Annotated in this window: 60 protein-coding genes, 1 pseudogene and 1 riboswitch (2 of these 62 cut by a window edge); of the genes and pseudogenes, 3 read left to right on the top strand and 58 right to left on the bottom strand. The window is 43.8% G+C overall.

Annotation, left to right across the window (positions count from 1 at the left end; translation table 11 throughout):
* A pseudogene (locus tag ANCC_RS02205) lies at positions 1-209 on the top strand (ABC transporter ATP-binding protein) (it extends 1,539 nt beyond the left edge of the window).
* Positions 210-275: 66 nt separating this feature from the next.
* Here ANCC_RS02205 and ANCC_RS02200 read toward each other — a convergent pair.
* From ANCC_RS02200 to ANCC_RS02000, 41 genes are all read right to left on the bottom strand, one after another.
* Positions 276-1,304: a sugar kinase gene (locus tag ANCC_RS02200; protein ID WP_006567653.1), complete on the bottom strand. Its 1,029-nt coding sequence runs from the start codon at positions 1,302-1,304 to the stop codon at positions 276-278.
* Positions 1,305-1,315: 11 nt separating this feature from the next.
* Positions 1,316-2,278 carry a bifunctional 4-hydroxy-2-oxoglutarate aldolase/2-dehydro-3-deoxy-phosphogluconate aldolase gene (gene eda, locus ANCC_RS02195; protein ID WP_006567654.1) on the bottom strand — a complete coding sequence of 321 codons (963 nt, stop codon included), beginning with the start codon at positions 2,276-2,278 and terminating at the stop codon, positions 1,316-1,318.
* On the bottom strand, positions 2,271-3,239 hold the full coding sequence (locus ANCC_RS02190) for a C-terminal binding protein (RefSeq protein WP_006567655.1): 969 nt from the start codon (positions 3,237-3,239) through the stop codon (positions 2,271-2,273). Before ANCC_RS02190 ends, eda begins: the two co-directional genes overlap by 8 nt.
* 13 nt (positions 3,240-3,252) lie before the next feature.
* Positions 3,253-4,017: an SDR family NAD(P)-dependent oxidoreductase gene (locus ANCC_RS02185; protein WP_039946770.1), complete on the bottom strand. Its 765-nt coding sequence runs from the start codon at positions 4,015-4,017 to the stop codon at positions 3,253-3,255.
* 102 nt (positions 4,018-4,119) lie between these two features.
* Positions 4,120-4,881 (bottom strand): IclR family transcriptional regulator, encoded by a 762-nt coding sequence (locus ANCC_RS02180; RefSeq protein WP_006567657.1) that lies wholly within the window; start codon positions 4,879-4,881, stop codon positions 4,120-4,122.
* Positions 4,882-4,945: 64 nt separating this feature from the next.
* Complete coding sequence (locus tag ANCC_RS02175; protein WP_006567658.1) at positions 4,946-6,325, bottom strand: APC family permease; 1,380 nt, start codon at positions 6,323-6,325, stop codon at positions 4,946-4,948.
* Between the two features lie 23 nt (positions 6,326-6,348).
* The gene (locus ANCC_RS02170) at positions 6,349-7,503 is read right to left on the bottom strand and encodes a pyridoxal phosphate-dependent aminotransferase (RefSeq protein ID WP_039946772.1); all 1,155 of its coding nucleotides are present in this window, start codon (positions 7,501-7,503) and stop codon (positions 6,349-6,351) included.
* Between the two features lie 17 nt (positions 7,504-7,520).
* Entirely contained in the window at positions 7,521-8,555 is a 1,035-nt protein-coding gene (locus tag ANCC_RS02165; protein ID WP_039946774.1) for a zinc-dependent alcohol dehydrogenase, read from the bottom strand.
* 262 nt (positions 8,556-8,817) lie between these two features.
* Complete coding sequence (gene ilvD, locus ANCC_RS02160; protein WP_039946776.1) at positions 8,818-10,476, bottom strand: dihydroxy-acid dehydratase; 1,659 nt, start codon at positions 10,474-10,476, stop codon at positions 8,818-8,820.
* A gap of 327 nt (positions 10,477-10,803) precedes the next feature.
* Positions 10,804-11,475, bottom strand: a complete 672-nt coding sequence (locus ANCC_RS02155) for a FadR/GntR family transcriptional regulator (RefSeq protein WP_039946778.1) — start codon at positions 11,473-11,475, stop codon at positions 10,804-10,806.
* A gap of 42 nt (positions 11,476-11,517) precedes the next feature.
* Positions 11,518-12,102, bottom strand: a complete 585-nt coding sequence (locus tag ANCC_RS02150) for a GDSL-type esterase/lipase family protein (RefSeq protein ID WP_006567663.1) — start codon at positions 12,100-12,102, stop codon at positions 11,518-11,520.
* A complete protein-coding gene (gene def, locus ANCC_RS02145) occupies positions 12,095-12,556 on the bottom strand; it encodes a peptide deformylase (protein WP_006567664.1) in 462 nt (153 codons plus the stop codon). Before def ends, ANCC_RS02150 begins: the two co-directional genes overlap by 8 nt.
* A 30-nt stretch (positions 12,557-12,586) precedes the next feature.
* Positions 12,587-14,437, bottom strand: coding sequence for a DNA helicase RecQ (recQ, locus tag ANCC_RS02140; protein ID WP_006567665.1), 1,851 nt, complete (start codon positions 14,435-14,437; stop codon positions 12,587-12,589).
* A gap of 10 nt (positions 14,438-14,447) precedes the next feature.
* Complete coding sequence (locus tag ANCC_RS02135) at positions 14,448-14,816, bottom strand: nucleotide pyrophosphohydrolase (protein WP_006567666.1); 369 nt, start codon at positions 14,814-14,816, stop codon at positions 14,448-14,450.
* A 110-nt stretch (positions 14,817-14,926) separates the two neighbouring features.
* A complete protein-coding gene (locus ANCC_RS02130; protein WP_006567667.1) occupies positions 14,927-15,397 on the bottom strand; it encodes a pyridoxamine 5'-phosphate oxidase family protein in 471 nt (156 codons plus the stop codon).
* A 22-nt stretch (positions 15,398-15,419) separates the two neighbouring features.
* Positions 15,420-16,055 carry a hypothetical protein gene (locus tag ANCC_RS02125; RefSeq protein WP_006567668.1) on the bottom strand — a complete coding sequence of 212 codons (636 nt, stop codon included), beginning with the start codon at positions 16,053-16,055 and terminating at the stop codon, positions 15,420-15,422.
* 1 nt (position 16,056) lies between these two features.
* Positions 16,057-16,554, bottom strand: a complete 498-nt coding sequence (locus ANCC_RS02120) for a flavodoxin family protein (RefSeq protein WP_233458270.1) — start codon at positions 16,552-16,554, stop codon at positions 16,057-16,059.
* 29 nt (positions 16,555-16,583) lie between these two features.
* Positions 16,584-17,195, bottom strand: a complete 612-nt coding sequence (locus ANCC_RS02115) for a TetR/AcrR family transcriptional regulator (protein WP_022261255.1) — start codon at positions 17,193-17,195, stop codon at positions 16,584-16,586.
* Positions 17,195-18,283 carry a radical SAM/SPASM domain-containing protein gene (locus tag ANCC_RS02110; protein WP_006567671.1) on the bottom strand — a complete coding sequence of 363 codons (1,089 nt, stop codon included), beginning with the start codon at positions 18,281-18,283 and terminating at the stop codon, positions 17,195-17,197. Before ANCC_RS02110 ends, ANCC_RS02115 begins: the two co-directional genes overlap by 1 nt.
* Positions 18,284-18,377: 94 nt before the next feature.
* Positions 18,378-19,235, bottom strand: a complete 858-nt coding sequence (locus tag ANCC_RS02105) for a S66 family peptidase (RefSeq protein ID WP_006567672.1) — start codon at positions 19,233-19,235, stop codon at positions 18,378-18,380.
* On the bottom strand, positions 19,232-19,765 hold the full coding sequence (locus ANCC_RS02100; protein ID WP_006567673.1) for a DUF6933 domain-containing protein: 534 nt from the start codon (positions 19,763-19,765) through the stop codon (positions 19,232-19,234). Before ANCC_RS02100 ends, ANCC_RS02105 begins: the two co-directional genes overlap by 4 nt.
* A 23-nt stretch (positions 19,766-19,788) precedes the next feature.
* Positions 19,789-22,455, bottom strand: a complete 2,667-nt coding sequence (locus ANCC_RS02095; protein ID WP_006567674.1) for a translation factor GTPase family protein — start codon at positions 22,453-22,455, stop codon at positions 19,789-19,791.
* Positions 22,456-22,704: 249 nt separating this feature from the next.
* Positions 22,705-23,499 carry a CheR family methyltransferase gene (locus ANCC_RS02090; protein WP_006567676.1) on the bottom strand — a complete coding sequence of 265 codons (795 nt, stop codon included), beginning with the start codon at positions 23,497-23,499 and terminating at the stop codon, positions 22,705-22,707.
* A 196-nt stretch (positions 23,500-23,695) separates the two neighbouring features.
* Positions 23,696-24,805, bottom strand: coding sequence for an iron-containing alcohol dehydrogenase family protein (locus ANCC_RS02085; protein WP_182483062.1), 1,110 nt, complete (start codon positions 24,803-24,805; stop codon positions 23,696-23,698).
* Positions 24,806-25,019: 214 nt separating this feature from the next.
* Complete coding sequence (locus ANCC_RS02080) at positions 25,020-25,607, bottom strand: sce7726 family protein (protein ID WP_006567678.1); 588 nt, start codon at positions 25,605-25,607, stop codon at positions 25,020-25,022.
* Positions 25,608-25,723: 116 nt separating this feature from the next.
* A complete protein-coding gene (locus tag ANCC_RS02075; RefSeq protein ID WP_006567679.1) occupies positions 25,724-26,398 on the bottom strand; it encodes a GntR family transcriptional regulator in 675 nt (224 codons plus the stop codon).
* 167 nt (positions 26,399-26,565) lie between these two features.
* Positions 26,566-27,279 carry an MIP/aquaporin family protein gene (locus ANCC_RS02070; RefSeq protein WP_006567680.1) on the bottom strand — a complete coding sequence of 238 codons (714 nt, stop codon included), beginning with the start codon at positions 27,277-27,279 and terminating at the stop codon, positions 26,566-26,568.
* Between the two features lie 29 nt (positions 27,280-27,308).
* Positions 27,309-28,739 carry a four-carbon acid sugar kinase family protein gene (locus ANCC_RS02065; RefSeq protein ID WP_006567681.1) on the bottom strand — a complete coding sequence of 477 codons (1,431 nt, stop codon included), beginning with the start codon at positions 28,737-28,739 and terminating at the stop codon, positions 27,309-27,311.
* 13 nt (positions 28,740-28,752) lie between these two features.
* Positions 28,753-29,652 (bottom strand): 2-hydroxy-3-oxopropionate reductase, encoded by a 900-nt coding sequence (garR, locus tag ANCC_RS02060; RefSeq protein WP_233458271.1) that lies wholly within the window; start codon positions 29,650-29,652, stop codon positions 28,753-28,755.
* A gap of 14 nt (positions 29,653-29,666) precedes the next feature.
* The gene (locus ANCC_RS02055; RefSeq protein WP_006567683.1) at positions 29,667-30,359 is read right to left on the bottom strand and encodes a cyclase family protein; all 693 of its coding nucleotides are present in this window, start codon (positions 30,357-30,359) and stop codon (positions 29,667-29,669) included.
* 309 nt (positions 30,360-30,668) lie between these two features.
* The gene (locus tag ANCC_RS02050; RefSeq protein WP_006567684.1) at positions 30,669-31,487 is read right to left on the bottom strand and encodes a DNA-3-methyladenine glycosylase family protein; all 819 of its coding nucleotides are present in this window, start codon (positions 31,485-31,487) and stop codon (positions 30,669-30,671) included.
* 582 nt (positions 31,488-32,069) lie between these two features.
* Positions 32,070-32,681, bottom strand: coding sequence for a P-loop nucleotide/nucleoside kinase family protein (locus ANCC_RS02045; RefSeq protein ID WP_006567685.1), 612 nt, complete (start codon positions 32,679-32,681; stop codon positions 32,070-32,072).
* Positions 32,682-32,730: 49 nt separating this feature from the next.
* On the bottom strand, positions 32,731-33,465 hold the full coding sequence (locus ANCC_RS02040; RefSeq protein ID WP_006567686.1) for a GntR family transcriptional regulator: 735 nt from the start codon (positions 33,463-33,465) through the stop codon (positions 32,731-32,733).
* 33 nt (positions 33,466-33,498) lie between these two features.
* The gene (locus ANCC_RS02035) at positions 33,499-34,281 is read right to left on the bottom strand and encodes an SDR family NAD(P)-dependent oxidoreductase (protein ID WP_006567687.1); all 783 of its coding nucleotides are present in this window, start codon (positions 34,279-34,281) and stop codon (positions 33,499-33,501) included.
* A 14-nt stretch (positions 34,282-34,295) separates the two neighbouring features.
* Positions 34,296-34,772: a PTS sugar transporter subunit IIB gene (locus ANCC_RS02030; protein WP_006567688.1), complete on the bottom strand. Its 477-nt coding sequence runs from the start codon at positions 34,770-34,772 to the stop codon at positions 34,296-34,298.
* On the bottom strand, positions 34,744-35,178 hold the full coding sequence (locus ANCC_RS02025; RefSeq protein ID WP_006567689.1) for a PTS sugar transporter subunit IIA: 435 nt from the start codon (positions 35,176-35,178) through the stop codon (positions 34,744-34,746). The genes ANCC_RS02030 and ANCC_RS02025 overlap by 29 nt, the downstream gene beginning before the upstream one ends.
* A gap of 12 nt (positions 35,179-35,190) precedes the next feature.
* The gene (locus ANCC_RS02020; protein ID WP_006567690.1) at positions 35,191-36,825 is read right to left on the bottom strand and encodes a PTS system mannose/fructose/sorbose family transporter subunit IID; all 1,635 of its coding nucleotides are present in this window, start codon (positions 36,823-36,825) and stop codon (positions 35,191-35,193) included.
* Between the two features lie 21 nt (positions 36,826-36,846).
* Positions 36,847-37,851, bottom strand: coding sequence for a zinc-dependent alcohol dehydrogenase family protein (locus ANCC_RS02015; RefSeq protein ID WP_039946780.1), 1,005 nt, complete (start codon positions 37,849-37,851; stop codon positions 36,847-36,849).
* Between the two features lie 14 nt (positions 37,852-37,865).
* A complete protein-coding gene (locus ANCC_RS02010; protein WP_006567692.1) occupies positions 37,866-38,711 on the bottom strand; it encodes a class II fructose-bisphosphate aldolase in 846 nt (281 codons plus the stop codon).
* Between the two features lie 202 nt (positions 38,712-38,913).
* On the bottom strand, positions 38,914-39,183 hold the full coding sequence (locus tag ANCC_RS02005) for a DUF3795 domain-containing protein (protein WP_009291135.1): 270 nt from the start codon (positions 39,181-39,183) through the stop codon (positions 38,914-38,916).
* 30 nt (positions 39,184-39,213) lie between these two features.
* Entirely contained in the window at positions 39,214-39,738 is a 525-nt protein-coding gene (locus tag ANCC_RS02000) for a PadR family transcriptional regulator (protein WP_006567694.1), read from the bottom strand.
* A 122-nt stretch (positions 39,739-39,860) separates the two neighbouring features.
* Between ANCC_RS02000 and ANCC_RS01995 the strand changes: the two genes are divergently transcribed.
* Positions 39,861-41,267 (top strand): MATE family efflux transporter, encoded by a 1,407-nt coding sequence (locus ANCC_RS01995; RefSeq protein ID WP_039946781.1) that lies wholly within the window; start codon positions 39,861-39,863, stop codon positions 41,265-41,267.
* A gap of 195 nt (positions 41,268-41,462) precedes the next feature.
* On the opposite strand, the gene ANCC_RS01990 is transcribed toward ANCC_RS01995, so the two are convergent.
* The 15 genes from ANCC_RS01990 to ANCC_RS01920 form a co-directional block, all read right to left on the bottom strand.
* Positions 41,463-42,635 carry an iron-containing alcohol dehydrogenase gene (locus ANCC_RS01990; protein ID WP_006567696.1) on the bottom strand — a complete coding sequence of 391 codons (1,173 nt, stop codon included), beginning with the start codon at positions 42,633-42,635 and terminating at the stop codon, positions 41,463-41,465.
* Between the two features lie 21 nt (positions 42,636-42,656).
* Positions 42,657-43,685 (bottom strand): zinc-dependent alcohol dehydrogenase, encoded by a 1,029-nt coding sequence (locus ANCC_RS01985; RefSeq protein ID WP_006567697.1) that lies wholly within the window; start codon positions 43,683-43,685, stop codon positions 42,657-42,659.
* 70 nt (positions 43,686-43,755) lie between these two features.
* Positions 43,756-44,436 (bottom strand): L-fuculose-phosphate aldolase, encoded by a 681-nt coding sequence (locus ANCC_RS01980; RefSeq protein ID WP_006567698.1) that lies wholly within the window; start codon positions 44,434-44,436, stop codon positions 43,756-43,758.
* A gap of 13 nt (positions 44,437-44,449) precedes the next feature.
* Positions 44,450-45,505 carry a 2-hydroxyacid dehydrogenase gene (locus ANCC_RS01975; RefSeq protein WP_006567699.1) on the bottom strand — a complete coding sequence of 352 codons (1,056 nt, stop codon included), beginning with the start codon at positions 45,503-45,505 and terminating at the stop codon, positions 44,450-44,452.
* Positions 45,506-45,545: 40 nt separating this feature from the next.
* Positions 45,546-46,973, bottom strand: coding sequence for a PTS transporter subunit IIC (locus ANCC_RS01970; protein ID WP_006567700.1), 1,428 nt, complete (start codon positions 46,971-46,973; stop codon positions 45,546-45,548).
* Between the two features lie 41 nt (positions 46,974-47,014).
* Positions 47,015-47,314, bottom strand: a complete 300-nt coding sequence (locus ANCC_RS01965; RefSeq protein WP_009291130.1) for a PTS sugar transporter subunit IIB — start codon at positions 47,312-47,314, stop codon at positions 47,015-47,017.
* 15 nt (positions 47,315-47,329) lie between these two features.
* Positions 47,330-47,785, bottom strand: a complete 456-nt coding sequence (locus ANCC_RS01960) for a PTS sugar transporter subunit IIA (protein ID WP_006567702.1) — start codon at positions 47,783-47,785, stop codon at positions 47,330-47,332.
* Positions 47,786-47,937: 152 nt separating this feature from the next.
* Positions 47,938-48,345 (bottom strand): hypothetical protein, encoded by a 408-nt coding sequence (locus ANCC_RS01955; RefSeq protein ID WP_006567703.1) that lies wholly within the window; start codon positions 48,343-48,345, stop codon positions 47,938-47,940.
* Between the two features lie 12 nt (positions 48,346-48,357).
* Positions 48,358-49,083 (bottom strand): phosphoenolpyruvate-utilizing N-terminal domain-containing protein, encoded by a 726-nt coding sequence (locus ANCC_RS01950; protein WP_006567704.1) that lies wholly within the window; start codon positions 49,081-49,083, stop codon positions 48,358-48,360.
* Positions 49,080-51,134 (bottom strand): BglG family transcription antiterminator, encoded by a 2,055-nt coding sequence (locus ANCC_RS01945; RefSeq protein WP_006567705.1) that lies wholly within the window; start codon positions 51,132-51,134, stop codon positions 49,080-49,082. The genes ANCC_RS01950 and ANCC_RS01945 overlap by 4 nt, the downstream gene beginning before the upstream one ends.
* A 6-nt stretch (positions 51,135-51,140) precedes the next feature.
* Positions 51,141-51,401 (bottom strand): HPr family phosphocarrier protein, encoded by a 261-nt coding sequence (locus ANCC_RS01940; RefSeq protein WP_009291126.1) that lies wholly within the window; start codon positions 51,399-51,401, stop codon positions 51,141-51,143.
* Positions 51,402-51,691: 290 nt separating this feature from the next.
* Positions 51,692-52,426: an ABC transporter ATP-binding protein gene (locus ANCC_RS01935; protein ID WP_006567707.1), complete on the bottom strand. Its 735-nt coding sequence runs from the start codon at positions 52,424-52,426 to the stop codon at positions 51,692-51,694.
* A 5-nt stretch (positions 52,427-52,431) separates the two neighbouring features.
* Positions 52,432-53,430 carry an ABC transporter substrate-binding protein gene (locus ANCC_RS01930; RefSeq protein WP_039946784.1) on the bottom strand — a complete coding sequence of 333 codons (999 nt, stop codon included), beginning with the start codon at positions 53,428-53,430 and terminating at the stop codon, positions 52,432-52,434.
* 28 nt (positions 53,431-53,458) lie between these two features.
* Entirely contained in the window at positions 53,459-54,223 is a 765-nt protein-coding gene (locus ANCC_RS01925; protein ID WP_006567709.1) for an ABC transporter permease, read from the bottom strand.
* Complete coding sequence (locus tag ANCC_RS01920; protein ID WP_006567710.1) at positions 54,192-54,488, bottom strand: thiamine-binding protein; 297 nt, start codon at positions 54,486-54,488, stop codon at positions 54,192-54,194. Before ANCC_RS01920 ends, ANCC_RS01925 begins: the two co-directional genes overlap by 32 nt.
* Before the next feature lie 74 nt (positions 54,489-54,562).
* Positions 54,563-54,676: riboswitch (TPP riboswitch) on the bottom strand.
* Between the two features lie 162 nt (positions 54,677-54,838).
* On the opposite strand from ANCC_RS01920, the gene ANCC_RS01915 reads away from it, so the two are divergent.
* Positions 54,839-56,245 (top strand): amidophosphoribosyltransferase, encoded by a 1,407-nt coding sequence (locus ANCC_RS01915; RefSeq protein WP_006567711.1) that lies wholly within the window; start codon positions 54,839-54,841, stop codon positions 56,243-56,245.
* A 1,014-nt stretch (positions 56,246-57,259) separates the two neighbouring features.
* Here ANCC_RS01915 and ANCC_RS01910 read toward each other — a convergent pair.
* Both ANCC_RS01910 and ANCC_RS01905 read right to left on the bottom strand, forming a co-directional pair.
* Entirely contained in the window at positions 57,260-57,574 is a 315-nt protein-coding gene (locus ANCC_RS01910; protein WP_006567712.1) for a type II toxin-antitoxin system RelE/ParE family toxin, read from the bottom strand.
* Between the two features lies 1 nt (position 57,575).
* Positions 57,576-57,671: the final stretch of a type II toxin-antitoxin system RelB/DinJ family antitoxin gene (locus ANCC_RS01905; protein WP_006567713.1), read on the bottom strand. Its footprint extends 207 nt past the window's final position; 96 of the gene's 303 nt are visible here — the last part of the coding sequence; its start codon lies off the right edge, out of view — the gene reads right to left on this strand; the stop codon is at positions 57,576-57,578.

Here is a 57,671-nt window from a genome sequence, read left to right as displayed (position 1 = left end):
AAAAAAGTCTGGAAGAGCTTTCTAAAAACAGGACGACGATCACCATCGCCCACCGTCTATCCACGATCAAACATGCCGATGAGATCCTCGTCATAGATGACCACACCATTCAGGAGCGGGGTTCCCATAAAGAACTGTTAAAACAGGACGGAATCTACGCAAAATATTATAAAATGCAGTTTGAAGGTTTGGAAACCTTTGAAATATAAAACAATGAGGCCGGACGCATCAAAGCGTCCAGCCTCATTTTATATATCCACATGGCAATGAATATGCTATCTCACGACTCTGCCGGCGCCCCCGCCCGATGCCAGAGTCTCAATCTCTGCTGCCCGGGCATAATTCATATCTCCGGGTATCGTATGTTTGAGTGCCGCCGATGCCGTGGCAAATTCCAGCGCCCGCTGAGGTGTCCAGCCCTCCGTGATCCCGTGGATGAACCCTGCGGCAAACGCATCTCCTGATCCTACCCGGTCAACAATGTGTACCATATACCGTTTTCCCCGGTAAAGGCCGAAATCCCCCGCAGCTTCCGCTCCATAACTGTTATCAGAAGCAGAAATGCTCTCCCTGAGAGAGCTGATCAGATACGTGAATCCATATTGTCTTCTTACTCTCTGCATATGTTCTTCATCTACACAGTCCTCATAGTCTCCGCTGATAAAATCCATGCCTGCCTCTTCATATCCGAGCACCAGCGCCGCATCCCTTGCATTTCCAAAACAAATGTCCACATAATTCATCAGTTCCCGCATGATACCCTGCTTTTCTGGGATATTCTCTGTCCAGAGTTTGGCCCGGTAGTTGAGGTCAAAGGAAACCGTAATCCCCATCTCTTTGGCTGTTTTCAGTGCCTGAAGAGTGATCTGCGCCGCATTTTTGCTGATAACCGGAGTGATCCCCGATGTATGCAGCCAGGATACATCCGAAAGCAAGGATTTCCAGTCAAAATCCGACGGCACCGCCTCTGCCATGGAAGAACCTGCACGGTCATAAATTACACTGGACGGCCGCACAGAAACTCCGTTTTCCAGAAAATAAATGCCGAGTCTTGGACCGCCGTAACTGATCCCGGAGCAGTCCACTCCGGATTTCCTCAGCACGGCTGCCGCACATTCCCCGACGGCATTGTTCGGAAGCTTTGTCACGTAGGAGACCTCATGTCCAAAATTAGACAGCCCTGCCGCAATATTGGCTTCCGTACCGCCGTAAGTCACATCAAATGAAGAGGCCTGAATGAATCTTTGGTTTCCCGGAGGCGAGAGTCTCAGCATGATCTCCCCGAACGTCATTATTTTTCCCATTGTATCACCCCTTATTTCTGGACCAGATGGACTGCAAATCCCCCGATCTCCTCTCTGAAATAGACAGCTCCAAGGGTCCCATCCATTTTATACACTGCGCTTTCTTCCCTGAATGAAAAACCTCTTCTTTTAAAATAACTTAGTGCCCTTCCGGCATCGTTCGTCCTCACCGCAATGTGGCCTTTCTCCCCTAAAAACGGACTCTTCATAGCCTCAATATAACTTCCCGCAAAAATGGAATTATCGTTTTCACTCTTCTGGAATCCAAAAACAGACTCAAACATTCCAGCGGCGAGCATGGCTTCATCCCGATTCTTCATGTTCAGCCCTATATGGGCAAGTTCAAAACCAAGCATCTCATGGACCGCCTTTTTAGCCATTTCCCTGATTGTGATAAAATCGCCTTTCTCAACGAGGTTTTCCGGTACCATAAACGAACCTCCACAGGCCGCGACCTGTTTAAGCTCCAGATATTCCCCCATGTTGGCTTCCGTAATCCCTCCGGTAGGCATAAACTTCATCCCGGAATAAGGTCCTGACAGAGATTTTAACATCCTGACCCCTCCTGCAGCCTCTGCCGGAAAGAATTTCACAAGATGAAGCCCATACTTCATTGCCTGCTCTACATCCGTAGGGCTTGAACATCCCGGTATCACAGCAATGTTATGCCCCATACAGTATTCAACGACCTCATGGTTAAAACCCGGACTGACCATAAACTTTGCTCCGGCTTTGGCTGCCTCCTCTGCCTGTTCTTTCATAGTAACCGTACCTGCTCCCACGAGCATCTCCGGGCAGGCTTTTTTCATCCTTCGGATCGATTCCACACAGGCATCGGTGCGGAATGTCACTTCCGCACACGGAATCCCGCCCTCACTGAGGGCCTTTGCCAGAGCCCCGGCTTTCTCTGCATCTTTAAGGCTGATCACTGGCACCATTCCTATACTCTCAATCTCACACAAAAGTTCATTCATGGTATCTGCCCCCTTCGATCCGGTTCACCGGATAATGGATCGCTTCTCCCTTTGCAAACCGCACGGCCTCCTCGGCCGCTTTTCGCTTAAGTTCCATAGCCGCCTCCTCAGAATACCACGCCATATGCGGGGTCACGATCAGATTCTCATTCTCGAAGATGGAAGAATCCGGCATCATAGGCTCCGATTTCATACAGTCAAGAGCTGCCCCTGCGATCACTTTCTCCTTTAGTGCACGGTCAAGGTCTTCTTCATTGATGATCCCTCCTCTGGCTGCATTGACGATGACCGCTGAATCCTTCATTACCCTGAATGCCTCCATATCAAACAGATTCTGGTTTCCGTCTGCCGGACAGTGAAGAGAAACGGCATCGGACTGCTTCAGCAGTTCTTGAAAGCTGACGGCCTCTGCATTTCCGATCCGTTCACCCTGATTTACCATGGGATCATATCCGATCACCCGGAATCCGAGAGCTGCTGCTTTCTCAGCAAAATTTCTTCCGATACGGCCCAGACCGACAACCCCCACGGTCTGTTCAGAAAACCGGCGGATCGGGATCGCCTGCGTATAATCCCAGCCAGTCGTCTTTGTAAACCGGTTCATCTGATCAGTTTTTCTGAGCATCATGAGAAGCAGAGCCAGTGCGTGGTCTGCCACTTCATTCATTCCGTAATCCGGTACATTTCCAACCTGTATCCCATACTCCGCTGCCGCTTTCAGATCCACAGTATCCACGCCGACCCCGTATCTCACCACATATTTAAGCTCCGGCAGTGCCTTCATAACCTTTTCCGAAATATTGGCATACTGAACGATAAATATGTCTGCCCCGGCGCACTGTTCAATCACTTCATCTTCTGTTCTGGCACATGTGAGTTTAAATTCAATCCCCGCATCAGACAGGACTTTCGTCTCGATATCAATGTTTTCATGATCGCAGTCTGTAATAATCACCTTCATAATCAGTCTCCTCCTATCTCACCAAATATCCCCCATCTACCGGGATCACTGCGCCGTTCAGATAATCGGAACACTCCGATGCCAAAAAGACACACGGTCCCTTCATATCTTCGCCGGTCCCCCATCTGTGGGCAGGAATCCTGTCCGTGATCTCTTTGTTTCTCGGATTTTCAGGGTCCAGAAGCGCCGTATTCATCTCCGTAGCCATATAACCCGGCGCCAGCGCATTGACATTGATCCCCTTCTCGGCCCACTCATTGCAGAATGCCTTTGTGATCTGTGCCACTGCCCCCTTAGATGCCGCATAGGCCGGCACTGTATACCCTCCGAAAAAAGAAAGCATCGACGCAATATTAATAATCTTTCCTTTTGTCTGCTGGACCATAAACTGTTTTGCTGCCATCTGACACAGGGAAAATACCGCCGTCAGATTCACATCCAGCACAAACTTCCAGTCTTTCATGGGAAATTCTTCGCTCTTATGCCGCCTCTGTACTCCCGCTCCGTTGACGATAATATCCAATGTTCCTCCGAGAAGCTTCACCGCTTCTGAAAATGCCTGCTCCCTCTCCTTGTCATCTGCAATGTCTGCGATCACAAAACTGCACTGAAATCCTCTGTCTGTCATCTCTTGAGCCGTCTTTTCAGCCCCGGGATTAATATCTATAATACAGACAGATGCCCCTGCTTCCATCAATCCCTCTGCCATACCGAGACAGAGTCCTCCTGCCGCGCCCGTCACGATAGCGCCTTTCCCGGTCAAATCTAAATATCCCATGTTATCTCCTTCCGCACATATCAACATACAAAATATATCTTTTCTACATGTTTTTTACATCCGAAAGGTGCACAGTGCCGCGTTTTTCACAGCACCTTACTCTTAATTTCCGCTGATCAGCTCTGACACGATCTGCTTTGTCTCCCAGAGTTTCTCCTGTATCCGTGTCAAATTATCTTCTTTTGTCCTGGTGACCGGGGCTGAAATACTGATTCCATAATTATAGATTCCCCTGTAATCCCGGACGCTGACGCCGACACAGCACAGTCCCGCTTCCCGTTCTTCCCAGTCATACGCAAATCCGGTTTCTCTCGCTTCCTCCAGCTCTTTTAACAGCTGGTCCAGACTCTGAATAGTATGGGGTGTGAAGATGACATTTTCTCCCTGATTCCAGATCTTCCTGACTTCCTCCTCAGGAAGTTCCGCGAGGATTGCCTTTCCCACTGCGGTGCTTGACATCTCAAGCTCCAGTCCTATGTAAGATCCTGTGGCAAAAATGTTTGCCGTTGGAAGTACCTTGTCGATATAACGGATCTTATTTCCCGCCCTCTGGACAAAATGTACTGTCTCTTTACAGTCCTCTGAAAGCTGCTTCAAATAAGGGTGCACCAAACGAACTACATTGTTTCTTTCCTGCACATAGTTGCCCATCACAAGCAGACGGTATGTGAGAAAATATTTTTCTGTTTCTTTTTCCTGCTTTACATATCCAAGCTCTGCTAAAGTGTTGATGATCCTGTGGACCACCGTCACCGTAAGTCCTGTCTCATGGTGGATTTCCCGAATCCCCATGGTCTCATTCTTTGCCATCAGCTCTATGATCTGAAATGCTCTCTCCACAGACTGTACTGTTTCTTTCGCCATAATACCCTCCTAATTCTCGACTATTACAGCTATTATACCACAATCTGCAGTTTCATTACACAGATCACAGATCCCCGGTTTCTCCTTTGCTGTCTTCATCCAAATGACTCAGATCCTTAAATTTATCCTTTCTGGACAGATAAATCGGAAGGCCCAGCAAAGTAAGTCCTACGCCTATCAGCGCATTGACCGGCTGTGTAAAGACTGTAATGATTACTACAAACAGTCCTCCCAGGATAGCCAGAATAGGAATCAGCGGATAAAGCGGGGTTTTATAAGGCCTCTTGAGGTCCGGCTCATCCCTCCTTAACTTGATCACGCCATAAAATGCTATCGTATAGAAGATCCAGATAACAAACATACACATATCGGTCAGAGAGTTATAAGAACCTGAAATGATCATAATAGAGGTCACTGCCAGCAGGAAAATACCGCTTACAACCGGAGTTGCATACTTCGGATGCAGATAGGCAAACTGTTTGCTGAACGGCAGCTTATTCTGCACTCCCATGGCATAGGGGATTCTCATACCCATCATAATATTACTGTTTAAAGTACCAAATACTGCAATCAAAATACCCACTGTAATCAGCTTGGCACCCATATTGCCTCCCATCAGTTTAGCTGCAACGTCTGCTGCCGGTGTAGCCGTATTTGCCAGCTGGTCTGCCGGTATAACGAGAAGGTAACCAATGTTGATAACTGCATATACGAGTATGACAATACTGAGTCCCAGCACAATGGCCTTTGGAAGGTCTTTTTTCGGATTCTTCATTTCACCTGCCGCATTTCCCACATGAATCCACCCGTCATAGGCATACATACAAGTCAGCATTCCGGTGGCAAAGATGGCAATAAACGAGTCTCCTCTCTGAATAAACGGCGTCAGATTTTCCGGACTGCTCTGTGTGGATGTAAAAGCCATCAGGATAATGACAGCCAGAGGCACAAGTTTTGCAACAGTAAATACATTTCCGATCATGCCTCCTACATTTGCCCCCAGGCAGTTGCAGACGATCAGGAAAAATACCATGAAGATGGCGAACGGAATCGTATATTTATCACTGACCCCGATAAGTTTCAGCGCCTGTATAGAAAAAATGGTTCCTAAAGCTCCTACATTGGCCGGCCAGAAAACAACGGATTCACACCATCCAAGCAGATAGCCGAGTCCCTGTCCGAAACATTTTTCCACCCAGGATACCAGCCCTCCCGTCTTTGGAATGGATGCGGCAAGCTCTGCGGTAGTTAGTCCTCCGAACAGTGTGATCAGCCCTGCGAACACCCAGATCAGAAGCCCGATCCCCGGTGCTCCGCCGGTAATCGTATAGACTGCCTGCGGTTTGAAAAATACTCCGGAGCCAATGACCATGCCGATGACCGACAGCATAACCGTACTAAGTCCAAGACTTCTTTTTAACTGTGTATTTGATTCATTTTTCATTATTCAATATCCTCCTTTCCCCTTTACAGGCTCTCTACAAACTTCTGTATTCTTTCCATTCCTTTTCTGATCGTCTCCACGGAAGTCGCATAGGAGATCCTTATATAACCTTCTCCCTGCTCTCCGAATGCAGATCCGGGTGCAACCACGACTCCCTGCTGATTCAGCAGCCGCTCTGCAAACTCCTCAGATCCAAGGCCTGTTTTCTTAATGTTAATGAAAGCATAGAAGGCTCCCTTCGGCGGTCTGCAGGAAATCTTTTCGATATTCTCAATACATTCCAGGAGTGCCTTTCTTCTCTCTGCATACTGGTCATGCATCTGCTTTATGGATTCCTGCCCATTGCTGATCGCCTCTACCGCACCGTACTGGGCAAATGTGGTGACGCAGGAAGGTACATTTTCCTGAAGTTTTGGCATCAGACTCACAATCTCCCTCGGTCCTGCCAGATATCCGATCCTCCATCCTGTCATAGCATAGGTCTTTGAACAGGAATCAATGTAAATTGTTCTGTTTTTCATGCCGTCCAGAGATGCGATATTCACATATTCACCCTCATACAGCAGATGTTTGTAAACCGCATCATAGACCACATACAGGTCGTGTTCCAGAGCCACTCTTGCAATATCTTCCATGACTTCCCGTCCTGCCACTGCCCCCGTAGGATTGCACGGAGAATTGAGCAGTATGGCTTTTGTCTTGTCTGTCACTGCTTTTGAAAGCCCCTCATAGGTAAAATTAAAACCATTCTCTTCGTACACGGGAACCGGAACCGGCACCCCGTGATTCATGCTGATCTGCCCATAATAATTTGCATAGCACGGGTCTGAAATAAGCACTTCATCCCCCGGATCCAGGAGGGTAGCCATGCTCAGATACAGGGCCTCCATGCCTCCGGTACATACAAGGATTTCATTTTCCGGATTATAGGCCACATGATCATACTTCTTTGTTTCTCTGGCAATAGCCTGTCTTAAAGGCAGAATTCCGGAGTTGTCCGTGTAATGGGTCTGTCCCTCTTCCAGTGCTTTTTGTGCCGCCTTTATTACATTTTTAGGTGTGTCAAAGTCCGGTTCTCCAAGAACAAAACTGATGGTATTTTCTTTATTCTTTGCCAGGTCAAACATCCTTCTGATGCCTGACTGCGGCAATAAAGTTGCATCTGATAACTTCTTCATTTTCTGACCCCCTGTCATCAACCTTCATTTTTCATACTGCAGTCTACTAAAACCTTCAGTGTGCTTTGCTTCGGATCACCGATCAAATCAAATACAGTATCTGCATCTTTGAGATCCACTATGTGTGTCACCACTTTTTCCAGGTCACTGCAGATCATTTCTGCATATTTGACTGCCTGCCCGAATTCCCTCTTTGTATAGACACGGCTTCCCACCAATGTCTGCTCTTTAAAGTTTACATCCTGCAGATTGACTGCATGGGGTTCTTTATGTACGCCGGTCAGACAGATCCTGCCTCCGATCCGGCATATCTTTGTCATCTGTGCCGCCGCCTGAGCAGAACCGCTGCACTCAAACACTGTATCAACACCGGCTCCATCTGTCTGTTGTTCTATGTACTCTTCCAGGTTCTGATCTTGTACATTCACCGTTTCAAGTCCGAACTCTTTGCAGATGTTCAGCCTTTGCTGATCTACGTCAGAAATAATGATTCTGGAAGCTCCCGCATGTTTTAGTACAATTCCAGTGAGTACTCCGATCGGTCCTGCCCCGATGACCGCCGCTGTATTCAGCATTTGAAAATCTGCCTGGTGCATCGTCCTTATGATCACTGCCAAAGGTTCAATCACTGCTGCCGCCTTATCCGTAATACCGTCATCAAGCTTAAACAATACATTCTCATCGCAGCAGACAAACTCCGCGATTCCTCCGTCCACATCGATTCCGATCAGCTTTAAAGTACTGCACACATGAGGGATCCCATTGGCACAGGCAAAGCATTCCCCGCAGGACAAAAGCGGATATGGCGCAACCCTGTCCCCCTTTTTAAATTTTTTGCTGTCCTCTGCAGTTTCTTCTATGATGCCGATAAATTCATGTCCCAGTACAAGCGGTGCCTTTGCTCTGGGATGTTTCCCCGAAAAAATCCCGATATCAGAGCCGCATATACCACAGTAATGCACCTTTATGCGCACCTGTCCCGGCTTTAGTTCAGGAAAAGGTTTCTCCTGAACTTGCACCTTTCCAGGTCCGGCATAAACTAATGTTTTCATACTGCCTCCTTTCATTTGTTCCGTTATCCGGAACACTATTCCTTAATTACAACTACATCATAGAAGAATCATTTCAGGCTGTCAATCATTAAGTTCATTTTCCACAATTTAACCAAGACATTAAGGAACAATAGCTTCATTTCAATCTAATATTTGGTTAATTCCTCTAATTAACTTTTGTGCGTCATCTCTTTTTATAGACGCAAAAAATATGACAGAGGTTCCAAAAAACCTCTGTCATCTTTATATTTCCCAAATAGTATTACTCTAAAATGGCGCCTGTGCTGCCTGATGTGACACTTCTGGCATACCTTTTCAAGTATCCGTTTTTTAATTTCTGCTGTCTTGGCTGCCATCTGCTTTTTCTGTTTTTGATCTCTTCCTCATCTACCAGAAGCTGGATTTTATGGTCAGGGATATTGATTTCAATCAGATCCCCTTCTTCCACCAGGGCGATAGGTCCTCCTACGGCCGCCTCCGGTGAAACATGTCCGATGGCCGCTCCTCTTGTGGCGCCTGAGAATCTGCCGTCCGTGATCAGTGCCACGCTGTCTCCAAGACCGCTGCCCATAATAGCAGAAGTAGGATTCAGCATTTCACGCATACCTGGTCCCCCTTTGGGGCCCTCATACCGGATGACCACTACATCTCCGGGTTCGATCCTGCCGGCATAGATTGCTTCAAGGGCTGCTTCCTCACCGTCAAAGACTCTTGCTCTTCCACTGTGGCAGAGCATCTCTTCTGCCACCGCAGACCGCTTCACCACACATCCTTCCGGCGCCAGATTGCCTTTTAAAACAGCAATCCCTCCGGTCCTGCTGTATGGGTCCTCTGCAGGCCGGATCACCGTTTTATCCCTGATTTCTTTTCCTTTGATATTCTCAGCCACTGTCTTTAAAGTACAGGTAAGCAGATCCGTGCGGATCAGTCCCAGTTTATCCAGCTCATGCAGAACTGCAGGAATGCCGCCGGCTTCGTTCAGGTCTTCAACATAGCTCTCTCCGGCCGGCGCCAGATGACACAGATTCGGTACTTTTTCCGAAATAGCATTCGCCATGGTTAAGTCCATTCGGATTCCGCACTCATGGGCAATAGCAGGAAGATGGAGCATGCTGTTTGTGCTGCATCCCAAAGCCATATCCACTGCCAGGGCATTTTCAAATGCCTTCTCAGTCATAAGATCCGATGGCCTGATCCCCTTCTTCACCAGCTTCATAATCTGCATGCCCGCTCTCTTTGCCAGCCTGATTCTTTCAGAGTAAACCGCCGGTATTGTACCGTTTCCCGGAAGCCCCATGCCCAGCACCTCGGTCAGACAGTTCATGCTGTTGGCCGTAAACATACCGGAACAGGAACCGCAGGTGGGACATGCCTTTTGTTCACACACCCTGAGTTCCTCTGCTGTGATCTCACCTGTCTGATGTCTGCTCACTGCTTCTGATACCGTGGAATAGCTGATCCTCTTTTTCTTCATGGTTCCTGCCAGCATCGGCCCGCCGCTTACAAAGATGGACGGAATATTAAGCCTTGCCGCCGCCATTAGAAGTCCCGGCACATTTTTATCACAGTTTGGTATCATCACAAGTCCGTCGAAAGGATGAGCCTCGGCCATAGCTTCCGTGGAATCGGCAATCAGTTCTCTGGTCACCAGAGAATATTTCATTCCCTCATGTCCCATGGCAATGCCGTCGCATACGGCGATAGCCGGAAATACAACAGGCACTCCTCCTGCTAAAGCCACCCCCTGCTTAACTGCCTCCTCAATTTTATCCAAATTTCGGTGTCCCGGGACAATTTCATTTTTTGAGCTGACAATACCGATCAGCGGCCGTTCCATTTCTTCTTCCGTGAAACCCAGAGCATACAGCAGAGAACGCTGCGGGGCTGCTTTATCACCTTGTTTTATGCGGTCACTTCTCATCATAATAACCTCCTCTTAATTTAAGACATCATACCTCTTGTTTGTTGTATTATAATTCATATGATGTCTAATGTCAATATATACATAGTATCTATTTTAGAAAGAATAAAGTGGGCAAGCCTACCTCAGCTTCCCAACCCTACCTCTTTGAGGGGCTTGACAACTTTGCGTACCAGATGCGGTTTGACGTAGTCAAATGATTTCCTTACGCATCTGTGTACAACCCGCGGAGCGTTTTTTATTACTCAGGAAACACTTTCACACATTAGCGTGACAAGGTCTTTCCTAAGTAATAAAAAAAAGAAGGCCTGCGCCTTCTCTTGAACTTTATATTTTTAATTCTTTCATTGCATGTAGGATATGAATCCTCATAGCGCTCCTGGCTCCCTCCGCATTTCTGGCTTCCAGAAACTCCATGATCAGCTGATGATCCTTTAAGGTATCCTGTACCGCCATCTCTTTCTGCCTGGACAGCGTGACTCCCTCTCCGATTCCCTGATAGATCACAGGCATCAGCTGATTCATAAACTCATTGTGAGTAGCCTTAGCAATGGATCTGTGAAACATCTGCTCTTCATTTGTCCGGTCTTCCTTCTTCCGGATCTTTTCTTCCACCTGACGCCCGAAAGAAAGAATCCGGTCAAGTTCCTTGTCACTGGCTCTCAAAGCCGCATAATAGGCCGCTTCCGGCTCGAAGATCAATCTCATCTCATAGAGCTCCCCAGCATTCACCTTGACATCTTTCAAAGGCGTGAGCAGCTTCACATCATCCGTGTCGATATCCTGTTTCACAAATGTCCCCCGGCCCCTTTGAATCTCCAAAATACCATTGGCGACCAAGGCCCGGACCGCTTCCCGAAGTGTCGTCCTGCTGATCTCCATCTCCTGTGAGAGTTCATTTTCATTGGGCAGTTTATCACCGGGCAGAAACCGTTTTTCAACCGTGATCATCGCAAGGATCTCCTCTGCCGCACTGTCTGAAAGCCTTTTTTCTCCCATATTTTTCTCCTTTTCCGTCTCAGGCACATTTTATCCACAATTCTATCTCAGGAATTTTTCCGCTGTCAACACCCCGGACAATACCTTCCACACCTGTTCATATCCCTTTCTGCTGAGATGAACACCATCTACCGTATAAGAAAGCGGCAGTTCTCCATCCTCCCCGATCAATTCCCGGTAAACATCCACATATGGTATTTCTTTTTCCCCGCAAAGTCTCTCAATTTCTGAATTAACAGCCTGTATCTCTTTGTTTGACTTCCCTTCTGACCAGAAAGGAATTCCATTTCCTGTTTTTTTCGTATACATTGGATACAGTGATTCGATACAAATCCTTGTCCCCGGGAGTTTCTCCAAAATCCGCTCTGCCGTCCTCAACAACTGACCGGCTACCACCTCTGCGCCCCGGTAAAAAGGAAGCAGATAATCATTGGCCCCGCCCTGCATTAGAACTAAATCCGGTTTCAGCGAAACCACATCCATCTCTGCCCTGGCAGCCATCTCCGGCACTGTATTGCCCGCCTCACCTCTGTTATAAACCTGCGCCTCCACATCTTGAAACAATTCCATAGGAAAGTAGTCGGTGAGAGAGTCACCGAACAAAACGAGGACCTTTTCTTTACTCATCGATTCCTACGTATTCATATACTTTATCTATGAATACTTCTCCATCCAAATGATCGATCTCATGGCAGAAACACTTTGCCATCTCACCTACCACCGTATAAGATACTTCATGTCCGTTTTCATCCAGCGCTTCTACCTTCACTCTGGCCGGACGTATGGTTTTACCGAAACGGTTCGGAAAACTTAAACACCCTTCCACACACTCCTGTGATCCGCTGCTCTCAACGATTACAGGGTTTACCAACTTTAAATAATATCCCTCATAGTCGATGACGATCATTCTCCTGAGAATGCCCGCCTGGTTCGCGGCAAGAGCCGCCCCATTATCTGAGCTGTGCAGAGTGTCCATCAGATCGTCAAGCTGCTGCCTTGCCTTGTCATCCACCTCAGGCACCGTCTTACACTTTTTCTTTAATATCGGATCATTTCCGGTACGGATCTTTCTGACAGCCATTTCATCTCCTCCTTCAGTTCTCTGTCTTTCTTATTCTTCATACTTTTTAATACTCTCAAGAAACTTCTCCCCGTATTTTTCAAGCTTAAACTGTCCCACTCCGCTTATATTAAGCATCTCATCCAGAGTCTGCGGTCTTACCTCACTCATGCCTGCCAGCGTCTTATCCGAAAATACCATATACGGCGGTATCTTCTCCTCCTTTGCGATCTCCATCCGAAGCTTCCTGAGTTCTTCGAACAGACCCATATCTTTTTCTTCCAGGGCAGAAGCAGCTCCGGCCTTCTTTTTCCTGGCTTTCGGCGCCTGTTTTTCTTCTCTCTTCGGAACTTTTATGACAAGTTTTTCACCGCTCAAAAGCTCTTCGGACCGGTCTGTCAATTCTATTACCGGATAGTCATCATTGCTCAGGTTTAAAAATCCCTGCATCATCATCTCATTGATCAGCTGTTTCAGTCTCGGAACTGTCATATCCGGCAATGCCTTATATTCCGGATTTTCCTCCAGTCCTCTCTGACGAATCTTTTGATTGTCTGCCCCTCTCAGGACATCCACGATCAGATTGACTCCAAAACTTCTCTGACAGCCTTCGATACATCTGACAACTGCCTCTGCCTGCTCTGTCACATCCAAAAGATCAAATTCTTCTAAACAGTTACTGCAGTTCCGGCATTCCGCGCTGCTTTCTTCTCCAAAATAATCAAGGATATAATGCCGCAGACAGCCGCTGGTTGCACAGTAGAATGTCATCTGTTTCAGCCGCCCCAGATCCTTTTCCATGACGATCCTGCGGGTCTCCTCGTCCAGTTCCTGATTATCCTCGCCGTGTTCAATCAAAAAACGATTGGTCCTCTGGTCGGCGGCACCAAAGTAGAGGATACATTCTGCTGGCTCTCCGTCTCGTCCTGCCCTTCCGGCTTCCTGATAATAGCTTTCCATATTCTTCGGCATATTATAATGAATGACAAAACGCACATCCGGTTTATCAATACCCATGCCGAACGCATTGGTTGCCACCATGATCTGTCTCCGGTCATAAATAAAGTCATCCTGATTCTCACGCCGTTCTGTATCCGACAGTCCCGCATGGTATCTGGTCACCGAAAATCCTGCTTCTCTGAGCTGATAACATACTTCTTCCACACTTTTTCTGGAAAGGCAGTACACAATGCCGCTGCTTCCCGGCATTTTTTCTTCTTTCTCTCTTAAATAGGATTCTAATTCCCGGTATTTATCTCTGGGCTTCTTAACTCCAAAGAACAGATTTGCCCGGTCAAATCCTGTTGTCACGACCAGCGGGTCTCTCAGATTTAGGATATCCAGGACATCCTCTTTTACCTCCACAGTGGCCGTAGCCGTATACGCCCCTAAAACCGGACGCCTCGGCAGCTTCTCCAAAAAGGAAAGAATCTTTAAATAGCTGGGACGGAAATCCTGTCCCCACTGAGATACACAGTGTGCTTCATCCACAGCCAAAAAAGAAATATCCACGCCGGGCGAAAGAGCAAACCGTAAAAATCCCTCTGTCTCCAGCCGCTCCGGAGCCACGTATATGATCTTATACCTGCCTTCCCGTGCCAGATCCAGGGCTTTTCTATACTGTCCCATGCTCAATGAGCTGTTCAGAAAAGCTGCATGTATCCCGGCCTGATTCAATGCTCCCACCTGATCCTTCATCAGAGAGATCAAAGGGGAAACAACCAGCGTAATCCCCGGCATCATCAGCGCAGGGATCTGAAAGCAGAGCGATTTCCCGGCACCCGTGGGCATGATACCCAAAACGTCCCGCCCGTCTAAAACCGCGTCGATTAAAGGCTTCTGGCCTTCCCGGAAGTCATCAAATCCGAAATATTGTTTCAGTAATCCGCGTGCATCCTCCATATGTAACCTTTCATTCTGTAGTAGTTTTTAACTCCGTATACTTTAAATTCTTTCCTTTTACTTTATCCACGGGATACTTTTCTCCGTTTTTTTCAATTTTAGCAAGGAGAGAATCTTTCAAATCAAATTCATACATCTGAGAAAAGCGGAGAAGGAAGAAAAACACATCCGCAAGTTCTTCCGATATGCGTTCCCGTGCTGTATCCCGATCCATCATCTCCCCCATTTGTTCCTCTGATTTGAACCGGAACAGATCCAGAAGCTCATTGGACTCGGTTGACAACCCGATGGCCAGATCCTTTGGCCCGTGAAACTGATCCCAGTCTCTGTCCTCACAAAACTTTTGTACCTCTTTTGTTAAATATTCTAAAGTGTCCATATACCTTCTCCATCAACATCTGGTTTTCATGAATACTGCTATTATATAACAATTTCCCCGGGTGTGGTATACCCTTCTTTAAATTTTAGAAATATTTTACATTTCTTGCTTTAGGAATGCTCCTTACAGGACATCTCACTCACTTCCAGCTTAAAAGTACATACTGCGTCAAACATTTCCTCTGAAAACTCCCACTCTTCTTTCCCGGTGTTTTGATACATAATAGCCAAAAGCGCCTTTCTTTTTTCATTCGTATCTTCCACAAATGATACATTTCCGCTTCCTACAACACTCTGAAACCGGGCGGAATAGCCGCAGGCTTTTGTACTCTCATTCAGCTTATAATTTGTATCCAGTTCAAACCCTGCACAGGGATTTTTGGAGATCAATTCAATTTTTCTGCCCTCACCTGCACTATGGAAATAAAAAGTCCTCTTCTCGCCATCCTCACAGTATCCAAAACTTAAAGGCACGATATAGACGCTTTCTCCATCCGCAAATCCCAGCCTGCAGCAGCTGCACGCCGAAATAATTGCCCTGATCTTCGCAGGATCTGTGATTTCCCTATCTTTTCTTCTCATGATCCAGTCCCCCGTAAAATACTTATTTTAAAATCCTTCTGGACAGTTCCTTTACTGAAAGTCCATTTTCTTTGATCTGTTTTCTCCATCCCATCTGGCCAGCCAGCTTATACATGATTCTCGGTATCCCCGGAGAAACAAACCGGTCTTCGGCTTTCCGCCCGGTGCTGATACTGCACGCCATCTCTTTCAGCACAGCGGAGAAATCTTTCTTGATTCCTTTTCCTTCCGGTATATCAGAAAGCATGGGGATCATTCCTCCCCCGCCGAGGCCAAGGCCCTGTCCCCATGAGAGACCTGCTTTCTTACACCAGCACTTCATAATGTTTAGGGCAATATGATTTTGATATCCTTCGTAAAATCCACAGTTTACAACCGCATAGACCATCCTGTCAGTCTCAGATTCCTGAAAGAATTTTTCCATCTGCTGCAGCACAGCCGTCAGATGAGAAGGTACACTGTCCACATATAGAGGAAACGCAAATACAAGGCACTCGCTGTCCATGACTGCTGCTTTCATTACTTCCGTCAATTCCGGCTTTCGGACAGAAATTTCTTTTATGTTCTGCCCTTTCAGCAAATCTCTGAGTTCCTTTAAAATAACCCCGGAACTGCTCCCTGAAGGCTTAGGACTTCCGTTGATACATACAATCTTCATGTTACCTTCCTCCTAACTCATCCGGTGTTTTCACAAACCGTACTCCCTGCACCTGGGCATACAGATTGACCGCATTAGCTCTAACAAGCTCCTCTGCAGTCCGCTTCTCATCTTCTGATATACATTCTCCGTAAAATCCCACTTTTAATTTTAATATTTTATCGTATCTCTGTTTGTGGTGCATTTCGCCATTCTTAATCTTAAAATACGGATGCAGATAAGGGATGCTCCGGTCCAGCACATTTTTCACAAAAGGACTGTAGCCTCCGTAACAGCACCGGCTGATGATCCGGGCCTCCTCACACCGGGCAAGCAGTTCTCCCATATCACCATACTGGTCTCTTATAATACATTTGCCCGGAGTCTTGATCCAGCATCCGAAACAGCCGATACAATTAAGGATTTCCCCGCTGTTTCCTATCAGGACTACATCTTCGTCCGGTTCAGAAAATATATTTTTGAATTCTTCTTCGTCCAGATCATGAATGATTAATTTCATATTTCCCCCTCTCATAGTATAAGTTCTGTCTATTTATACAGCCTCGAAAATTCCATTACCTGTTTTCTCAACGCCTCCAATGCCTCTTCTTCCTTGTCCGGTTCCTGGTCATATCGGTTCAGCAGGAAAAAAATCGGGGCATAAAAATTAACTGCCATGGCTTTTGGGTCTTTCCCATGGAAAATGCCCCTGGCGGTCATTTCCGCAAACAATTCTGTCTGATAGGACACTGCCGCATCCATAAAAAGCCCCCGGTACACTTCAAACACCTCTCTGTCCCTGTACTGCTCGATCACGAGCATCCTGCGGAACTTAGACGCAAATTCATCTTTCAGATAAAACAGGAAAATCTTTTCACTGAGAGCAAGAATCCCTTCCTCGCTGATACTTCCATAAAGCTCTGCGGCTTCTGCCATATCGTGTTCATCGGGCAGACCGTACTCCTTGGACATCTGTTCCATCCGAACCGACATCTCCTGAACAATCGTATCAAATATTTCTTTCTTGCTTTTGAAATGTTTATATAAGGAACTGTCTTTTATGCCTACCGCATCCGCAATGTTTTTCACACTGGTCCCCTGATACCCATGTTTAGAAAATAGCGTGAGCGCTTCTTTCACAATCCGTTCTTTTGTATTCATCATCTCTCTCCCTGTAATAAATCTTTTACCAGCTGTTCCTGTTCAAACAGGGCACAGCCTCCGGTATGAAATTTCTCAAGGCTTCCGCTTTCCTGCAGTCTCGAAAAAAGTGGAGACTGCAGTGCCTCTTTGAGGCTTGTATGTACCAAACTGGTATCTGAATAGGGAGAAAACGGACAGGGCTCTGCGCCGCCGGATGCATTGATATGGAAAAATCCCCTGCCTGCCGCCAGACATCCTCCCGAAGCCCTTTCATCTCCCGGAAACGATATAAACACCATATCCTCCTGTTCCTCTCTGAGCTTTCGGATCCTTTTTTCCAACGCTTCTCTCTCTTCTTCCCCCGGAGCTAAATACTCTGTCTTTCCGTCAGCCGGTACATATTCCACATAAACGACCGCCTTACAGCCATTTGTTCCAAGTTCACCGAGGAATTCTTCCGACGTGACCTCGTAAAGATTTTCCCTTGTCACCGTAACCGATGCGCCAAATAAAAGGCTCCGTTTTTTTAAACTTCCCATGGCCTGTCTGAGCCTTTGATAGACTCCGCTTCCTCTCCTGGCATCCGTCTGTTCCTTGCCGCCTTCAATGCTCAGCACCGGAAGCAGATTCCTGTTTTCCGAAAACAATGTAAGGCAGTCTTCCTGCATTATAGTCCCATTCGTAAACACCGGAAAGATCACCTTTTTATGCCTGCCTGCAGATTCTATCACATCCCTGCGCATCAAAGGTTCCCCTCCGGCCAGCAAGATGAAACTTATGCCCAGTTTTTCTGCCTGACCAAAAATATCATCCCACTGTGCACCGGTGAGTTCCCCCTCATGCAGCTCTTCAGCACAGGCTCCGCTGGCCCTGGCATAACATCCTTTGCAGTGAAGATTGCATTGACTCGTAATACTTGCAATTAAAAATGGCGGAATATGCCCGCCCTCTTCTTCTGCAATTTCTCTTAATCTTCGTGCTCTTTTTTCCGCCGCCATAAATTTCAGCATAAAAAAGCTTCCCCTTGGATCTGAAACTCTCAAAATACCGCGGAGGATACGTTCAACCCCGTCACTTAAATACTTCTCCAGCCGAAAATCCTGCATACTCTTGCCCTCCTTTGACACGCCATATATGGCTAGTAATTGCTAGCTTCTGTCATCTTCAGTATAGGGTAGTGAACACTAGCCTGTCAAGTATTTATACGCCGAATCTATATTTCTTTCCAATAATCAGACATTTTGAATCTGTCCCATGACCGATTTCCTCCGTCTTTGCAATGGGAATTCCCGGACCAGCCGTATTCTTCACCAACTCCTCCATCCTTGGAAGACATCCTCCGGCTTCCATTGCTGTAAATGTTCCGAGTAAAATTCCATTGACCTGCTCAAAGACTCCAATCTGTTTTAACTGGTTTAAATACGTGACCATCTGAGGAACCTCCCCTCCTCTGCTCTCCAGGAATAAGATCTTATCCTGCATATCCGGCCAGAACGGGGTTCCTGCCAGCTTCAGCAGACAGCGGATATTTCCTCCCACCACCATGCCTTCCATTGATGTTCCTCTGATCAGCCTGGTCCTGAACTGAAACAGGCCGTTACCGTTTCCAAGCAGTGAATCTTTAAAATTCTTTTTCTGCTCTTCTGAGTGATCCATGACCAGATTCCGGACTTGGTACAAATAAGATTTCCGGCCTGTCTGCTGAAAGACTGCGTTTACGATTACAGTGAGATCGCTGTATCCGAAAAATGGTTTTAGATGTTCTCTTATGACTTGAAAGTCTAAATTCGTCAGAACTTCATTGGCCAGATCTCCTCCCGAAATATCGAAGACCGCCCTGATTCCGGGATTCCGGTAAAACTCCATAAGTTCCCCTGCGCGCTGCCTCCCGGTTCTGTCAAAAACTGAGGAACCGGCATAAAGATACCGGCTGAAGACTGGTTTTAATCCCAGCTCCTTCAGGGCATTTTCCAGCGGCATCACAGCGGGCCGGGCCGAGTCTGAAAGTCCGTTGGAACAGCATACTATTCCAACCTTATCCTGTCTCCTAAGCATCATTGCCCTTTCCCTCTCTTAACAATTCCAACCCGTTTCATATCCTCTTCCAATAATGCGCACGGATGATCATATGTCTCAAAACCGGCCGGCGAACAAATATCTCGGTTCACCCAATGACAAATATCCTCCTGATACATCTCTCCCAGATTCCAGGGCTCATCTGTATAATCCAGGCGTTCTATTGCCTTATTAAGCCCTGCCACAGGCTTCCGCCCGTGAGTCTTTGTGATCTTTAGCGCTCCGGCCAGATTAAAGTAAGCATTGATCTGCTCCTCTTTATATCCCTCACTGCGCAGACCGGCCTCTATGGCTTCTTCTGCCCTTTCGGGCAGCACTTTCCAGTCCGCTGCTTTCATTCCCGCGAGCATCACAAAGAACCGATTGTTTGCATTGACCATAGCCAATGCTCTTTTTCCCATAAAACGTATAACATGCAGTTCCCAGCAAAAAAACAAGTCGGTGGGCTGCCCATACGGCGGCTGTTTTACCTTCAGATGCTTTTGTAACGTAATCGTAATCCCCAGCTGCATTTGTTCTCCTCCTCGCTTTTGGCTTATTCTAAATCTCTTATCTTTTTCAGCTCCTCCTCAGACATAGAGTCCAGCAAATAACTGCGGTCCTTTTGCTGCTTTTCTAAATATTTTTCTCTGAGTGTTTGATTGGCGAGATTCACTTCTTCCAGCAGTTCCCTGGCTGAGAGCAGAGAACACCCCTGGCCCCGGATAATGATCTGTTCCATGCCGTCAGAGGTGGCCACCGTAACATCATATTTCCGTCCATGTTCGTGCGCAAACTTCTCTATATATTGATCTGCAGTCTCCGCTTCCTTCGTATATACCACATGGATATTATGATAATCGAGTATCTCCGTATCATGGCCCACAACGCGGTAGGCATCAAAAACAACGATCAGCTGACATTTTCTGATTCCTTGATAGTTGCTCATAATATCCAAAAGTTTTCCTCTGGCAGCGTCGATATTTGCCTCTGCCAGTTCTCTTAAATCCTCCCAGGCAAAGATAATATTATAGCCGTCCACCAGCAGATATTTTTCACCCGGCTTTTTCTTCACTGAAGCCCTGAAAGCCGAACTCTTATAATCATCTATTGTCCTCTCCAGTTTCTTTTTGGCCCATCCGGTCTTTTTCTTTCGGTTCGCAAAATAAGTCTGTTCCAGAATCCGGTCGATCTCCTCCGTATCAATCCATTCTTCTTCGGTATAAGAACGGCGCACCGCATTCTCTTCCTCTGTCTCTTTTTCATTATCTGTAAGCTGGCTGTCCACATGCATATAATCCTTGACCTTGTCCCAGCTCACTGTAAATCCTGCCCCGTGTGAGCAGAAGACAGAACCCGTCGGATTATCTGTATCCCGTTCAGAATCATAGCCGGTATTTTCGATCACTTCGTCTGCATTGTGACAGGGCCTGTAACCGTTAAGGGCACAAAAAAGACGGCCCCTTCCCTTCGCGTAAGCTATGACTTCTCTCTGGTAGCCGTTCATCTCTGAGACCGGAGCACTTCCGGTCAGAACTGACATCTCTCCCTCTGTCTGAGGATTCTCAAACTCTCCGTACATCCGCTCAATATCCGACATAGCCCGTCCCACCATCTGCTGAGGCACTTCCAGGCGAAACTCATAGTACGGCTCTAAAAGGACCGACTCCGCCTGTTTCAGGCCCTGGCGCACCGCCCGGTAAGTAGCCTGCCGGAAATCACCGCCCTCGGTATGTTTTAAATGTGCCCGGCCCGCCGCTAACGTGATCTTCATATCAGTTATCGCCGAACCGGTGAGGACTCCGGAATGCTCCCGTTCCTGAAGATGAGTCAGGATCAGCCTCTGCCAATTTTTATCCAGCATGTCCTCACTGCACTGAGTATCAAACTGAAGACCGCTTCCCGGCTCCAACGGCTCCATGAAAAGATGTACTTCCGCATAGTGCCTCAAAGGTTCAAAATGCCCAACACCCTCCACTGTATTTTTAATAGTCTCCTTGTAGACAATATTTCCAGTCCCGAATTCAACTTCTGTATCAAACCGTTCTGCAATCAGGCTTTTCAGTATTTCCAGCTGCACTTCCCCCATGATCTGCACCTGGATCTCCTGAAGCTGCTCATTCCAAACAATATGAAGTTCAGGTTCTTCCTCCTGAAGCTGCCTCAATTTTGGGAGCATTACTCCAGCACTCACTCCTTCCGGCAGTATGACCTGATAAGTAAGCACCGGTTCCAGCGCCGGCTCATACCCGGTATCCTCGATACCAAACCCATCTCCCGGACGGGTATCCGCAAGCCCTGTGACCGCACAGATCATTCCTGCCTGTGCTTCCTCCGCCGTCTGATATTTTTCTCCGGAATAAATCCTGATCTGACTGACCTTTTCCTCTTTGGGTTTTTGTATCAGCGCCGATCTTACTTTCAGCACACCTCCTGTGACTTTTAAATGAGTCAGGCGGCTGCCCTGCTCATCCCTGGAGATTTTAAACACCTTTGCTCCGAATTCTTCGGGATAATCCACAGGCCGGGTATAAGACCCAATTCCCTGCAGAAATTCCCGGACTCCGTCTGCTTTCAATGCAGACCCGAAATAGCAGGGAAATACCCTTCTCTCTGCAATGATCTCTGCAATATCCCTGCTGCCAATCCTTCCGCTGTCTAAGTATGTGTTGAGCAGTCCTTCGTCGCAAACTGCGATATCTTCATAAAAATCCTCACCGCACTCCCTGCTGAAATCAACACAGCCCTCATCGAGCCGATTTTTTAATTCTGTCAAAATCCATTGTTTGTCAGTACCCGGCTGATCCATCTTATTGATAAATAAAAAGGTCGGAATTTTGTATTTCTCCAACAGGCTCCACAGCGTTTGCGTGTGACCCTGCACCCCGTCGGCACCGCTGATCACAAGGACCGCATAATCAAGAACCTGCAGAGTCCGTTCCATCTCGGCAGAAAAATCCACATGACCCGGTGTATCCAGGAGTGTAATTTCCATTTCTCCGAACCGGAACACTGCCTGCTTTGAAAATATAGTAATCCCCCGGTTCCTCTCAATCTCATGGGTATCCAAAAACGCATCTTTATTATCAACTCTTCCCATGCTCCGGATGCTGCCGCTCTCATAGAGCAGACCTTCCGACAAGGTTGTCTTTCCCGCATCCACATGGGCTAAAATTCCTATACAAGTATATCTCTTTGGTTTGCTTTCAGATGTAGCTTCCATTATAATTCCTCGTCCTTTTTCTCCTTCTGCTATAAAAATTTATTGCTTTCTGACTCTCTGTTTCCGCTCTCAACTCTTCATCATGTGGGCAAATACAATTTATATTTCGCTGCAAATAATTGCTCATTGCCATGTAAAGATATCTTTTGATCTAAAATATTATAACAAATACCCTTTAAACAATATAGGTATTACTTTATCTAATACATGAAAAAACAGCCCCAGATCAAAAACCTGAGACTGTCCGTATTACTTTTTTTGATAAACAGAATGTCCTAAAAACTCCCACTTCCCGTGCCCCGGCCGAATAATTTCTCCGTTCCCGAGAAATAAATATCCTCCCGGTTTTAAAGACTGATAAAGACCCTGCAAAATCTCTTTTTTCTTTTGGATATCCATATACACAATCACATTCCGGCAGAAAATCACATCATACTGCTCATCCGGCCACTGAAGCTCTGCCAGGTTGTGATAGCGGAACCGCACCATATCCTTAATCAGCTGAGTCACTGCATAAACAGTTCCATCCTTCTTAAAATATCTCATCTTCCAGTCCACCGGAACTTTTATAAGCTGCCGGGGCAGGTACTTTCCTTCCTCTCCCTGTGTGAGTTCGTGTTTTGCGATGTCTGTCCCGGTAATCTCAATTTTGGGAAGTTTCCACCCCCGTCTGCGGCATTCCTCCGCTGTAATGGCAATCGTGTAGCATTCCTCACCAGTGGCACATCCTGCGCTCCATATGCGAAATACGTTTTCTCTATCTCTTAATCTCTGTAATATTTCATGCTCAAGATACTCAAACTGCCCGCTTTCTCTCATAAAATATGTATAATTCGTGGCTGTAAGATCAATTAAATTCTGTTCTGTCTCCGGATCTTTCTTTACTGTCTTTACATACTCCAAAAAACTCTCCAGATGCAGCCGTTCCAGCTCATGCTGAATCCTGCACTGAATTAAATTTCTTTTGTTGGAAAGCTTCATCCCATATCTTTTCTGAATGTATTCTGTCAGGGCATCAAACTCATCTTGATTCATCTCAATCATTTTCTTTACTCCTAGGTTTTACAGAGATCATCTATTTTTCAGTGAAATACGCTCTGCGCGATAAGCTCTACCCACAGGGCACACCGTATTTTATGCCCTTGGGGCTTGGCGCGCTTCGCACGATAAGGTTTACTTTACAACTGTTTCAGACTCTTTTCAAGATATTCTTTCAGATATAGACATAATTTCACCAAATTTATGAAGTAAGACATTCTTTCAATGCTCTTCCGTAAATATTTGTTTCTTTCATGCACTGAATAAAACTTGCTTTTGTCACTCCGCTTTTCTTTGGACGAAACTCCCATTCTGTCGTTGTAAGAGCCTTATCTGCCATTGCATAAAATTCGTTCTCACACACTTCTATATCATCAAAACAAACCGGAAGCCCCATACTCAGATTGAATTTTGCGATTTTATCACGTTCTTCAAACTCTTTCGCAAATGTGAGCAGACACAGTACTCCTAAGGCCACTACTTCCCCATGAAGATGACGGTGCCCTCCCTCCGTAACCGTTGATCCATAATATACACAATGTGCCAGACTTGAATTATAGTAGTAATCAGGCGCACTGCTGACCATATTGGAAACAAGTCCTGTACTGATGATAATATCCAGCGTCACCTGTTCCAGTTCATAGGAAACTCTTTTCTTCCTTAAATCTTCCAGCGCTTTTTTTCCATAGTCTATCAGCGGAGCTGTACAAATACGGCTCAGCTGGACTCCCATCATAGGCGTATGAGATAACTCATCTTCCCGGGACGCAAACACGGCCTCACATTCCTTGCTCAGGGCATCTCCGATCCCTGCCCAGAGGAGCTGTCCCGGAGAATCGGCTATAATTGATGATTCAATGAATGTATGGTCCGCTGCTTTGGGATAGTAGTATTCGCGAAAAGAACCATCCGGATGATAAATCACTGAAATCGCAGTCACTGCCGCACAGTTGGATGCAACTGTAGGAAAACAAAACAGCGGTTTGTCCAGCTCATTGGCCAGATATTTACCTGTATCACAGGCACGTCCTCCTCCAACGGCAAAAATCATATCTGCCTGCTTCACCACATCCTGCTCCATCAGAGCATTCCCGTTTTCGTATGTAGAATCTCCTCCGTACCAGATAAAGTCCAAAATCTGCACGTCAGAATCCTTCACCCCCTCCAAAAGCTTCTCTTTTGCTTTTGACATTGCCGTCTTTCCTCCGATGACAACTGCTGTCTTTCCAAGAAAACGAGCCTTCTCCGGAATTTCCCGATAACAGCCTTCTCCAATGGTATACCTGGGTAGATTTACACTGTAGTAACTCATATATTGTCCTTCCTTTCTCATTTTATGCAGCCTCACAGAATATTCATTTATTCCGCCGAGGAATTTCTTTGCTTTCATAACGGACTAAAAAGTCTCCTTATGTCGATAAACATAAAGAGACCAAATCATCCGCTATTCATTTTCGGACTGCTGCTGATACATTGAAGTCATTATAATCCTCAAAAAAATAATATGCAAGTACCTTTTACACCTGTCAAATTTTCCTAGATTTATATAGACGGATAGTATCTTCGATTGCGTGATAATCCCGCTCAAACAGCTCATCACTGATTTGGGTCTTTAATACAGCCTGAGGAACCCTCTCTATAATTTTATCAATAACAAATGCCTTGCTCTTCTGTTTGTATTTAGGAAGCTGATTTAATTGCTGTATATGAGCCAGTTCCGGCCTCCATAGCAATTTCATTTTATCTCTCCACACGAGTTTCGGATTTTTGACCGGACTCCGGAGCAGATAGAAATCCACCTGATCACCTATCTCTTCTGCCGTAATGATTCCCCACCATTCCGGGACCTTTTCCTCTATATGCAGTGCATGTCTGGTGCCTGCTACCACATAGTTATAGTCGAAAAACCGGTCATAATCTTTGACCTGTCTGTTCAGCCGTGTATAACTGTCCGCATCGCTCTTAATCTCTATACCAAAAACAGAATCTTCTGTAACCATGACAATATCAGCCCTGGAGCGTCCCATCTGTTTTTCTTCTATAATCCTAATTTTATGGTAGCGCTCCTCCAGAAAATCAAACAGAGGATCGCGTATGTCTTTATCGTACAGCATAAATTCCTTTTCGTTTTTATGATTTAGAAACCTTTATACTTCGTTCTTCTTCCTCTGCCTTCAAACTATCGTTTATTTTATTCTCTATTGCCAAACAATCGCTTCTTTTTTATCCATTACAACATCCTTGGTTTTTCTTTTATCAGCTCCAGATTAATATTTTCAGCTACTGATAAGTGACGGTTCAGCAGCTTCTCAAGCTCTGCTCCATCCTGCTTTTCCAGAGCATCCATGATCCCCTGATGTTCCCTGATTGTCTCCTGCATCCTTCCTTCCCGTGTAAAAGAAAGAACATTCTGCCAAAAGATACGGTGCATATATTCTTTATATAAATGAAGCATTGCATCATTTCCCAGAAATTCTACAATACCTTTATGAAACTCATAATCGATCCTCGCAAATTCCTCGCTGGAACCATTTGTTTCGATCAGATTCTGCTGCAGTTTAATCTTTGTCCGCAGATCAATCAAACATTTTTGTGCATTAGCTGAATCCAAATCTGCAACCAGCTGCTTTAAACAAAAGGTTTCGATAGCATTCCGTATTTGATAGGTCTCCCTGATATCATCCTCCATCATTTCATGAATCATAAAGCCTTTGCTTGGATAGACATCAATATATCGTTCCTGCTCCAGCCGTAAAACAGCATCTCTCAAAGGTGTTTTTGAAATTCCCAGTTCTTCCGCCACTTTTTTCTGGGAATAGATGACCCCATGCTCCAACTTATCGTTCAGTATCAGATCTTTCAGATAATCATATGCTTTGGACTGCAACAGCTGTGTACTTTTCATACTACTACCTCATCTTCTATAAAAAGCCTCTTCATATTGTTAACAATTACCTAATACTATAGCATATCTTTCAGAATCTTTCATCCACCGCAGATTATTATGGAACAAAAAAACATCCTTTTTTCTAATCTCTCTGAAAAAAGGATGTCTGCTGAAATCTTAAATTGCTAAAAAATCACTTTATACAACATTGCCGCAAGAAATGCTCCCATCAAAGGACCTGCTATGGGAACCCATGCATATCCCCAATTTGATCCTTCTTTATTTTTTATAGGGACAAGTGTATAGATAATACGGGGCATAAGATCTCTTGCCGGGTTAATGGCATAACCGGTCAGTCCCCCAAAAGACATGACCCCTCCTGCCACTCCGCAGAATACAAAGAACATTGCCACTCCATTTGCCGGATTTTGATGTCCAAGGGAAAGCAGGACAAACATGAGACAAAAGGTTGCCATGATCTCTGACAGACAATTCCGCCAGGAATTCTGAATTGACGGACCTGTGGTAAATACACCCAGCTTGGTACCCGGACACTCTTCTTCATCCAAATGATCTTTATACAGCTGCCAGATGATCAAAGCTCCGACAGATGCCCCGATGCATTGTGAGATGATGTATCCCGGAACAAGGCTTCCGCTCAAATTTCCTGCTGCCCAAAAACCTACCGTCACCGCCGGATTACAGTGAGCTCCGGATACAGGTCCAAAACACACTGCTACCGTCACCATTGAAACACCCCATCCAAGAGCCGCTACAATACCTCCGGCCCCGCACATACCGGATTTACTCAAAGAAATATTGGCACAGACCCCCAATCCTAACACCATAAATAATGCAGTTCCAACCAGTTCTGCAAGATACAGATTCATATGTTCCATCTGCCACTCCTTCCTGAACCGCCGTTTTATCAGCGGATCAATTCCTCAACAGCCTCTTTCAGTGTAGAAGTCTCTCCTACATTACCCGGAAAGATAATATATGGGATTTTCGGAAATTTACTTTGTTCGTCTGTCTGCCAGACAGGAATTCCCGGTTTGATCTGGCCCATAACATTTGCTTTTTTCACTGAAAGTGCTTTCGTCCCAATATCACTGGATGTAATGCCCCCCTTTGCAACCACGAAGGCAGGAACAATTTTCAGTCTTCCCACCAGAGCCTGTACCCCCTGTGATATCTTTACAGACCGGAGCAGCGCTTCCATTTTGCTGTCATTGTCAACCGTCAGCAGCCTGCGTTTTGTATAACATACAGCAGTCTTTCCGGATGCTATGATCTGTTCACTAAGACTGACCACCCGGCTGATCTCGCCGTCAAAAATCTGATCTCCCTTCAGCACCAGATCTGAGTCAAATTCAATCCCTGTTACCTCGTCTAGTGTCAGGAGTTCTTTTAACTGCGCTGTCGTCTTATTGGTATGAGAACCCACTACTACAATTCCCCCATGGTTTGTATCTTTAGTTATCATCTCTTCTCTGGTCAAAAGCTTCCGGTCTGATACCCCTCCGATCACTTTTACCAGGGATGCTGCCGAACGGAATAAAAATGTCTTCCCTTTTCCCATAGCCCGGTAAAGCGCAGTACAAAATACTTTAAGATCACAGTAATCCACTGCATTGACAATCACCTTATTGAAATCTCTAACAGTCATCAGCTTTTGCTCGATTTGTGCATAGTTACAGTTTCTGAGCATTTCAAGAGAAATGCAGACGGTATCTTTACCCTTAAACAACCCTTGATTTTTTTCTTCTACATACTCTCTCAGATCTGAGCTCTTGTATCCGAACGTTTTATCTTTGGCAAATTCCGTCTCTCCGGCCGGCACCAGCATTTCATTATCTATTACATAATGGACATTATCAATGGTATATCTTCCGCCTTCTTTGAAAAAGAAACACAAAATCTCCCCGTCCACAGAATGACCGCCCTGCTTTTCCATGACTTCCTTTAAAACATTTGTCTCTAAAGGATAATTCCCTCTTAACGTGGAATCACTCCTGCTGATCAACACGTATTTCTGATTTAATTCCCGGGAGATTTCTTCTGCTGTTCGGGCAATTTCTTCATGCACCTGTCTTGTCTGTTCCGGTGTCATCGACCTGGAATTGGTTAATATGTAAAATAGTCTGTTTTCATCAATAAAACCTTTTCTCATACTGGCTTTTGACCAGTCTGTAAATACCGAAATATCATGAACAGTCTGTATTCCGGTAGGGTCATCATCCAAAACAACAAACTTTGTCTGACTTTTATTAATTTCTTCGTTCAACAGACGATCGATTACCCCTTCATTTACAGGACTGTACTGCTTTAGAACTTCTGTCTTCCTATATTCAGCCATGATTCATCACCTCTCAGTATTCTTTCGTTGTACTTTTTACTACTGTCTGTGCAAGTTTCTCAAAATACTGCACGATCCCCGCATGATCGTCGTTCATATGTCCCGCTACCTTCAGAGCCTGAAAAATCTCAAAAAGCTGACTGGTAAAAGGCACCGGCACGTCAATTTCATGGGCTGTCTCAACTACATTCTTAATATCCTTGTGATTGATAGAGATCTTCCCTCCCGGGTTAAAATTTCTTTCAAGGATCATCGGCATTTTTGCATCTAAGACAGCACTTCCGGCCAGTCCGCCTCTGATAGCCTCATACACTTTGGATGGATCTGCCCCAGCCTTTGATGCAAGTACAAAAGCTTCTGAAACGGCAGCAATATTCATATTTACGATCACCTGATTGGCAAGCTTTGTAATGCTGCCGCTGCCGCTTCCTCCAATCAGAAGTGCCGAAGATCCCATGATCTCAAAATATGGAATCAGTCTGTCAAAAGCGTCCTGTTCGCCTCCCGCCATAATGGCAAGTGTTCCTGAAACAGCCCCTGGCTCCCCGCCGCTGACAGGAGCATCCACAAAACTGACCCCCATCTTTTCCAATCTGTTATAGCATTCTTTCGACTGTACAGGAGTCACAGAACTCATATCACATATGACCGTCCCTTTTTTGACCGCAGATGCAATCCCGTCTTTCCCGAAAACAGCATCCTTCACAATCATACCATTTGGAAGGATCATAAAAATAATGCTGCATTCCTTTCCAATCTGCGCCTTTGTTCCTTCTAAAGCTCCAAGATCTGTCATCTGTTTTACTGACTGATGATTCAGATCATTCACCATCAGTTCTATCCCTGCATTCTTTAAATTAATGGCCATTGGGAGTCCCATGATCCCAAGACCTATAAATCCTACTTTTGTCATTTTTATGTCTCCTGTCATTTCTCTTCAATTTCCGCTATGCATACAACCTGGCTGGAATCCAGTCCTTCAATTCTCAGTGGCGCATTGATAAAATTCAGTATTTTCGCACCTTTTGGAATTTCTGAAAGATGCATGTCTTCAATCCCTGTCACAAATTTCCCTGTATAGAATCCCAAAATATTTCTGTGACAATCCGGAGGAAGTTCTCCTTCCGGCACTTTGTCAGACGGCGATCCAATAGCAAGAAAATCCATTCCGATTCCCTTTAAATCCGGAAAATTTTCGGAGAGGTAAATACCCGCACTCGGTGCAATATACGGTCCTTCCTTTTGGTATCTCTCCGGCTCTGTAAACTTATACTGTTCAAATCCTGTACGGATCAGGGCAAAAGATACCTGTGATAAAACATCCGCAAAAGGTTCTATATCCTCTTTGGTGATTCCCTGGGCATCGCTCTTTGGTATTTCTAAAAGTGCGGTTTCCTTGTGAAAGAAATATTCTATCGGCAGTTCATTGATACTGATCCCGTTTTTAACAAAGTGTCGTGGAGCATCCATGTGAGTTCCAAAGTGATTGGGCAAAGTACTGATAAAGGAACAAAACGGACAATCCTCTGATACATCCGTCATCTGCTCCACCTTAATAACCGGCTCTCCCGGCCATGCGAATCCTTCAGGGTCTAATTTGTGTGATAAAAATAAATACATTGCAGCTACCTCCTTCTCTCTAAAAACCTAAAATGAACCTATACTTTTGATACGATTAGTATACCGGTATATCGGTATATCAGTCAATGGTTTCTTGACATTTTGTATAATTTATATATTATTATCAATCATTTATTGTGCATAATTATAATAGTTTTTCTTTTTATTAACAAAAAGAAGTCTCTCTACGTTAAAAAACATAAAGAGACTTCTGATGTAAATTTCTTTCTAAGGTTATCTTAAAACTTTAATCTGAACTCAATAACTTATTAATTCCCTGAGCAGTCTGCTTCCAAAGCAAAACTGAAATCATCCTAATTTCTTTCCCAACAGCTCATAATAGAAAATATACTGCTGCATCACACCCTCACACCCTCTGTATCTCTCTGCCGGAAACCCGTCAGGATAATGGCCTTCCAGAGCCTGTCTGATATGGGTGTCCACCGGAAATGCCTCAAAATGATGCAGCGCAAACAGGCAGATACAATCTGCCACTTTCTCCCCGATGCCATACAGTTTCATTAATTCGGCCTTTGCCTCTTTATAAGGCATCTGTTTTATTGCCTCCAAAGATACCTCTCCTCCGGTCAGACTCTTTGCCGTCCGCACTACATACTTGCTCCGGTACCCCAGGTTGCAGTCCTTTAAAGCATCCTCATGAAGTTCCGCCAATATTTCTGCTTTGGGAAATGTATAGTAAAAATTCCCGCACCCGTCAGATCTTTTCTCACCATAACGCTCACAAATGTTGTCAATGCACCGGCGGATACGGACAATATTATTTTGCTGTGAAATTAGAAATGAGACGATCATTTCCCACAAATCCTGCCTCAAAATACGGATGCCAAAACCAAATTCCGAGGCTTTTTTAAGGTAACTGTCTTCTTCGTCTATGGATTCTATGTATTTTTTGTAATCTGCATTCAGATCAAAATACTTTTTCCAAAATGTCTCATACTTATTTTCATCACAGTGAAATGTGCATTGGCCTCCATTCTGGGTCACTTCTAAATATTCATTTCCCGCAATTACCGAATATAGATTGTCACGCTTCTGCCTCATGCGGAAACACTGACCGGAATCGCAGATCTGTGCAATGTTAAAACAGTCTAATTCTTTTGTTATCATAGTACTCCTTATACTGTAGATATATAAACTTTCTTTTTATACTTCAACATTTTCTCTTTGCCTCATACGAAATTATCTAACTTACATCTCTTGTATTTCAGCAGCTTCAATCACTTATAGTTATTTCTAATACGTATACCCAAAGCGGTGGGATGACTTGGATGCAGGATTTCAATCACTTATAGTTATCTCTAATACACTAAGCCTGACACTTGAACGATCGGGGACACCGGGATTTCAATCGCCTATAGCTATTTCTAATACCCATTTCTTCCGCATAAAATAGTCATTCTTTTAAAACAACAATTCTTACCAAAAAGTTCATATATCTCTACATCCCGTATAAACTCGTATTTTTTAAAACGGTCGATCCCCCATACTTTTTACGCTATCATAGGTCGACCTTTATTAAATATCATACTATAACAACTGCCTTTTTCCCATATATTTTAAGAATTTATAAAAAATACTGGTACAATCCTCTAAATGTTTTAATAGCCTCAGAAACGAATTCTGAAGCTATTAGGAGAAAAAACTGCAGTATTTAATTCATCACATTTTATACACAAATTTTTTCACAATTCAGTCTCTATCGATTATCTCATCCACCCGATCCAACACCGCCTCATAATCAACCTTCTCATAATCCGTCACGTCCAGTTCAATCAGGCTCCCCAGCTGAAACCTATCATAACCTTTATTTAAACACCTGTCTTTAAATATTTCATAAGTCACCAGAGCATCCGCCTTCGTCCGGTCTTCCAGTACGTCCCCTTCATGATATCGTGTCACCAGATGTGCCAGGTGTCTGGACGGTTCCAGGTCTCTGCTTTTTGAACGCTCATACAGAACATCAATGTCTCCGGTAAGGCGAATCGTGAGCACTTGATATCCATAAGTCAAAGACAGACTTTCAAGCCTTCCCTTCTGTTTCTCGCTGAACGGATAATCCGAAATTACCGAGTGCTCCCCGCTCATGAGTTCCTCCAGCGTTTCATAGTACAACTCCCAGCTTTGATCTTCCAGACGAGTCTTTTCTTCGATATTTTCAAATCCAAAACGGTCCCACAGCTTCTCTTTCATTTCATCCTGAGAAACTACAATAAATTCACTGTGCCGCTTCAAAATACGGCTGCACAGAAATGTCTTCCCTGTCGCCGGATAACCGGCAAGGAGTATCATTGCTTTTTTCATACATCTCTCCCAAAGAAACAGACTGCCGCGGCAAAGCGGCAGTCTCCTATTATAATGCTAATTCAACTGTCAGATAATAAGTATCTGCCCGGTAATAAGCTTCTACATACTCTCTTGGAATTTTATTTTCATCATAGGAAACACGTTTCACATAGATCAGCGGGGCTCCCTCTTCCACCTGAAGCAGCCTGGCCCTCCGCTCATCTGCCAGAATAGAATAAATCTTTTCTTCCGCTTTTGCCAGCTTGATATGGCAATGGTTCACATAATACACTCTCAGCGATTCCTTGGAAAAGTCTTTCTCCAGGGCCTCCGGAACCCACTGATAATCCAGATAGTTGGTCTCAATATACATGGGCTTTTCATCTGCATACCGGACCCTCTCAATCCTGATCACTTTTGCCCCTTCTTCAAGCTGAAGATTTTCCAAAACTTCCTGATCCGCACTGATGACCGTCTTGTCCAGAACCTTTTTGCTCGCCACTCTCTTGCCGTCGCTGTGTTCCCGTAAAAAATTGACGATCTTCTGGTTATCGCTTTTTGCCTTCAAGTTCTTTACATAAGTCCCATGGCCGCGTTTTTTTTCGATCAGCCCTTCATCTGCCAGCATATCCATCGCCTTTCTGACCGTAGCCCTGCTGACCTTGTAATATGCCATCATTTCACTCTCCGCAGGGATCAGATCCCCGATCTGATACTTTCCGGTGACAATGTCCTGGTACATATAATCATATATCTGGTAATAAAGCTGTTCCCTTCCGCTGAAATCCAATTCGTGTTTCATCGCTTACACCTCTCTGTAACTATATTCCTAAAATTATTCCATCAGCTCCCCGCCCACAAGATTGATGGACTGTCCGGTCAGATAACTTGAACTGTCCGTAGATAAGAAGATCGCCGCATCCGTTACATTTTTCAGATCTACCAGCTTATGCATCGGAATATTCTTCTCAAAATACGGGAGCACTTCTTCCGGATCTAAATTTCTTTTCTTTGCATATTCATATTTTAACTTCTGCCACATCTCTGTCGGGACGATTCCCGGACAGATGGTATTTACCCGTATGCCCTTGTCCGCAAACTCTTTTGCGATAGACTGGGATAATCCCTGAACTCCGTATTTGCTTGCGCAGTAAATGGTCTGCCAGGAACTTGGCTTTTTCCCTGAAAGTGAAGACATATTGATGATCGTTCCGCCTCCGTCAAGCATCTGCCTCACTGCCGCCTGACAGCATAAAAAGGTAGCTTTCAGATTCACATTGATTGTCGTATCCCAAAGTTCCTCGCTGCTTTCCAGAAACGGCGCCATTTTGGAAAATCCGGCAGAGTTAATCCATGAATTGATTCTACCATATCTTTCGGCTGCTTTACATGTGTTTTCATCAATTTGCTCTTTCTTCGTTACATCCGTCTTAAAAAAGCAGGCCTCACCGCCACCGGCCTTTATTTCATCCACAACCTGCATGGATTTTTCTTCATTCAAGTCAAAGATCACAACTTTGGCTCCTCTCTTTGCAAACTCTTTTGCCATAGCGGCTCCCATACCGCTTCCGCCTCCGGTGATGACGGTTACCTTGTCATCTAATCTCTCCACATTCATTTTAAAAGCCTCCTTTACTTTTTGATATACTCCGCAACATTGACCTGTTTATCCTGAGGCATCACCTGGACAAAAACATTGACTCCCTTTTGGATTAAATCAAGGAAGTTTTTATTTTCTTCCGGGTTGGTGGAAATGTTTTTATACAAAACACTTCTCCCCTCTTTTGCACCCATTCCTCCCACGTCAATCTCATCGATTTCAATTCCGTGATCCACCATGTAATTTAAAATCTCCGGTCCTTTCACAAGAAGGATGGTCGGAGCCTCCAGCCCCTGTTTCATAAATTCCACCGCGTCATCCCTGTTAAAGATTCCGATGGCAATCTCATCGGGCACTGCCATTTCCAGCACATTGATCATAAATTCATCTTCTGCCACTTCATCATCAGCCACGACAACCTGCACTGCATTTTTCTGCTTGATCCATGCCGTCATCACCTGCCCGTGGATCAGCCGGTCGTCAATTCTTGTTAAGACTAAGTTTTCCATGCTTCCTGCCTCCTTCGCTTAAATTCATTCCCTTTACTGCCAATGCTCCCGGAGAGACCGCTTCCTGTATCAGCTCATCCAGTGTGCTCTTTTCCGTCCTCGCGAAAATCAGAGTGATCAGCATCGGCATACTCATACCTGAAACCAGACCGATCTTATGGTCTTTCGCCAGGTATCCTGTACTGTTAAAAGGGGTTCCCCCTGTCACATCCGTAAGAACCAAAGTGCCTTCCTCTGATTCGTATTCTTTTATCTCACTTTCCAGTCTGTTTCTGTATGCTTCCGGCGACTCTCCGGGCATGAGAGGGGCAGCTGATATCCCCTCCTGTTCTCCTGCCACCATTTGGAGGCTTTCTAAGAGACCTTCACAGAAACGCCCGTGGCTTACTAATATAATATGTATCATAACAGCACCCCTCTATCCTACAAATCCCAGCACTCCCAGATAGGATGCCGCAATTCCTACAATGAAGATGCCTATAACGATCCATGTGACATTGATCTTCTTTGAAACAAGCTTCCATACGATCAGGGTAATAGCCAAAGGAATCAGTCCCGGAAGAAGGGAATTTAAGATCTCCTGAAACTTCACGACACCACTGCCCACGGCAATTTTAAACGGTGTATTCACCGTAATCCTTGTGGAAGCCATGCATCCCACAACCATAAGGCCCACAATGCTGAACGCATTGGTCACCTTATCGATCACACCGTTTTTAAGAATTTTCAGCAGAGTAGATTTTCCGTATTTATAGCCGTTCATGAACATGAAATATCCGCATGTAAAAATCAGGATCTCAAACAATACCGTAAAGAATACCGGTCCGACGAAATTCCGGTCCAGAGCCATGGTACAGCCGATACCTGCTAAAATCGGAAACAGGATTCCCTGCATAACGGTGTCTCCGATACCGGCTACCGGCCCCATCAGTCCGGTGCGGACAGAATTGATGTCCTCTGCAGATACGCTTTCTCCGTTGGCTCTGGCCTCTTCCATAGAAACCGTGATCCCGTTAATGATCGGCCCGATGGTAAAGACTTCTGAGTTATAAAATACCATATACTTTTTAAGCTCTCTGACCCGTTCTTCATTGGATTCGTAGAGACGTCTGATCGGCCCAATCATCAGGTTGGCGATTCCTAGTGCCTGCAGCCGTTCATAGTTGTAGCATGCCTCTGTGCTGGTAGTGGCAAGCCATGTCTTTACAAGATCTCTTTTTGACAGTTTTTTCTCATAATCTCTTGCCTGCGTTTCGTCTGTATAGTCTGTGCGCTCTTCATTTTTCTTCAGAGTCAGGCGCTTCACTTTCTTCGTTTTTTCTTCCTTTTTATTATCAGCCATAAACATGATAATTGCAATGATTGCCGCGAAAATCGCAACGGCCATAATATCCAGTTTTAAGTAGATCGTCAGGAAAAATCCGGCGAAGAAATACGGAATCAGCTTTTTCTTTCCAAGATAGTTTAAAAGCATGGCGATTCCAAGGGCGGGCATGATCCCTCCGACGACCTGGAGCGCAGATACAAGACTCTTCGGAATCGCATTGATCAGGGCCGTGCCCCAGGACTTCCCGGACATCACGAGGGCAAAGGCGGGAATCCCATACAGAGCAAAGGCCACCAGGAAAGACGGGACAAAGTTCATGAGCCTCACCCCTCTGATATTTCCCTTCTCAAGCATTCCATCAGCCCTGTGGATCCAGAAAGAGTTTACGGTCATATAAACCTGGTTCAGTAAGAGTCCGAACATACTGAACGGAATGGCAAATGTCACCGCCATGGTCGGGCTTGCGCCTGAAAGAATCGTCATCGCCGTGCCGAAGATCCCCGCTACGATCGTATTGCTCGGCATGGTTCCCCCTGCGGAAATCCATCCAAGATAGATTAACTGAATGTTGGCTCCCGCCAGCATACCTGTCATCGGGTCTCCCATAAAAATACCGGTCAGCAGACCTGTGGTCAGCGGATACACCAGACATTTTGTCACCGGACCGAAAAACCACCACTGGCCCATCGTTGCCAACAAAGCTACTAAAATCGCTGAAATTACCATCTTAAATCCTCCTCTTTTCGATTAGTGTTTTCCGGTTAAACGGACCATCACTTTTCCTTTCTTTGCATACTTCTGTGTCTTAAGCTCCTCGCCCATCTCTTCCAGGTCAAGACTGGCACTGATGATCGCATCGGTATCAAGCTTTCTGCTCTCTAAAAGCGCCACCGCCCGTTTCGTTGTATTTGGATTTAAATAAGAAGTATAGATGCTGAGTTCCTTTGTATACGCCTCAAATTGGTTCATGGAAACCGGCTCATCCGGATCTCCGAGCCCAAACAGCAGTACCCTGGCGTTTTTTCCCGCAATCTTTAGAGACTGCTCCATGGTCGCTTTTAATCCGATACATTCGATAACATAGTCAATATTAAATGTCTCAGCCAGCTTTTCTATCTCTTTGTCGTCCACTGCATAATCGGCTCCCAGCTCAAGAGCCAGCTTCTGTTTCTCTTTCTCCCTCTCAACCACGATAATGACAGAGGCCCCTGAGAGTTTCACCATCTGAAGCATCAGGCTTCCGATAGAACCCAGACCGTAAATTACCACTGCCGAGCCGCTTCGGATCTGAATCAGATCCAGTCCGTGGATCACACAGGACAAAGGCTCTGCGAATGCCGCATTTTTAAGATCCAGTTTCTCCGACACTTTATAGACGTTCTGCTCCGGAGGGTAAACATAGTCAGAAAATCCTTTTGCCACACCGTGCCTTTCAAGACAGAAATTCGGAAGCCCCTGCTGGCAGTAGCTACATTTCCCGCATCCGTAACTGGGATCTGCCGCGACCCGGTCTCCGGGCTTAAAATACTTAACCTTCGGACCCACAGCCGTCACGATCCCGGAACACTCATGTCCGAGGATGATCGGCGGAATCACCGGACTGGCACCGTTTTTCCCCTCAAACTTGTGAATGTCTGTGCCGCACAGTCCGCACCATGCCACTTCGATTTTTACTTCATCATCTTCCGGTTCCCGGTCAGGTATTTCTCTCACTTCATAGGTCCGGTCCCCTGTATAATATCCTGCTCTCATCTGCATCACCCGCCTTAATTGAGATTTTTAAAAAGTTCTATTTTCCTCTGTACTACCTGGTTGACTGCTTCTATACACGGCATTACATTATTTCTAAGAGAACTGCTCTCTGAGGTCTGTCCAAAAAGCTCTTTGGACTTTTTCGTCCAGGTGACCAGAAGTTCTGTACCCACATTAAACTTCCGAATTCCAAGATCGATCACTTGTCTCACGTCTTCATCCTTTACTCCGGTCCCGCCGTGAATAACCAGAGGAAGGTCTACCGCCTCTTTAATCTCTTTCAGTCTTTCAAAATTAATGTTTGTCTTGGACTTATACTGTCCGTGATTGGTGCCGATCGCCACTGCCAGCGCGTCAATCCCTGTCTTCTTCACAAAGTCCACTGCCTCTTTTGGGTCTGTATAGCGTACTTCTGCCTCTGATACGGCTACTCCGTCCTCTGTTCCCCCGACGATCCCCAATTCTGCTTCCACAGAGACATCAAACTTTCTGGCATATTCAATGATCTGCTGTGTCTTTAAAATATTTTCTTTCAGCGGCAGGGATGATCCGTCAAACATGACAGAACTGTAACCGGCATCGATCGCCTCTTTGATCTCATCATACTCTTTTGCATGGTCCAGATGAAGCACCACATCGATTCCTGCTTCCTCTGACATGGTCCTGCACACAGATACCAGATTTTTATGTCCCACATATTTAGCAGTTCCGACACTCGTCTGAATGATCACCGGTGTTCCCTGTTCTTTTGCTGCCAGGATAATCGCTGGAAGCATTTCCAGACTGTGGGTATTAAACGCCCCCACTGCCATGTTCAGTTCATCTGCTTTTTTCAAAACCTTTTTTAAATTTGTATACATCTTAACCTCCTCAAATATTAACTGCTGCCTTTTGTTTTAAAATTCTATTACTTCACCTCCCATCATTTTATCCTAACGTTACAATGTACGGACGTTTGTACTTTTGAATGTATTATACAACTCTTTTTTCGATTTGTAAACAATTTTTAAGCCAGAAGATGAAAAAATCTTCTGGCTTAAGGTCATTCTCATATTCTGTTGTTTATTTAACAGTACTCTCTCCCGCCCAAATCCTGCATTGTGCAATCTTCGGTTCCGGGTCAAATCCTTCTTCTACTCCCATGGTAGACAGCATCTCACACGGAAAATCCGGACAGACTCCACAGTGGTCCAATCCTTTTGCCTCACAGCAGGACTTCACTCCGCACTCACCGCCCCAAAACGGCTGTTTCATTTCTGTGCATCCCGTACAGTGGACCTCCTCTTTTCGCTCACATGAATTGCAGCAGACACCGCATCTTGATTCAAACATAATTATCCTCCTAAAAACTTTATCCTGCAGTTACATAGTTTCTTTTAATTCCTCAATCCACGTTTCCAGTGCCTGTGCCAAGATAAGCTGCTGCTCTAAGACAGCCATTCCTGTTTTCGGAATCTCCGGCAGATGTTCTTTCAGGCTTATATTTTCTTCGATATATCCTTTTAAAGTCTCCATGTTGTTTTCGATCTCTGTCAAACAGGACTTCTGTTTTTCCTTCGGCAGACTGTCCAGATTTACAATGACGGCATTAAAGTCCAGAAATATCCGGACCGGCTTTGAGGCAATCTCCAGCATAAGCTTTTCAAATTGCTTCTCTCCTGCCTCTGTCAAAGAATAAACCGTTTTCTCCGCCATATTTCCTTCTTTTACAACATCCCCTTTCATATAGCCCTTCTTTTCCAGCTGAATAACCTTTTTGTAAATGGAAGGCGTGCTGATTTTTACCCATTTGGATATATTGCGGTACTCTACGATCTTTTGAATATCGTAGGCACTCAAAGACTCCTTTTTCAAAATTCCCAGCACGATAAGATCAATAGTTGCCATGATTTCCCCCTTTTCGCTTGACAACCACTATAATTTATAGTAGTATGTGCTTCGCCGATAAAATTACTATAATTTATAGTAATATATTTTATATTTTATGTCAACCGAAAGGAGAGTTCATTATGAGTGAACAAAACAAAAAGATAGAACTGTTAGGAAGTGCTCCGATACCAAAAGCGCTTTTAGCCATGGGGCTGCCGACTATGATCGGAATGATGATCAATGCCTTATACAACCTGGTAGACGCATACTTTGTGGGAGGGCTGGGGACCAGCCAAATGGGTGCGATTTCTGTGGCATTTCCTCTGGGACAGATTGTGGTAGGTTTAGGTCTGTTATTCGGAAATGGGGCAGCATCCTATATTTCAAGGCTTCTGGGAAGAGGGGAAAAAGAAACAGCAAATAAAGTCGCAAGCACTGCCCTTTACAGCAGTATATTTGTGGGAGCTATAATCATAATTTTTTCCATTATTTTTCTGACTCCAATCCTTAACATGTTAGGTGCAACAAAAAGCATTCTTCCCTATGCAGCAACCTACACAAGCATTTATATCATTTCATCAATCTTCAACATCTTTAATGTAACAATGAATAATATTGTCACAAGCGAAGGCGCCGCTAAGACAACGATGTGTGCCTTGCTGACAGGCGCTGTACTGAATATAGTGTTAGATCCAATTTTTATCTATGTTCTAAATCTGGGTGTCGCCGGTGCTGCGATCGCCACGGCCATCTCACAGATGATTTCTACCGCTGTGTATTTATGTTATGTATTCAGAAAGAAAAGTGTATTTAATTTCAAATTAAAAGACTGCTGTTTCTCTAAAAAGATTATGTCAGAAATTATGAAAATAGGGATACCCACACTGGTCTTTCAGCTGCTGACCAGCCTTTCCATTGCATTAATCAACAAACAGACAAAAGTATATGGAGACTCTGTTATTGCTGCTATGGGCGTGGTCACAAGAGTTATTTCTATGGGAAGTCTCATGGTCTTCGGATTTATCAAAGGCTTTCAGCCGATTATAGGATTCAGCTATGGTGCAAAAAAATATGACCGCTTACATGAAGCGATCAAGACATCTATCTTATGGTCCACAATCTTCTGTTTTATCTTCGGAGCAGCTGCCGCTTTATTTTCTTCATCCATTATATCAGGATTTACAGCAGGCGATATAGAGATGATCCAGGCCGGGCAAACGGCACTGCGGGCAAACGGATTTTCTTTCCTGCTCTTTGGTTTCTATACTGTATACTCATCCCTTTTTCTTGCCCTCGGAAAAGCAAAGGAAGGTTTTATCCTTGGTGCATGCAGGCAAGGAATTTGTTTTGTCCCTGTCATCTTATTACTGCCTGCGGTTTGGGGCATCAACGGAATCCTTTATGCCCAGCCCATTGCTGATGTGATCTCTGCTTTTGTCACAATTTTCATGGCACTGTATCTTCACAGGGAACTTAAGAGTGCAGCAGACGTTGCTGTCCAAATCAGCAGAAATCCCCAACCAGACAGTATGAAATATGAGTCTTAATCCTGTCTGTACAAAATCCCCGTTTCCATGCGGTTTGACGGAACGGGGATTTTTCTCTCTCGCTCATAAAAAAATATTATGTATATTTCTTTCTAAGTAATTTTAATATTATTTTTAAAGCTTTTTTTCAAAAAGCTAACCTCTGAAATCGATTACTATCAAAGGTTAGCTTTGACAAAATATAAAATTAAGCCTTTACAAGCTGTTCACAGTATCTTTTCCATAGTATACCTTAAGAATTAATTCTTTCATCTCTTTTGCCGTCGGCTGAATCGGATTAAATGGCGTTGCCACGTCACTCATTGCTTTCTCTGTTAATTTATCCAAATTTTTAATAAAAGTGTCTTCCTGTACCTTCTCTTTCATTGACTTTGGAATATTAATTTTCTCACTCAGCTCAGCAACTGCATCCGCCAATGATTTTTTCCCAATAAATCCTGCAAGTTCATCATACATTTTTTTAACTTCATCATTCCGACTGTTATATTCCAATCCATATGGAAGCACAATCGCATTGGCAAGCCCATGAGGCACTCCATATTCCGCCCCGAAAGAATGAGCAATCCCATGAACAATTCCTAATCCGGAATTAGAAAATGCGATTCCTCCCATACAGGATGCGGCCAGCATCTCTGCTCCCGCATTTTCATCTTCCGGATTTTCGTACACTTTTTCCAGGCTTTTATATCCATAAAGAAAAGCGGCCAGGGACATCGCCTTTGAAAATGGATTTGCAGTCGGCGTTACATAAGATTCTATTGCATGTGTCAGGGCATCCATTCCGGAAGCTGCCGTTAAACTCTTGGGCATTGTTGCCGTAAATTCAGGATCTAAAACAGCGGCATCCGGAACCAGCCTTCCATTCATGTCTCTGACAGAATATTTTTTCTTTTGTTTCATATCCTTAATTAAAGCTGCGCGGGTTGCCTCGCTTCCTGTTCCGGCAGACGTAGCAATACAGCAGACTTTTGCTTTCACTCTTAAATTCTCTATGATATTCGGAGGCATTGTCTCTTCCAGTGTCCGATACGCAGGATTCTCATAAAACACCCACATAGCTTTTGCTGCGTCCATTGCTGACCCGCCGCCAAATCCAATAATCCAGTCCGGTTTAAAAGTTTTCATTCTTTCTGCACCCTTTAAAATTGTTTGAAAACTTGGCTCCGGTTCAACTTCTGTGTAGGCCTCGTATTCAAAACCGGCTTCTTCTAAAACATCCGTAACTTTTTTATAGGAGCCGACATCGATAAGAACATTTCCGCTCATGACAATAAATGCTCTTTTCCTGGGTCCTTCCAATGTCTTAAGCTGCTGTACCGCATTCTTCCCCCAGAATACTTTTTCGCACCCCAATTTAATAGAATACACGTGATCACCATCCTTTACTCTCTAGTAAACAATACAATTTTTAATTACTTTTTGGGCCGCATGTTCAAGTATCGCCTCTTCCAGCTCCTCAAGCGGATATTCCTTTTGAATAAAATCATCACTTTGGATTACTCCCATTTTTAACAATTCCAACGCAGTCTGAACATGTCTCGGCGTTGTGTGAAATACTCCTTTGACCGTTATTTGTGAATAGTGCAGAAGAGTTGCATCAAGAGAAAGGATACTTTTTTCCTTTGTTCCGCCGAACAAAAGAACAAAACCGGCTTTTCTGGCCATCTTAACACTGCTTTCCCATACATTGATCAGACCGGTGGCCTCAATTACAATATCTGCACCCCTGCCTCCTTCTGTCATCGCTTTTACTGCAAATGCGCTGTCCTCAATGTTTGTAATATTTAATATCTCATGAACCCCAAGCTTCTTTGCAAGCTCCAATCGATTTTGTGCCTTATCCGTAACAATAACATGGGCACCTTTTAACACTGCAAGCCTCGCAAACATCAGGCCGATCGGTCCTGCACCGTTTACCGCTACCACATCGCCTAAGTGAATGGGACATTCCTCAATACCGTATACAGCACAGGAAAATGGTTCCATCAGACAAGCATTCTTATGAGAAATTGATTCATCCAGCAAAAACATATTCTGTTTTACGATTCTCTCCGGTACTTTTACATATTCTGCATATGTCCCTCTGTTAAATAACATGTCTTCGCACATAGACGGAAATCCCTTTTTACAGAAATAGCAATGATTACATGGGGCTGTATTGTGAACAGCAACCCGGTCTCCTTCTTTGAAATTCTTGACCTTTTTCCCCACTGCGGCAATCACTCCTGAGTATTCATGCCCGAATGGATGCGGTGGTTTCAATAAAGGATATCCTCTCTTATATATTTTTACATCCGTCCCACACGTAGCAGAGATCTTGTTTTTTACTAAAACATCTCCTTCCCCGATTTCAGGGACTTCACATTCTTCAATCCGAAGATCTTCCTGTTCATACAAAACTGCTCTTCTCATTTTCATTCCTGGGCTCTGCTCCTCTTTAAATTAACTTGGAAATCCCGGTTCCAAAAGGAAAACCGGGATTGGAACATCAGTAACAATTAGATGTTTGATCTTCTTTGTCTTTCTTAGGCTGTCCATACGATTTAAATTTCTCCATAACCACGTCCATTTCTTCGTCGCTTAAAACGACCGGTTCGCCGACTGACATCGCCCGATACTGCATTTCCGCACAAAATTCCATATTCACTGCCAGCCCAAACGCTTTTTCAATCCCAGGTCCGCAGGTCAAAAGCCCGTGATTTGCAAGTAAAACAGCTTTTCCCTTTCCGCAGGCTTTGATTGCTGCCTCCGCAAGCTCTGGAGTTCCGAATGTACAGTATGGTGCGCACGGTACCTCTGCTGTTCCTGCACCTCCGATGACATAATGCAGTGCCTTAATCGGCATATTAAGACATGCAAACGTTGTACAATAAGCAGAATGTGTATGTACGACTGCCCCTGCATCCGGTTTATTTACATAAAAGACTGTGTGCAGGCCCCATTCACTGGAAGGCTTTTTATCACCTTCAACCACATTTCCTTCTAAATCCATCACAACGACATCCTCCGGGACAGTTTCAAAATAGCCTACGCCGGACGGACTGATTGCCATCAGCTTTTCTTCTGCATTATAGATACTGATATTTCCGCTTGTCCCTTTGCTGAGACCGGCTGCACTCATTTTTTTGCCGTACTCGACTACCAATTCTCTTTCTTTTTTTAATAGCATATTGTTCCCCTTTTTAAAATGTGATCTGGTTTAAATTGACGATCATATCACCGGTTTTTGTTTCCCAGAAACGATTAATCGTGTCTGTCAGAAGTTTTGGAGATTTTGGAAGAGCATCGACAACGTTTCCGGCGTTATGCGGCGTTAAAGTAATATTATCCAGTTTCAGTAACGGATCATCCTTATCCAGCGGTTCATTCCAATACACATCTAATGCTGCTCCGCCAATCCTTTTATTCTCTAATGCTTCTATAAATGCTTCTTTATCCAGGACCTTTGCTCTGGATGTGTTGATCAGATACGCCGTCGGTTTCATAAGACTGATAACTTCTTCATTAATACTGTTTTCAGTCTCTGGTGTTACTCTTAAATGAAGCGATATAATATCTGCTTCTCTGAACACTTCTTCTCTCTCTTTCATTGTTACAGCAATGCCTTTGGCATTCATGACATCCTGCGTCACAAAAGGATCATAAGCAATGATTTTCATGCCGATCCCGGCAGCTTTTTCCGCCACTAAACGTCCGATATGTCCCAGCCCTATGATCCCTACTGTCATCTCTCTCATTGCAGTGGTATATGCTGAATTAACATACTCTTTTCTCCAGATGCCCTGTTTCATTGCCGCATGGGCTCTTGCAATGTTTCTTGTCTCTGCAAACATTAAACCGATCGCAAAATCTGATGTAGCTTCCGCATTTCTGATCACATGCATCACTGGAATATTTTTTTCAGTCGCGGCTTCCACATCTACATGCTCCAGACCCCCGCGGCATGTTCCGATCAATTTTAGGTTTTGAGCCCTCTCAATTAATTTTCTCGGAACGGGACAAAAATGTACCAGCAGAATATCTGTATCTTTTATCTCAGTATAAAGTTCTTCCGGGATCTCTTCTGCCTCCGGTCCCCTTGTTTCTATGTTTAAAGCCTTTTTCTGAAAATCCTTTCGGTCATCTGCATTCCATATCATCTCTTTAATTTCCGGTTCATCATCAATATTCAGGCTTTTTGCGGCTTCTGCCAGCAATCCGCTGCTCACGATGATGTCCCCTACTACTGCAATCTTCATAATTTCCCCTTTCGTTTCAAACTATCTTTCACACTGGGTCTTATGCAGTTTCTCCGCCCGATGTTCCTGCGGCTGCCTGTGCTCCTCCCATCGCATTGTGTTCTAAATAATCCCATACTTTTTGTTTATTCTTCTTAAATAATACGAAGCACAAAAGATAGACAGCTATAACCAGTCCAATAATGATTGGGTTCATGGTTAGGAATGCGTATGTAATAAGTCCTGCCGTACAGTTTGACAAGATAAATCCGATAATTAAAACGGTTCCTGCAGTCACTTCATATCCGGCATTTACTGCGATCTCAGTAAATACAGCTGCCCAGGAGGATGCCATTAACAGCTTTGCGCAGAACACAATGCAGGCTGCAATCCAGGATTTAAAGATGTTGCCGTTTGACAGAGATACCGGTACTTCTACCATATATGGAAGAGAAGGTAAAACCATCACCGGAAGAACGATATTTCCAGGCAAAATGAAGGCTAACAGAAGGGCGACCGGGATAACTAACAGGCCTGTTGTCAATGTAGCCGCTTCTCCATATCCCAATGCATCATTTACTGCGATGATAAACTCCCGGTCCTTTCCATACTTTGATTTCTTTAATGTCTTTCTTGAGTAATCCGTAATGACCGTAAATCCTGAGGCAAACAATCCCGCAATTTTAGGGAAGATTGCCATTACCGCTGAACAGGTGACTGCAACATCTGCAACCTGTCCCCATGAAGTCATCTCATTTAAAGTAGAGATATTTCCGACAATTCCGAGGATCAGGCCCACGATCAAGCCTACATACATTGGTTCACCCAGGAATCCGATTTTCTTCTTGATCGCGTCTGGTCTTAAATTAATTTTATCTGCTCCTAATTTCCCGAGTATAAAGTCTAAGACTAAATACAGCGGTACATCCCCCATGTGATGAGGTGCTATCATTGCACAGCCTGGATAGTGGTAGTATGTTGACCATCTCTTTTGAACAATCTCCGCAAGCAGCAAGACAACCAAATTGACAAAAAGCATAAGAACAAATGATATCACAAGATTTCCTTTGATCTGGTATAACAGCGATCCCCATACGATGATTGAGTAATTATTCCAAAGATCCGACGGCTGAAAAATATCTGTAATTTTTACAAGGAAGATTACAATCTGGAAGATCAGCCCGACTCCGATAAACATCATTCCGATGTCTGTCGAATAAGCCACCGAAGCAACGGCCTGCCACCCTACATCCAGCGCCGGCAGATTGATTCCAGTCTGTTCAATCAGTTTTGTCACTAATGCTGATAATACGCTGCCAAACGCACTGGTTATAAACGCCATACCTTTCAAACCGACACCGATCAGCACAGCAGACATAAAAGCCTTTTTTACCGGCGCTTTGAATATTAAACAAATAATAAAGATGATAATCGGCACTGTTATATAGTTTCCGAATGTATCAAAAAACAGTTTCAGTGTATCCCACATATTTCAACCTCCTCGTATGAATGTTTTCCCGCTTTTCAAAGCTACAGTTCCAGATTCTCTACCTCCTGCATTAATTCTTCAATAAATTCCTCTTCATTAATGCCCACAAGGAAACCTGTGGCATTCAAAATGGGAACCCCGTAGTTTCCTTCCACAGGGCTTGTGTAAACGATCAAGTCATAACCGCCTCCCTGCATGGCACCCGGAACACCTCCGGGACTCACTTCCGTAGCTTCCATCTCATATCCTTTTTCCTCAAATATATCTGCTAATTTTGAAGAAAGCATTGCTGAGCTCACCGTTCCCGAACCGCACACTGATAATACTTTTATTGCTCTCATAATTTCTCTTCCTTTCTAATCTTCTAAAATTTTTAAACAATCCAGGATTTCTGATCTGTCTTTAGAATCCCTGATTTTCTTCAACAGCTCTCCGTCTTGAATGATCTTCATCATCTGCTTCAGCATACTGATCTGCATATCTGAGTCTTTGATCACCAGAGGAATGATCACTTCACAATCCAGCCACACATCTTTTGTTCCCATTGCACAAAATCTTACAGGTTCTCTGGGTATGATGACACCTACCGCCGGTTTATTTACATATGTATTATTTGTATGGGGAATCGCAATCGCAACTCCTTTTCCGGGCAAACCGGTGGGATATACTTTCTCCCGGTCTATCACAGCTTGTGTATATCCTTCTTTTACATACCCTTTTTCATAAAAAATCGTTCCGCCGAGCCGAATGCAGTCTTCTGCCGTTTTAACTTCTGCATCCATAACTACAAGTTCTTCATCTAGCAGTTTCAAAAATGGTCACCTCTTTCTTTTTTAGACTTTTATAGAATATTTGGTTATCGATAACTTAATTTCTAAATACACTATAACACCGATGTTTTTTATCAAAAAGAGCAGTTTCTTTCACTTTTTATTTCGCCGGTTTTACATTTTTTATACCTGTTTTATAAGAAAAATATATCCCATACCGTAATGGCTGCTCCGAACACAATAAGCGCCCCTGCGGCAAAACGGACATACCTGAGTGTTTTGGGGATTCCGAATTTTTCATAGTTATGAAAATGCATAAATACCAGAGGCCACTTACATAAACACATCCCTATGACAACTAACGGTATATGTGTCCACCAGCCTTCCATTGAGAAACCAATGCTTATTAAATTAACAGCAGCACATATTCCAATAATGACATATGCTTTGAGCCTTGACGCTTGATCCCATTTAATAAATCTGGACGTTTTGTTATAACAGTCCATACTACAGCACTGGACTTCTTCTTTTTCCCTTTTCAGCCAAACAGCTGCCGGCTTTTTAGTGATTGGCTGCCCACAGTATATGCACCTTTTTTCCATAGAAACCTCCTTTCAAAGGATGTCTGATACCTCCTGGTCCGGTTCTAAAATTATTGTACCTTCCCCGCCATCCATATAAATATTAGTTTTAGAACCGGCTTCCTCCAATATATTTTTCACACCCACAACAGCCGGTATCCCTAATGCTTTTGCAAGGATCACTGTATGAGATGTGTTCCCTCCTCTTTCAGTTACAAACCCTTTTACATGTGCTGTGTCCATCCTGATGATGTCTTCCGGCGTCAGATCCGCCGCGACAATTACAATATCCTCTTTTGTTTTTGAAACTTCATCCATTGGGGAATTTAATCCTTCCATCTTCCTGATCAAAGCATCACACACATTTTCGATGTCGGTCCCCCTCTCCCGCATATATGGATCATCCATACTTTGAAATATTACAGCCGCCGCTTTTTTCTCCTCTTCTAAAACATAAACCAGGTTCAATTTTTCATTTTGTATCCTCCTGATAATTTTCCCAAAAAAAGCATCGTCATTTACCATTTCAATATAAGCCAGAAAAATGTTTGCAGGCTCTTCTCCTGCTGAAATCTCTGCCTCTCTATACAGTTGCTTCAGCTCCTCCTTGTATTCTTTTCTTACCGTTTCAAAACGGCTGATTTCATATTCTGCATCTTCAGACTTTTCAGCTCTCGCTTCAAAAGCCAAATTGTTTAAAACCAGAATGGTGCCAGCAGCTTTTCCTTCAGCACCTCCGGTTCCTTTCCGTTTTTTCATTTCTTAACTCCTTTCATGTCAACTATAAAACTTTTCCCCTTTTCACTCTCACAGTAACGATAAATACCTTCCAGCACAGGAAAATGTGTATTCTGATCTACGGTCACAAAGAAGATGAATATCTTTCCTTTTATCTCTTCAGATATTTTGATTCTTTCTTCTGAAACAACAATTTCATAATTTATTTCTACATTTAAATCTCCGCGCATAGGACAATGGAGTATTACGACATCCTGAGAAATTTCATAAAATTTGATTTTGTTATGGTTCATCATATTGCATAATCTGTTATACAGACGCTTCCACGCTTTTTCGCCAACCGCTTTCTGGCATCCCTGCATGAGCAGCTCTTCTTTGGTGCTGCGTGCAGGCAGTACGCTGTATCTTTGATTTTGAATATAATTTGCAATAGAATTTAATTTTTTGTCTATCTTTCTGTTATCAGATTCAAATAATATCCGCAGCACATCAAAATATAGTTCATTTTCATCAACAATGCCATTTGTACTCTGAACGGCCGCCGATATGATCCTTTGAATTGTTTTGTTATACTCACCGATGACCCCGCACTGATTCATGACCTGGATGATTTTTTTCTTATCAGAATCCTCCAAAATAACATTGGTAAACACAATATTTTTCCGGTGTGCCAGCAGCTCTGAATATCCCGTGGAAATGATCAGCGCAAAATCGTCCAAATTATATTTTTTAGCCTCAGAAATAATGCCCAATTTAATGTCGGCGGTGCTGCCAAACAGTGTTTTCAGCTGTTCTTTTACTAAAGTTGAGGTTGCCATTCCATCTGCGCAGAGTACTAAGACCTTAGAGACATTGCTTTTCTTTTGAATTGTCTGATACTTCTCATCGCTTATAAAATAGATTGTTAAGTATGCAATCTCATCTGATGTTAACATTTTGGCAAGATCATCTTTCATCTCCCTCACGGCTCTCCCAGTGAAATCATATATTTCGGGATACATTCTCATGACATCCTGAACCAGGGGATTTGTCGATTGCACTCCATATTTCAATCTATAATACAATGGTCTGATATGCCCTTTTAACCTTGTCATTAAGCGGTCTTTATTATCAAAAGAAATACAGGCAATCCGTTCAAAATTTACAACCAGCGCTTTTGTAAAATTAGATATGTACAGATCTTCCTGATCCTGGGAAACAAACTGTGCAACCTTTATCCCTAACAAGAGAGTTGCAATATAATATATTTCCGATTCAGGAATTTCTAAGTTATAAACTTTTAATTTTTCAAAACTCTGTTTCAGTGATTGATACGGCTTTGTTTCAACTAAAGTTACTTTTTCTTCTGTATGAAGATTCATCGTGTAGCCATCCATGCTTCTGATCCAGGAAATCAGGATCATGCTGCATTCCAGTTCTTCATTTTCCAAAACCAGTTTGATATTTTCGTCTTGTTCATACTGCTTTATCAGACATCTGGCAATCTCCAGGTAATCGTAGTCCTCTCCGGTTATCGTAACCAAAGATTGCTGCATCCATTTTTTCAATATATCCTTAGGCTGAAAATTTTGTAATTTCTTAATTTCCTTTCCCACAATTTTTCTGATTGCAAATTCTTCTCCCTGGAGTACATATCCGAACTTGATCGAACTGGCTATAGAAATATTCTGGTTACCCAAAATTTTTTTCCACTCTTTAATATCTTTTAAGATTGTATTTTTGCTGACATCAAAAAGGTTCTGCATCTTCTCTATTGTTACAACCTCAGCAGACAGCAGTATCATTAAGAGTTCCAGTATTCTTCTCTCTTGTACAGAATAATAGTAGCTTCCGTTCTTCCTCATCTCAGCTTCCAGTATTTCAATTTTCTTTGATTTGACACAGATAATTTTTGACTGTATCTCCAGCCTGCCTAATTCCCTGCTCTTAAGCCAGTCATTGATCAGTTCAAAATCATAGTAAAATGTTCTCTTTGTAATGTTTAATTTCTCAATAATTCGGTCAACCGTATAACCGTTTTTTTGTTCTAGTATAATTTTTAAAATATATGCCGGTCTGCTTTTTAATTCCAAAGCAATCTACTCCTTTAAATTTTCAATAAATTCACTGATTTTCTCTCCTGCTTCTTTTTCATCTGTTCCGTTTATTACAAGTTTAATTTTTGTTCCTTTACATATCCCTCCTGACAAAATGCTGATAATACTCTTGGAATCAATTTCCGTATCATTTGTCCTGATTTTTATATCACTTTCATAAGTTTGGCATAACGTAGATAAATCCGTTGCTGGTCTGGCATGAAGTCCTGTTTTGTTCTTAATGATCATTTCTTTTTCGTACATGTCTGCTCCTCCTGATTGTTTCAATTTTATTTGTGCTTTCATTATATTCTCTTTCGTTTTTTCAGAAAATAGCAGTTGTTGTCACTCTTTTTTTCTTGTTTTGTGCAAATATTGTACTGAAAATGGAACCTTAATCCGATAGCAAGTTTTCTCTTTAAAAATGAAATACGGATGCAGCCCTGTGCACCCGTTTATATATGTTATCCCTCTAATTAAAATTATAAAAAATGACCCTTGGAAAACAATATATAATTTTTTCCAAAGGCCTGTATTAATATAATCATATCTGTCTAAAGCTTTTTCAATATATCTTTCTTATACTCCAGAAATTCTTCCGTCAGATTAAAATCTTTTCTCCGGGGCTTAGGCTCCCGGATCACAATTTCTTCCGTAATCCTTCCGGGTCTTCCGGTCAGCAGATAAATCCTGTCTGAAAGCAGGATCGCTTCATCAATATCATGGGTGATAAACAGTGTAGACAGATGGATCTTGTCCATCACATCCAAATACCACCGATGCATATCACTTTTCGTCAGTGTATCCAATGCACTGAAAGGTTCATCCAGCAAAGCCACATTCTTAGAAAACATATAGGTCCTCAGAAGCGCAGCCCTCTGGCGCATACCTCCCGAAAGCTGTTTCGGATACTTTTTCTGAGTGCCTTCGAGGCCAAACTCCTGAAAAAGTTCCCCGGCTTTTTGACGGGCAGCTTTTTTGTTCTCACCTTTAATCAAAAGCGGCAGTGCTACATTATCCTCGATTGTCCGATAAGGGAGCAGCAGATCTTTCTGAAGCATATAACTGATATTCCCCGGCTGTCCCGTAATATCCCTGCCGTCCAGCATGATTTTTCCCTGATCAGGTTTTTTCAGTCCGGAAATCACATTAAACAAAGTCGTCTTCCCTCCGCCGCTGGCACCCAGCAGACAGACCAGTTCATTGTCATGCAGCTCTATATTAATGTCTTCTATTATATTTGTATTCTCATATGCAAGCGTAACACCCGTTACAGTCAAATCCGACATTTTCTTTACTCCAAGTAGTCATTGGTAAATCCGGTATTTTCCGGAATCTTTGTTTTTGAAAGACCTTTCTCACTGATCCAGTTATAAAATGCATTCCACCTTTCTGGATTAATATAGCCCCATTGCTTCACTTCAGCCTTATACTGATCCTTCATATATTTCTGGCTGGCCTGTACCATTTTGGAATCCAGTTCCGGCGAGGCTTCGCAGAGAATATCTCCTGCATCTTTGGGATCTTCAATGGCATACTCATAGCCCTTTTTTGCGGCTGACAAAAATGCTTTTGCCGTTTCCGGATTCTTTTTCATCCATTCACTGTTCCCGATGATCACCGGCGTATAATAGTCAAAGACCGGATCAATATCTTTAAACGCAAAGTAGTCTGTATCAAGTCCGGCCACCTCCGTAGCAATCCCTGCCCATCCATAGTAAATCCAGATGGCATCCACTTTTTTGCTCTTTAATGCAGAGACCTCATCTGTGACAGTGCTCGGAATCATGTTTACTTTGCTGAAATTCCCTTTATCTTTTTCTACCACCTGTTTTAAGATCGCTTTTTCAATATCCTGATTCCAAGTGGCGTATTTTTTGCCTTCCAGCCCTTTCGGACGTTTGATTCCGTCACCCTTTCTGGATACGATCCCAGAAGTATTGTGCTGTAAAACCGCTGCCACAGCCTTAATCGGAAGAGCATCATCCCCAACGACAGCAGGCATCATCGTATCCTGAAATGAAATACCGAACTGTGCTTTCCCGGAGCCCACAAGCACTTCTGCTCCGTCTTCCGGCGGCTGTACGATTTCCACATCCAGTCCGGCTTCTTTAAAATATCCTTTTTCCTTTGCCACGTAAATACCCGTGTGATTGGTATTCGGTGTCCAGTCCAAAACAAATGTAATCTTTTTAAGCTTTCCGTCCCCGGCTTCTTCTTTCTTTGATCCGCAGCCAGTCATTGCTGTGATCAATAACACAGAAAGTAATACAGCTAACATTCTCTTTTTCATAATTATCATCCTCTTTTCACTTTTTCGGCTATTCCCGGTTCTCCCACGGCATACATTTTTTCTGCAGAAGATTCACGGCCCACATCAGCAGGAGACTGATCGCAGAAATCATAAAGATCACCGCAAACATTTTGTCAAAGGCAAAACCTTTCTTAACCCGGATCATATAGACACCCAGGCCTTCAAATCCACCCAGCCATTCTGAAATGACGGCTCCCACAACTGCATAGGAAGCTGAAATCCGCAGGCTGGCAAAAAACTGACTAAGAGATCCCGGAAATTTCACATACCGGAATATCTGCAGCTTTGACGCACCCATAGAACGCATCAGACTGATCGTATCCTTGTCCGCCGAGCGGAAACCATCCAGCAGGCTCACGGTAATCGGAAAAAACGTCACGATAACGATTAAAATTACTTTTGGAAGCATTTCATATCCAAACCACAATACAAGGAGCGGCGCAATGGCCACCGTGGGCACCGTCTGCGTCAGCACGATCAGCGGATAAAATGCCTTATACAGTTTATCGAAATGATCCATGAGCACTGCCATTAAAAAACCAATAACAACACCCATCAGCAGACCGATAAACGATTCAAGTATGGTCACTCTCGCATTCGCCATCAGCAGTGGAAAATCATTTACAAATGCTCTGACCACATCCACCGGCGAAGGAAGCAGAAATTTTGAAACCATCCCTGTCCCGCTGGCAGTCTGCCACATAGCAAGAATCACAAGAATCGCCGCTGCCGGCCACAGTTTATTGGTGGTGTTTTGTAACTTTTTTATCAATGGTAAGCACATCCCCTTCTGGCTTATAAGACACTTTAATGTAAGCCGCAACCGACGGCGCACCGGCACGGACAGCAATATGCTGGCACTCTTTCACAATATCCATCAGTTCATCGTAATCACCCTCGATCGCAGTTTCAAACGGTCCCACATAATAATTCAGTCCCGTGCTCTTAATATAATCAATTACCTCGTCCACAATACGGATCAATTCTTCATCATTGGCCGCCTCCGGCAGTGTCTGGATCGCTACGCTTGCATTCATATTTCTTCCTCCTCATAAATCTGTTTCCATAGAAAAACCCCGCTGGCAAATCCAACGGGGAAATAGTCTCATGTACAGCTGTACTGTTTTATTCCTACGCTGGCATTACCCAGATCAGGTATAAGGGTTAAAGACCTCTTCTCGTCTTACTCTCAGCCGGCAGTCTGCCAGCACCCCTGTATATAAAATTTTCTTATGTCTCGGTTTCACGGTATGTTTGTATTATAATGAATATACTGAATTAAATCAATTCCCTTTTCGAAAGAATGCCAATCTTTCCTTGTCCCGTTCCTTTCGTTTGGTTATAATAAATACAGCAGAATAATCTTATTTACAAATCGGAGGAATTTATGGGCGGATTTTTTGGTGTCACTTCAAAACAGGATTGTGTTTTTGATTTATATTTTGGGACAGACTATCATTCCCATCTTGGGACAAGGCGTGCCGGTATGGCAGTTTACAGTAAAGACGACGGTTTTGACCGTGCCATTCATAACATAGAAAATGCTCCGTTTCGGACAAAGTTTGACAAAGACGTGAACAAGATGCATGGATATATGGGCATCGGCTGTATTTCCGACTACGAACCGCAGCCGCTGATCGTTCGCTCCCACCACGGCACATACGCGATCATGACCGTAGGAAAGATCAATAACACGGATGAAATTATAAAGCAGATGTTTGATTCAGGCCACACACATTTCCTTGAAATGAGCGGCGGAGATATCAATGCAACGGAGCTGGTTGCCGCTATCATCAACCAGAAAGAACATCTCGTGGAAGGAATTCAGCATGCACAGGATGTCATTGACGGTTCCATGACGATCGTGCTGCTGACACCAAAAGGCATCTATGCCGCCAGAGACAAAATGGGCCGCACGCCGGTAGCCGTAGGCAAAAAAGACGATGGCTACTGTATTTCCTTTGAAAGTTTTGCCTATTTGAATCTCGGATATGTGGCCGACCGGGAGCTTGGTCCGGGAGAGATCGTGATTCTTACACCTGAAGGTATCCAGACTCTGGCTAAACCCGGCGAAGATATGAAGATCTGTACTTTCCTCTGGGTTTATTATGGTTATCCTTCGTCCTCTTATGAAGGAATCAGTGTCGAGGAAATGCGCTATGAATGCGGAAAGAAGCTGGCTCAGCGTGATGATGCTACTCCCGATAGAGTCGCAGGTGTACCTGACTCAGGGATCGCTCACGCCATTGGCTATGCCAACGAATCCGGGATACCGTTTTCCAGACCGTTTATTAAATATACACCAACCTGGCCGCGTTCTTTTATGCCGACTATCCAAAGTAAGAGAAACCTGATCGCCAAAATGAAATTGATCCCGGTTCATGAACTGATCCAGGATAAAAGCCTATTGTTGATCGACGACTCCATCGTAAGAGGAACCCAGTTGCGGGAAACAACCGAATTCCTTTATCAGAGCGGTGCAAAAGAAGTACACGTCCGCCCGGCTTGTCCGCCGATTTTATATGGGTGTAAATATTTGAATTTCTCACGCTCTACTTCTGAAATGGATCTGATCACACGCCGGATCATTGAACAGATCAGCGGAGATTACAAGAATGTACATCTGGAGAAGTTTTCAAATCCGGACTCTCCGGAATATCAGGGTATGATCGATGAAATCTGTAAGCAGCTGAATTTCACATCGCTTAGATATCACAGGCTGGATGATATGATTGAGTCTGTGGGATTGGATCCTAAAAAACTCTGTACTTATTGTTGGGATGGGAAAGAGTAGATAACATAATAAAAAACACAGCTTTTGATGAGATTGATTGTCAAATGCTGTGTTTTTTCTTTAATTAATTAGAATTGATATAATTTTTATGTTTATACAAAACTCTTGACAGAGTAACCATACAGTTTTATTAAGGCCTTAATCTGCAATGAATTCTGGCATAACGTCGACAATCTAAGACTCAATATGTTTCTATTAAAATCAAAACCATTAATCGGTACTTCTGGTACTGAAACCTCTAAATTCCAATATGTTTCTATTATCACCGTTCTTGTTTCCACATTAAATATGTAAAAGAAATCTTTAGACTCCAATGGGTTCTATTATTACTCTTTAAAAATGGTTGGAATTGCAAAAACAGTGATCTTTAGATTCCACTATGTTTCTATTAATACTTGCTGAGACGATACCGGAAATTCTAAACACGCTACTTTAGATTCCACTATGTTTCTATAAATACGGGTCTATATATATCACACACAACTTAGAAACCACTTTAGATTCCACTATGTTTCTATTAAGATAAATGCTGTGGATGTGCTGATAAAACAATTCAAACGACTCTAAATTCCACTATGTTTCTATTAAGATGTGGTTGCATACCAGCTTATTCTTCCGGTCTTCTTTCCTCTAAATTCCACTATGTTTCTATTAAGATTGAAACTTCGGTTTGACTCCTTAAAGGCAACTCTCTCTAAATTCCACTATGTTTCTATTAATACTTGAAGTATCTGTCCTCGTTCATGAAGCAATCGTACTTTAGATTCCACTATGTTTCTATTAATACCCCGTATCTCCACACTAAAGTAATACAAGTAATTCCCAATCCTTAATTGTCGACCCAATCTATTTCATTATTTTCATTTGGTTATAAGCTTTATCTATTGCTATAAATGTAGTATAAAATGGCTTCACCACTCACATTGTCGAGTCACTGAAAATTTCACAGTATCTGCGGTCGACAGTATTCTTACAAATCATGATTCCCACTACCTTCTGGAAGTTATAACTGCTTTATCCTTTCAATCGCCTATTAATATCTGACGCACTATATAAAATATCTGTTACAATTACTCTGTCTCCCTCAATTACATAAAAAACAGAATAATTATCCACTAACATGCTCCTTATTTCTTTGCTATGTTCAGGCTCTGAATCCATAATTCGGTTACGTTCTGGCATAATATCCAGTGTTAGTATCTTATCTGCAATTCGATTATATTGTTCTATGGCATTTTCCGGTGAAAGAAGATTATAAGCAATATAGTTATATAATTGTTCCATGTCTGCAATTGCTTCATCTGCAATCTGAACTGTATACTGCTTCATGCTAATGTTTCTTTCTAAATTCTGCAAATACTTTTTCTGCATTCTGCACTCTTCCTGCTTCAATATCATCATATCCTTTTTGAAGCTTTGCATGTAA

This window comes from Anaerostipes caccae L1-92 (assembly GCF_014467075.1).
Lineage (GTDB): Bacteria > Bacillota > Clostridia > Lachnospirales > Lachnospiraceae > Anaerostipes > Anaerostipes caccae.
The sequence above is the reverse complement of the archived record's forward strand: the minus strand, read 5'-3'. Positions and strand labels throughout refer to the sequence as shown.

What these genes read in the sequence shown, in the direction of transcription:
- ANCC_RS02115 (WP_022261255.1), bottom strand. Translation starts at nt 17,195, where the DNA reads ATGAATACAAAAGAACGGATTGTGAAAGAAGCGCTCACGCTATTTTCT.
- ANCC_RS02000 (WP_006567694.1), bottom strand. Translation starts at nt 39,738, where the DNA reads ATGGCAACTATTGATCTTATCGTGCTGGGAATTTTGAAAAAGGAGTCT.
- ANCC_RS02020 (WP_006567690.1), bottom strand. Translation starts at nt 36,825, where the DNA reads ATGGTAATTTCAGCGATTTTAGTAGCTTTGTTGGCAACGATGGGCCAG.
- ANCC_RS01975 (WP_006567699.1), bottom strand. Translation starts at nt 45,505, where the DNA reads ATGAAGATTGCAGTAGTAGGGGACATCATCGTGAGCAGCGGATTGCTG.
- ANCC_RS01965 (WP_009291130.1), bottom strand. Translation starts at nt 47,314, where the DNA reads ATGAGAGCAATAAAAGTATTATCAGTGTGCGGTTCGGGAACGGTGAGC.
- ANCC_RS02070 (WP_006567680.1), bottom strand. Translation starts at nt 27,279, where the DNA reads ATGGAACATATGAATCTGTATCTTGCAGAACTGGTTGGAACTGCATTA.
- ANCC_RS02050 (WP_006567684.1), bottom strand. Translation starts at nt 31,487, where the DNA reads ATGATAACAAAAGAATTAGACTGTTTTAACATTGCACAGATCTGCGAT.
- ANCC_RS02170 (WP_039946772.1), bottom strand. Translation starts at nt 7,503, where the DNA reads ATGAAGAAGTTATCAGATGCAACTTTATTGCCGCAGTCAGGCATCAGA.
- ANCC_RS01970 (WP_006567700.1), bottom strand. Translation starts at nt 46,973, where the DNA reads ATGTGGGATACACTGAAACTGTTTTTTGATACATTCGGAAACTATATA.
- ANCC_RS02190 (WP_006567655.1), bottom strand. Translation starts at nt 3,239, where the DNA reads ATGAAGGTGATTATTACAGACTGCGATCATGAAAACATTGATATCGAG.
- ANCC_RS02075 (WP_006567679.1), bottom strand. Translation starts at nt 26,398, where the DNA reads ATGAAAAGTACACAGCTGTTGCAGTCCAAAGCATATGATTATCTGAAA.
- ANCC_RS02080 (WP_006567678.1), bottom strand. Translation starts at nt 25,607, where the DNA reads ATGCTGTACGATAAAGACATACGCGATCCTCTGTTTGATTTTCTGGAG.
- ANCC_RS02045 (WP_006567685.1), bottom strand. Translation starts at nt 32,681, where the DNA reads ATGAAAAAAGCAATGATACTCCTTGCCGGTTATCCGGCGACAGGGAAG.
- ANCC_RS02175 (WP_006567658.1), bottom strand. Translation starts at nt 6,325, where the DNA reads ATGAAAAATGAATCAAATACACAGTTAAAAAGAAGTCTTGGACTTAGT.
- ANCC_RS02105 (WP_006567672.1), bottom strand. Translation starts at nt 19,235, where the DNA reads ATGATGCTTAGGAGACAGGATAAGGTTGGAATAGTATGCTGTTCCAAC.
- ANCC_RS02150 (WP_006567663.1), bottom strand. Translation starts at nt 12,102, where the DNA reads ATGAGTAAAGAAAAGGTCCTCGTTTTGTTCGGTGACTCTCTCACCGAC.
- ANCC_RS02040 (WP_006567686.1), bottom strand. Translation starts at nt 33,465, where the DNA reads ATGAAACACGAATTGGATTTCAGCGGAAGGGAACAGCTTTATTACCAG.
- ANCC_RS02135 (WP_006567666.1), bottom strand. Translation starts at nt 14,816, where the DNA reads ATGGACACTTTAGAATATTTAACAAAAGAGGTACAAAAGTTTTGTGAG.
- ANCC_RS01955 (WP_006567703.1), bottom strand. Translation starts at nt 48,345, where the DNA reads ATGGAAAAAAGGTGCATATACTGTGGGCAGCCAATCACTAAAAAGCCG.
- garR (WP_233458271.1), bottom strand. Translation starts at nt 29,652, where the DNA reads ATGACAAAAGTAGGATTTATAGGTCTTGGGATCATGGGACTCCCAATG.
- ANCC_RS02015 (WP_039946780.1), bottom strand. Translation starts at nt 37,851, where the DNA reads ATGAGAGCAGGATATTATACAGGGGACCGGACCTATGAAGTGAGAGAA.
- ANCC_RS02110 (WP_006567671.1), bottom strand. Translation starts at nt 18,283, where the DNA reads ATGCAGGATTTTCGGCTGGAGAAGTATTTAAGTGACGGGGTTGAACGT.
- ANCC_RS02120 (WP_233458270.1), bottom strand. Translation starts at nt 16,554, where the DNA reads ATGAAATTAATCATTCATGATCTGGACGAAGAAGAATTCAAAAATATA.
- ilvD (WP_039946776.1), bottom strand. Translation starts at nt 10,476, where the DNA reads ATGAGAAGTGACCGCATAAAACAAGGTGATAAAGCAGCCCCGCAGCGT.
- ANCC_RS02165 (WP_039946774.1), bottom strand. Translation starts at nt 8,555, where the DNA reads ATGAAAACATTAGTTTATGCCGGACCTGGAAAGGTGCAAGTTCAGGAG.
- ANCC_RS01915 (WP_006567711.1), top strand. Translation starts at nt 54,839, where the DNA reads ATGGGCGGATTTTTTGGTGTCACTTCAAAACAGGATTGTGTTTTTGAT.
- ANCC_RS01985 (WP_006567697.1), bottom strand. Translation starts at nt 43,685, where the DNA reads ATGAAAATGAGAAGAGCAGTTTTGTATGAACAGGAAGATCTTCGGATT.
- ANCC_RS01930 (WP_039946784.1), bottom strand. Translation starts at nt 53,430, where the DNA reads ATGAAAAAGAGAATGTTAGCTGTATTACTTTCTGTGTTATTGATCACA.
- ANCC_RS02055 (WP_006567683.1), bottom strand. Translation starts at nt 30,359, where the DNA reads ATGTATTTATTTTTATCACACAAATTAGACCCTGAAGGATTCGCATGG.
- ANCC_RS01950 (WP_006567704.1), bottom strand. Translation starts at nt 49,083, where the DNA reads ATGAAAAAACGGAAAGGAACCGGAGGTGCTGAAGGAAAAGCTGCTGGC.
- ANCC_RS02180 (WP_006567657.1), bottom strand. Translation starts at nt 4,881, where the DNA reads ATGGCGAAAGAAACAGTACAGTCTGTGGAGAGAGCATTTCAGATCATA.
- ANCC_RS02185 (WP_039946770.1), bottom strand. Translation starts at nt 4,017, where the DNA reads ATGGGATATTTAGATTTGACCGGGAAAGGCGCTATCGTGACGGGCGCG.
- ANCC_RS02085 (WP_182483062.1), bottom strand. Translation starts at nt 24,805, where the DNA reads ATGAGTTACTACAGTGTAAATCTACCCAGGTATACCATTGGAGAAGGC.
- ANCC_RS02005 (WP_009291135.1), bottom strand. Translation starts at nt 39,183, where the DNA reads ATGTTTGAATCAAGATGCGGTGTCTGCTGCAATTCATGTGAGCGAAAA.
- ANCC_RS02125 (WP_006567668.1), bottom strand. Translation starts at nt 16,055, where the DNA reads ATGAAGATTGTATGTATCAACGGAAGTCCTAAGCCTTCAGGGAGCAGT.
- ANCC_RS02095 (WP_006567674.1), bottom strand. Translation starts at nt 22,455, where the DNA reads ATGGAAGCTACATCTGAAAGCAAACCAAAGAGATATACTTGTATAGGA.
- ANCC_RS02130 (WP_006567667.1), bottom strand. Translation starts at nt 15,397, where the DNA reads ATGAGAAGAAAAGATAGGGAAATCACAGATCCTGCGAAGATCAGGGCA.
- ANCC_RS02030 (WP_006567688.1), bottom strand. Translation starts at nt 34,772, where the DNA reads ATGGAAAACTTAGTCTTAACAAGAATTGACGACCGGCTGATCCACGGG.
- ANCC_RS02090 (WP_006567676.1), bottom strand. Translation starts at nt 23,499, where the DNA reads ATGATTGAGATGAATCAAGATGAGTTTGATGCCCTGACAGAATACATT.
- eda (WP_006567654.1), bottom strand. Translation starts at nt 2,278, where the DNA reads ATGAATGAACTTTTGTGTGAGATTGAGAGTATAGGAATGGTGCCAGTG.
- ANCC_RS02025 (WP_006567689.1), bottom strand. Translation starts at nt 35,178, where the DNA reads ATGATACATATTATATTAGTAAGCCACGGGCGTTTCTGTGAAGGTCTC.
- ANCC_RS01935 (WP_006567707.1), bottom strand. Translation starts at nt 52,426, where the DNA reads ATGTCGGATTTGACTGTAACGGGTGTTACGCTTGCATATGAGAATACA.
- ANCC_RS02035 (WP_006567687.1), bottom strand. Translation starts at nt 34,281, where the DNA reads ATGAATGTGGAGAGATTAGATGACAAGGTAACCGTCATCACCGGAGGC.
- ANCC_RS01910 (WP_006567712.1), bottom strand. Translation starts at nt 57,574, where the DNA reads ATGAAGCAGTATACAGTTCAGATTGCAGATGAAGCAATTGCAGACATG.
- ANCC_RS01995 (WP_039946781.1), top strand. Translation starts at nt 39,861, where the DNA reads ATGAGTGAACAAAACAAAAAGATAGAACTGTTAGGAAGTGCTCCGATA.
- ANCC_RS01920 (WP_006567710.1), bottom strand. Translation starts at nt 54,488, where the DNA reads ATGAATGCAAGCGTAGCGATCCAGACACTGCCGGAGGCGGCCAATGAT.
- def (WP_006567664.1), bottom strand. Translation starts at nt 12,556, where the DNA reads ATGGCTGTCAGAAAGATCCGTACCGGAAATGATCCGATATTAAAGAAA.
- ANCC_RS02065 (WP_006567681.1), bottom strand. Translation starts at nt 28,739, where the DNA reads ATGGCTGAATATAGGAAGACAGAAGTTCTAAAGCAGTACAGTCCTGTA.
- ANCC_RS02010 (WP_006567692.1), bottom strand. Translation starts at nt 38,711, where the DNA reads ATGTATACAAATTTAAAAAAGGTTTTGAAAAAAGCAGATGAACTGAAC.
- ANCC_RS02155 (WP_039946778.1), bottom strand. Translation starts at nt 11,475, where the DNA reads ATGGGAGAAAAAAGGCTTTCAGACAGTGCGGCAGAGGAGATCCTTGCG.
- ANCC_RS02100 (WP_006567673.1), bottom strand. Translation starts at nt 19,765, where the DNA reads ATGCAGCTGGGGATTACGATTACGTTACAAAAGCATCTGAAGGTAAAA.
- ANCC_RS01940 (WP_009291126.1), bottom strand. Translation starts at nt 51,401, where the DNA reads ATGTACGAAAAAGAAATGATCATTAAGAACAAAACAGGACTTCATGCC.
- recQ (WP_006567665.1), bottom strand. Translation starts at nt 14,437, where the DNA reads ATGGAGGATGCACGCGGATTACTGAAACAATATTTCGGATTTGATGAC.
- ANCC_RS02200 (WP_006567653.1), bottom strand. Translation starts at nt 1,304, where the DNA reads ATGGGAAAAATAATGACGTTCGGGGAGATCATGCTGAGACTCTCGCCT.
- ANCC_RS01980 (WP_006567698.1), bottom strand. Translation starts at nt 44,436, where the DNA reads ATGCTATTAAAAAAAGAAAGAGAATTGGTAGTCGAGTACGGCAAAAAA.